The following is a 57,671-nucleotide window of genomic DNA, read 5'->3' as shown; positions in this document are numbered from 1 at the left end:
CGTCGAGTCCATGTTTTGATCCTTCACGACCAACACCGGATTGCTTTACTCCGCCAAATGGAGCAGCAGCATTCGATATTAATCCGGTATTGACGCCCACCATACCCGCCTCAAGTTGTTCCGCTATACGGAAGCAACGATTGATGTTGGTACTGTAGAAATAGGAGGCAAGGCCAAACTCAGTTTGATTGGCCATGGCGATACCATCTTCCTCTGTTTTGAAGCTGAATAATGCACAGACTGGACCGAAAGTTTCTTCATGAAATATCAGAGCCTCTTTAGGGATATTGGTCAGTACAGTTGGCTGGAAGAATAGGTCTTTGATCACAGTGCCCCCCGTTGCCAATTCTGCTCCATGCTTTAAAGCATCTTGGACATGATGCTTTACCTTTTCTAAACCCTTGGCATTGATCAATGGCCCTACTTGAACGCCCTTATCTAAGCCATTACCTACCTTTAATTGACGTACAGCCTGGACAAGTTTAGTAGCAAATTCATCGTAGACGTCTTCCTGTACTAAGAAGCGGTTAATAGAGACGCAGGTTTGTCCCGAGTTTCTGAATTTGCCGGCAATGGCTCCTCGTACTGCAGCATCAATATCGGCATCGTTAAAAACAAGAAAAGGTGCATTTCCCCCAAGTTCCATGGAGACTTTCTTAATGTTTGAGGCTGATTGTTCGATCAATGTCTTGCCAACCTCGGTAGATCCCGTAAAAGAAAGTTTTCGGACCAGATCGTTTGTGGCGAGTTCCTTTCCTATACCGGCACTGTCCTTTCCGGTAATGACGTTAAAAACGCCTTTTGGCAGTCCGGCTTCCTCCGCTAGTTTGACTAAGGCTATCGCGGATAAAGGTGTTTGGGAAGCGGGTTTGAGCACGACTGTACAGCCTGCAACAAGTGCTGGAGCGACTTTTCGGGTAATCATGGCCAAAGGGAAATTCCAGGGGGTAATTGCTGCAACGACACCGACTCCTTGTCGGATTGTCATCATTCTTGTTCCTTTTTTCTGAACAGGAATCGTTTCTCCATACGCTCTCTTACCTTCTTCAGCGAACCATTCGACAAATGAATTGCCATAGTCTACTTCCACCTTTGATTCACTAAGGGGTTTTCCGCTTTCAAGTGTCATAATTTCAGCAAGTAAGTCTCTATTTTGTAGAATGCGGTTATACCATTCGCGGACAAGAACACATCGCTCAGCAACTGTTGTGTTTTTCCAGTCTTTCCAAGCTTTGTCAGCAGCCTTTATAGCTTTCGTACAATCTGCGACCTTTAAATCAGGTAAGGCTGCAATTACTTTTCCAGTTGCCGGGTTGACCACATCAAAAGTGTTTTTTGATGTGATGAATTTTCCGTTTATATAGGCTTTGTCAATTAAAAGTGGATTTTTCATTGGACTCTTTATTTAATTGTTTTTTGCGGGGCAATGTTATTGCTGCAAGCTGTACTTATTTATTATCGCGGGTGTATTACCATGGATTGTTTGATGGATCAGCTGCTTTTGTAACAATATCCTTCTACCAATTGTTTGGCATACAAACAAATTTATGGGAAGATTAGCTCACACAAATTTTTTTCGTTGTTGCTCCGTAGGAACGGCGCAATAGGCATTGGCCCCAAACCATTTATAGCGATTTTTTGCAAAATAATCATAACCTGCATCTCGCCATTTTTTCGGCAGTATTTTTAGAAAGTAAACGATTGAATAGGGAAGCCTTAATGTTTTGCAGATATTCAATATGGCATCGCTTTTGATATAGGCACCTATGGGAGACACATAGACAATAGAATCAATATTTTTTGGAATAGTATGTAAACTATTTTTAGCGAAATCAGACTGTAAGGAGCTAAATAAAAACCTGTTATTGGTATCTATTTTTAATAGGATTTGAACGAAACGATTACAAACTAAGCAATCACCGTCAAAAAAGATGATATGTTTCCCTTGCGTATCCATTAGTATAAAGCTAGTACTATTTCATCAAAGAACTGCCATGCTAACATCACATCTTTTATAAAAAAAGCGTTGTTTTTTCGCTAGAAAAAACAACGCTTCTGAAATATACTTTTTGGATCTTTATTACAAATTCTTCATGATGGTATGTCCCATACGATCCCTTTTTGTTTTTAAATATTCTTCGTTGTAGGGGTTAGCTGTTATTTCAATGGGAACATTTTCTACGATTTCCAAACCATAACCGACCAAACCGGCGCGTTTTGTTGGGTTATTTGACATTAGGCGCATTTTTGTTACACCGAGATTTCTCAGTATTTGGGCTCCTACACCGTAATCTCTCAAATCGGCTTTGAACCCAAGCTGCACATTGGCATCAACGGTATCCAATCCATTTTCTTGCAGTTTGTAGGCATGCAATTTATTGATCAGTCCAATACCACGACCTTCTTGATTCATATAGACAATCACCCCTTTTCCTTCATTTTGGATCATTTCCATTGCTTTATGAAGTTGTGGACCACAGTCACAACGGCAAGAACCGAAAATATCGCCGGTCACACAAGAACTATGTACACGGACAAGAATAGGCTCATCCTCGTTCCATTCACCTTTATAAAGGGCGAGATGTTGTTCGCCAGTATCTTTTTGGGTGAAAGCTTTCATCTGAAAATCACCGTATTGAGTAGGCATATTGACCGTCACCTCTTCGTTAATCAATGAATCGTGCTTTAAGCGGTATTCAATAAGGTCTTCAATACTAACGATCTTTAAACCAAATTTTTTGGCAACTTCCATCAATTCTGGTAGTCTTGCCATTTCGCCATCTTCTTTTAGGATTTCAACCAATACACCTGCTGGTTCAAAACCTGCCAGACGGGCAAGGTCAACAGTTGCTTCGGTATGTCCTGTACGGCGGAGTACCCCACCATCTTTGGCAATCAATGGAAAGATATGCCCAGGCCGACCTAATTCTTCGTAGTGAATATTGGGATCAATCATCGCCTTGATAGTTTTTGAACGATCAGATGCGGAGATTCCCGTTGTACAGCCGTATCCTTGTAAGTCAATAGAAACCGTGAAATTGGTCTCATAAATAGCTGTATTTTGCCCCACCATAAGGTCGAGATGTAGTGCATCCGCTCTTTCCTTGGTTATAGGGGCACATACTAAACCCCTGCCGTGGGTTGCCATAAAGTTGATAATCTCGGGAGTTGCATTGCGGGCAGCGGTGACGAAATCACCTTCATTTTCACGATCTTCGTCATCTACGACGATAACTACTTTTCCTGCTTGTATATCAGCGATCGCTTCTTCGATCGTGTTTAATTTGAATTCCATTTATTGTTATATTGTATTGATACAAAGTTAGTGTAGAATCTAATTTTATTTATAATAAGGCTGTCACAAATCTAATGTGACTCCTTTAATTTATTCTTTTTACCAAATTTCTCTCTGACCCACTTCCAGGCTGCTTCGGCTTTTAATTTATACTGATCAATATCAAATAACGCTGAATCTGTCGTTGATTTATAGGTTAAAAAAGCGGCCAGGGGCGTCAACACGATAATGGCCATCCACATACCTACTGCCGAAGATATCGCACCGTCTTTGGCTGTTTTTTCGGCGACCGTAGAGATGATATGATAGATTAAGAAGAAAATGATGGCCATAACGACCGGAAGACCGAGCCCCCCCTTTCTAATAATAGCGCCTAAAGGAGCGCCAATAGCAAATAAAAGGAGACAAGACACAGCTAATGTAAACTTTCTATGCCATTCAATACGATAACGAATATCTTTGGTTTTGTAATCCTTAAATTCGAGTGTACGGCTATTGAGATCCTCTTTTAAATAGTTTAGCTGGCTCAATGCATTCATGGTGATCTGTGTTCGTTGCTCAGGAGGAACAAGATCGGCCATCAGATTTTTATAAGGTTTGATTTTTGCTTCCTTTACTTTGGGTTGCCCAGGTTGATTGACACTAAAATACTTTGAATAAATATTATAACGCGTATCTAAGGTTCTTGTAATTGCCTTCCCCATACTGTCGATTTTAATATGGTTAGAGTCAATGTACATATCCAGCTGTTTCAGATTGAGCATCGCATGGTGGCTCTTGAAAAGGCTTTGATCGGTTTTGCCTTGTTGAAAGCTTCCCATGTCAAACTTCTGTTCCGTTTCCTTAAACTTAAAGCGTGTAAATTGCTGGCGCGGGTCGTAAGTTTTCGAGTTCTTTGTTCGTGACTCTTCATAACGTATTCCGTCCTTCAATTTGAGGATCATATAGCTATTATCTGGCGAATTATAAATGTATCCTTCTTTCGCCATCAAAACATTGTTGGCTGTATTGCCCCCACGGTGATCATAGATCATCAAGTCATAAAGAATTGTTCCTTCTTTATTTTTTCCTCTTGCGCGAATGGAATATCCTGGAATTGTATTGTTAAAAATACCTGGTTTGATTAAAAAATCAGCCTTTTTATTACGTACATCGGTTAATAAAGTTCCCATTTTCAGATTGACGACAGGTAGGATATAGTCTGAGAACAGGAATGAACTCGAAGCGAAAATTGCAACAAGTATGAATAAGGGGGTCATGGCCTTACGCAAAGATACGCCAGCGGCTTTGATTGCCACAAGCTCATAGCTTTCCCCCAAGTTCCCAAACGTCATAATGGAGGATAATAGCATGGATAACGGCATCGCCATTTGAATTTGAACAACACATTGATATCCAATGAGCTCCATGATGGTGTACCATTCAAATCCTTTTCCGATCAAATCATCAATGTATTTGAATAGGAAAAGCATCAATAACACAAACATCACAATAAAAAATGTGACGATGAATGGTTTAATGAAAGCTTGAAGAATAAGTAAATGAACCTTTTTCATCGTGACGCTAAGCAAATTGATGCCTTTACATTAAAGCATCTTCCAGCCAAGGAGCTCATTGAGAGCCCTTGGTGAAAATATATTGCAAAGATAGGTTTTTTTATGCACCTATAACACTCTGAAGATAGACGATTGAATTTTTCCAGATTAATTTTCTGTTTTCCAAGTCCTCTTCTTTAGCAAAATCTGTTATTTTAAGTGCAACATCATTTGTTAGCTCATCTTGATCGATTTCTAGATCGAAGTAATAGGGATCATCATCGAGCCACTTAAAACGCACTGATTTATTTTCTTTCGAAGCTACGATTTTTGCACGATGCGGTTCATCGTCCCAAATAAAAGTATAAACAGTGTCTTTGTAGTTTACATCGTCTGCAAACCATTGTGCCAGTTCGTTTGGTTCTTGCAAATACGGAAATAAAATTCTAGGTGAAGAGTTGATGATATATTCTAGTTGGAATTTTATTTTATCTGCCATATAAATGTTTTTTTAAATTTTAGTTTGTTTAAATCAAAAATAAGCTATATTTGCGTTCCCAAAATGGCGGGGTAGCTCAGATGGTTAGAGCGTTGGATTCATAACCCAAAGGTCGGCAGTTCGATTCTGCTCCCCGCTACAAATCTCTTTCCATTTTGCTTTTTATTGCATAAACTTATTATTTGTAATAATACATATTTATTTTGTTATTGCAAGTTTTTTTGTGAAAAGTTGAAGGCTTTTTCTTAATTATCTGAATTTAAATTCTCCTAAATCTTATCCCGACTTTTTTTATGAAGGATACAATATTTTACTTCGTTAAGAATGAGTTTGTTGTACTATATAAAGCTTTTTGAACATGATAAATCGTTAAAAAAAATAAAAAAATCTTTTGAATTGACAGGTGAAGTGGTATATTTGCATACCGAAACGGCGGGGTAGCTCAGATGGTTAGAGCGCAGGATTCATAACCCTGAGGTCGGCAGTTCGATCCTGCTCCCCGCTACTAAAAATAAAGAGGCATAATTCAGTTAGATTTCTGATATGCCTCTTTTTTTGATTATAGCTTTCTGTAAATAGGTCTACTGTGGGAATTATTTTTTTCCATTCAATGGTTTAAAGCCATAGTAGGCAATGGCTTGTTGTTTGAGCGGATTCAATGACCAGTCTGACCATTCATTGCTGTAAGGATCATAGCCGCATTTTAAGGGTTTTGAAATGTCATACCCTAATTTATTCGTATGCGAACGTTCGGTAAAAGCCCTACAGTCTGTGCAGACATTTCTAAACTCGCAATCCTTGCAGACCATAATCTCCTCTTTGGTCATGTCCCAATATTGCTGAATAGCACCCTGTCGTAAAACCTGTTCCAAGGTCATTTCGTGTATATTGCCGAAAGATTGAGGTAAAGCCGGACAGTTTTTGATATTGCCCGCTACATCAATTCCGAGTTTTTTATGTAGACAAGAATTATGATTTATGGCTTCTAAGACTTTGGGCATATTAGTATTGAAGTCAGCGACGTTTACTTTTCCGCAAGAATTAATTGCGAGTGTATCTTTTGTGAAATCTAGCGTAAACCTGCCCTCGGTATTTGAGACTAGAGGAATCTCCTGACATTGATAAAATTGCAAATGATAGATGCGTTGACTTTGCCTTTGAAGAAGCGCAAAGGAGTCCTCTGTGAGCTCTGTAGTATAAGCTGAAGTTATCTCCATACCTTCTAATGGTGTGTTTTCAAAAGCATTGTCAAAACTAATCAGCTCTTGTAATGAAGCCGCACTTCTACAGAAAACAGCCAGATGCTTAATACCTAAGTTGGCTATAGATTGGATTAATGTTTCGGATATCGTTAATTTTTCAACTTCAATAAATAAATTTGAGATTGGTTGATAATCTTGGTATTCATAAGATAGGGGTGAAAAATTTCTATCCCAATCTTCCTTGGTGATAAAACCATATTCCCTTTCCAGTAAATAATCTAAATACTCCTGGATAATAATTTTTGACTCGGGGTCGTAATTTTCGAGTACCCTGTCAATAGAAGTGGATTTTAATTCCGCTATTAGCTCATATAATTCCAAAGGATATAATTTGGAACTATTTCTTCCTAAATCAGAAATCAGTATGCGATTATATCCTTTAGTTATAAAAATGTCGCTGTATAAATTAAAAAATCTCATAATAATCTCGTCAGTCGTTTGAATGGTCTTGTGCGCCACAAGTAATCTGTTTGATAGGTCGAACATTTGAGATAACGTGATGAATTTGTGTCTGAATTATTTGAGTTTTGGGAGCCAAATAATTCCATAAACTCAAAGGTCAATGGGAGTTTGTTTTTCTCCTTCGTGATCAAGTCTTTTATTTTCTCTTCCATATTATAAGTATGCTGCTACTTCTCTTTCTAGACCATAATTACAGGCATTTGACATGCCCAAGAACTGGCCGATAGCATTAATTTCTAAAAAATAAAATTTATCCGCTGATTTTATAAAATCCAAAGAGCCGCAGTTTAGGTCTAAGGAATGCATCAATAAGTCAATTTTATGTTCTACTTCAGCGGGAAGTTTATACGGTACATTTCTATTGGGGATCTCACTATTATACCTTCTATGATCAATTCGGGTTTTTTCATCGTTTTGTGAAATAATGGCTGTAGAATAGATTTTTTCGTTTAAATAAAAACTTCGTATTTCAAAATCTTTTTCGATTTTATCCTGAAAAAAAGAAATGAAGAAGTCCGACTCACTCTTTTGCTCAATAACGGATGTATACATAATTCCGTTATGTTGTTCTTTGATATCATCTATTATTGGTGTCCCTGAGATGGGCTTTACGATGGTTTGATTGACGATAACGTCTTCCATATCCTCAGCCAAAAAATAGCCGGGTACATCCAATCCCACTTCTTTAGCTTTTTCTAAAACCAATAGTTTGTTGACATGGCTATTACTTTGCTTGTTGATGTGTTTCTTCCCTTCCAAGGATTTGATGACATATTCCACGAGCCAATGTTGTACTTCAAACATATAGCGATCGATGGATTGGTTTTGGTACCTCACCCTATTAAATTCGATTGCCCCTCGTCTATACCACACAGCGCTGACTTCGTCCAGAAAAAACTGATTGCGATGACTTGTCAAAACAATTCTCTTTTTTATCGTATTGATATCAAACACCTCATCTTCATGAATGCGAATAAATTGCTTGTTCATCGCGATAAGTTCCTTTATAACAGCTGTTGTCGTGACTTCATTATTTTTTGATATGATTAAAATCATAGCTTTGGGTATATTAAAACGCTTGAAATTAATAGTTTTTTGTAGAGTATAAGCTGCTTTTACAGGTAAAAGCAGCTTATTAAGTAAAGGTTTAAATTGAACCTGATGTGTGGATTAACTGAAGTGCGGAAAAGCTCCTTCTCTAATCCATACTCTCGATAAATAGGCTCCGCCGTTGCCATCATAAACATCTACATCACGACAACCATGTGCGTCGACAAAGTTTGATTGTATTTCATAGAAACCTGTACTTGACGACATCGCTAATCCACCAATGACATCCTTTTCGATTTTCTTCTTTTCCAAAGCGGAAAAGTCCTTCATTCCTGCTAATTTTTTCATTTTTTAGAATTTATAAGTAAACAAATTAGTGCATATGATATGTGCACTTTAAATGTGAATCCGTAAGTCAAAACCGTTTGAAGGAATTGACATCTTTTTTACCAGGAACTGCTGAGGCAATCCGAATTATCCCACTGTCTACCGATGTACTGACCTCTGCTGTAGATGTCGTAGTCGCGCGCACCACTTTCATTTAAAAAATTTGATGCTACTTCGGAGTATTCCGAACCTCCTGAAATACGTTGCAGATTTTCAACATTTAGCTTTTTGTTTTCTAACGAAGAGAAGCTCTTCATTCCGCTTAATTTTTTCATTTTTTTAAAATTTATAGATTAAAAATTATGTGCACATCATTTGCACACTTAAAATTAATCAATAAGCGAAAGGTCTTCTGACGGAATAAATATCCGGTAAGTGTTTCTATATTTTCGTACACTTTTAAGTGATATTCGTTGGACAGAATATGTAGGATTGTATAAATACTGTACGGTTTATAACTATACAGCTTCCCTGAAAAAATGTATTTGTCCGCCAACAGTCTATTGGATAACTGTTGGCTAAGACTTGACTATTTGTCCTATCGTTTGGATTGAAGGGATAATAATCCCAGGAATCGGGCTAGCATGTCAAATTCGTGTATGGATACTGTACGGTTTTAATTGTCATCAAAGGCTAAGCTTTTCCAATCTTCTTTTTGTATGTACTTGAGCATCATAAAAAATAATATCCAGCCAAGTGCTGCTAGTCCCCAGATTAATGATTCATGCTGAAAAATAATTTTATGGAGATAGCCCAGAAATCCCAGCAAACCTAAAATCAATAAGTTGACCAGTGCTTTGGAACTGGATTGGCTCGCTTTGGAAAAAGGATAATTTTTAACGAGAAAGAGCATGATTAGGATACTTTCGATCCCACCTACCGCCGATGAAAGCAATAAATCATTTATTGAACCGATACCAAATAGGGGAATACAAACGCATAGAAATAGGATATTAAATGGTAGTACGTATTTAATGAGACAAGCTTTAAGGACACCGGTCATAAATTGCCCCGGATGATCTATTGGAGTGACATAATAGATCCAGGCGGCTTTATACTTATTACTCTGTGTAATCAACTGAAATACGGTTAATATAGTTAACAGTGAAAGATAAAACATAATAATATATAACCCAGATGCTTTTAACTTAAACAGCTTCTCTGCGAATGGTAGCCCCTCTCCGGTTCGTAAAAATAGAAAGATAAAATAGATGGGTAAATAAGCCAAAGAAGGATAGAGTTGCTGCTTAAATTCCCTTGTTTTTGAGCTTATCAGCCATATAATACTAAATCCTGCTTCTTCCAGCGGAGAAGCGCATACACTAGCCGCCAATTTTTTATAGAAAGGTCTTCTTGTGCCAGACTGCGAGATTACTTTTGTATTTTCAGTTAAAGGTGTATCAGGACTTGCAAGAGCTGCTATTTTGGCATTAAAGCCGCCGGAAAATAATTGTGTACAAGCATAGACTCCAAAGAAAGGAACAACTAGGCCAAGTATTGAAAACAGGATAATCTGTGAGCTAGGGTTGCCCTGAAATAAGGATTGAAACGAAGCGATCCAGGTGCTGGGAAATATCCAAAGGAATTTAAGCTGTTCAATCGTCAATTGAGATTCAACGATCGTTTGAATTAGATTGGGACCAAGATAATAGGATAAAAAGATGATCAGTGAAAGGCCAATCTGTATATAGGTAATAATATCTTTAAATTTTTGGATGGGTAAATATTTGATGGCAATCAGGTAAAAACCATTGACGAAAACCAACGCCACTAATGTGCTTAAGAGAAGTTGTAACACCAACAGAAAAATAGCAATACTATCCCAGTTGAATAAAACGTACACCAATACGGGTAGACATAATGCAATAACCTGGTTGAAAAGTTTAATGGCGATAAATGTTATTCGCGATAAGGCTATTGTTCGATCGTTGACCGGTTTTGGTATAATGATATATTGATCCCGAGTGTCTAAAAGTATAGGTGAAAAATCCGATACCAAGGTAATGCTGAGCATGCTGGTAAAACAAAGTAACATAATAGCAAGTGCTAGATACCGATTGGGAATTAGTATGAGAATAGCCATAAACATCAGGCCAATAAATATATACATGATGAATTGTATAATAGAACTGGACGAAGAGGACTTCCCCGTATTCCGTTTCTTAAATGTTATCGGCTTTCTGTTCTCTAGGGTAATTTTAGTTTCTAAAATAATTTTAAATTGTCTATAGTTGACTCCTAAGCTTTCCCAAATTCCCTTGAACAGAAGAATAAATCGTAAGATAAATTTTTCCATATTATTGAATAGCAGTAATAATATTGGATGCATCAAGTGCATCGTTATCGGTATTGGTTAATTTTGCGAATATATGTTCGAGTGATTCATCAGGATTCGACTTCAACTCATTAATGGTGCCATCGGCAATGATACTTCCTTGATTAATCAATAAGATTCTATCGGAAACTTTTTCAACGACATCCATCATATGGGAGCAGTAAAAGATAGTTTTACCTTCTTTGGCAAGCAGTGATATGAGTTCCTTTACAAAAATCACGGCATTGGCATCCAGTCCGGAGAGGGGCTCATCCAGAATGATGATCTGCGGGTTATGGATAATACCAGCGATCAGGAGCACTTTTTGGCGCATACCTTTTGAAAAAGTATCCATTCTATTATTGACGTTTGCGGCAAGACCGAATGCCTTTAATAATTTTAAGGAACGTTCTTGAAGCGTATGATCATCCATTCCATATAATTTTCCAACAAAATCAAGGTATTCCATAGGAGTCAATACATCATAGAGCTCCGCATTTTCAGGAACGTATCCGAGCTGGGATTTTATCGAAAGGGGATCTTTTTGAATATCAATGCCATTGATTTCAACATGACCAGTGAAGTCCTCAATCAATCCCGTTAATATTTTGACTGTAGTAGATTTTCCTGCTCCATTGGGGCCTATGTAGCCGATGACCTGGCCCGGAAATATATCCAGATTGATCCCTTTTAAAATTTCTTTTGTTCCGTATGATTTTTTTAGGTCAATGATGCGAATAAGAGGTGACTGATTTTCCATATATCTAAAGCTTACATATAAACTTACAGAAAAATATAGAGTTGTACACGCTTTTCTCATTGAAAATCCGTTATAGCGAAGTTAAGTATTTCCTTACGCTAAAATAAGCTTCTTTACGTTTCAAGGCCGGCTGACGCTATCCTACAGAAGGAAGTTTCGGATTCCTTCGCTTCTGATTGACGCTCGTATAGGTCGATCAGAATAAGCTATGGTTCGACTAAATTCTTTCCGTGATTAACATTATGTCAATGGTATTAATGATATAAATAACGCTGATACGAAAGATGCACAACTCTTTATTAAAGTTAAAATCTAGTTGTATTCGGTTAAGATATATGTATTTATGACACTTATACTTTGTTAATTTAGTTTTCATTATAAACTATTAATATAAATAAATTATGAAGAGAGTCATTATGCTACTTCTATTGTGGTGGAACGTAAGCCTTTCGCTCCTTGCCCAGGAGAGTCTGGTTTTAAAAGGCCGGGTGACTGGTCCCACAGGCGAGGCTATTGTCGGCGCTACTTTATCGTTGGAAGGGAGAAAAGAAAAGTCTTCATCAGGATCGGACGGTATGTTCTCCCTTTCGTACAAAAAGGGGGATGCTCTCCGTGTTTCATCTTTAGGTTATGTAACTTATCGAGTTGTTTTAAATGGACAGGTCTCACTAGATATCCATTTACAGCAATCATCGGAAGCCCTGGATGAAGTAGTGGTTGTGGGGTATGGTACACAGAAGAAAGGAGAGGTTACGAGCTCAATTGCGAGTGTGAAGTCTGAGGATTTTACAAAAGGGGCAGTCAAGGACGCCGGTCAGTTAATACAAGGTAAGGTCGCGGGGCTGCGGATCAGTACACCGAGCGGTGATCCCGGTGAATCAACGCAGGTGAGCCTTCGGGGATTAAACTCCATCAACGGATCGCAAGATCCATTAGTGATAATTGACGGTATTCCCGGTGATTTGAGTACAGTGACCCCTGAAGATATCGAATCTGTCGATGTATTAAAAGACGGTTCTGCAGCGGCAATCTATGGAACACGAGCGACAGCAGGTGTTATTTTGGTCACTACCAGACGGAATACAGCTACTGAAAGCCGTACTACGATAGAATACAACGGGTATGCAAGCCTACAGACCTTGTTTAGGAAACCAGAAATGATGGGGGCGGGTGATTATCGCCGATTGATTGCTGATGGGGTTCCCTATCAAGATTTGGGAAGCGAAACCGATTGGGTGGATGAGGTGACTCGTAACCCGCTAAGTCACAATCACAATATCTCTTTATTTGGTGGAAATTCGCGCACGAATTTTACAGGATCAATTAACTATCGGAACTGGGAGGGGGTATTCTTAAAAAGCGGACAAGATCGGCTGAATATCCGGACCAACCTTAACCATGATATGTTTGATGGTAAGCTAAAGACGAATGTACAACTCATAAGTCGTAATACGAAAAGTAATAATGGCGGATCTTCGCCATATATGTGGAGGCAGGCAATTATCCGTAACCCGACGGACCAAATTTATAACGAAAACGGAAAATGGCAGGAGCGCGACGCATACTTTTATGACAATCCTTTAGGCATGATTTACGAGACCATTGACGATAATATATTTAGGGAAACTCGTTTGAGCGGATCGTTGGATTACCGACCTATTAAGGGGCTAAGTTTGAAAATGTTGTTATCGCGGGTGCAGAATAACGATCTATCTGGCAATGCAACGACCTTTGATCACATAAACACGACTAAGAATAATCTAAATGGTACGGCTTCACGGAATACACGGTCATCAGTACAAAACCTCACGGAGCTTACCGCTAATTATACGGCTACTTTGGATAATCACAAAATTGATGTATTAGGTGGATATAGCTGGCAGGATGATACTTTTGACCAATTTTACGCGTACAATTTTGATTTTCCAACAGATGACTACACGTATAATAAGCTTGAAGCGGGCATGGCTCTTCAGCGGGGTTTGGCCGAAATGACAAGTTATAAGGAAAATCGGAAGCTCATCGGATTCTTTGCTCGGTTATCATATAATTATAAAGAAAAGTATATGGTTTTGGCTAGTATACGTAGAGAAGGTTCATCAACTTTCGGCGCGAATAATAAATGGGGAAGTTTTCCCGCTATTTCGCTGGGTTGGGATATCGCAAAAGAAGATTTTGTGAAGGACATCACAGCCTTCAATCAATTGAAGTTAAGAGCAGGGTTTGGTGTTACAGGTACCATTGCATCGGCTTCCTATATGTCGCAGACAAGCTATAACTTTGAGCGGGTACAAGGAGCGTACATCAATGGAAGATGGGTGCCAGGTTTTGTTCCCACGCGTAACTTCAATCCGGATTTACGCTGGGAGAGGAAGAATGAATATAATGTAGGATTGGATTTCAGCCTTTTTGATAATCGGGTTTATGGATCGTTTGATTATTATACTCGTCGGGTAAAAGATTTGCTGTATCAGTTTAATGTACCATCGCCGCCTTATCTATATTCAAGCATGATGCTAAACGCTGGTGAGATGAGCAATAAGGGATTCGAAGCGTTGGTGAATGTAAATGCGCTTCGGAAGGGTGACTTTAAATGGAAGACAGGGCTGACGGTAGCTACAAATAAAAATAAGCTGATTAACCTTTCTAACAAGCAATTTGATGTTACCGTTCCGTTCTTTGAAGCCGGATATACTGGTGAACCTATACAAATGTCCACGCACAGGGTGGAGGTGGGAAGACCTGTTGGTGATTTTTATGTGTGGAAAACAGTTGGCGTGGATGACAATGGTAAGTGGCTTGTAGAAAACCAAGAAGGGAAAACTATCCCTATTAGCGAAGCGACATTAGATGATCGGCAGTATTATGGAAATGGTATACCAGATGTAAACGTAGGTTGGAATAATAATTTTAATTATAAACAGGTCGATTTTAGTTTCAGCTTCCGAGGATCATTTGGACATCAGGTTCTTAATATGTCAAGGATGTATTATGAGAACCCGATAAATAAAGCCTATAATGTACTCAAAACAGCTTATGATCCCGTATATGGCAAGACGTTGACAAATGACCTCGTTTATGTATCGCATTATATAGAAGATGCAGACTTTATGAAGTTGGACAATGTGACCTTGGGCTATACTTTTAAACCAAATACCATAAAAGGAATTCAAAAATTTCGTGTCTATGCATCGGGACTCAATTTGTTGACTATCACTGGTTATAAAGGTTTGGATCCAGAGGCGGCTAGTTACCGTGGCGATTTTACTTTCGCACCGGGGATCGAGCATAGGGATCGTTATCCCACGACGCGTACATTCACATTGGGCCTAAATGTTACATTTTAAAAACGTTTATTATGATAAGAGGATATAAATTTATATATAACGCATTGTTATGTGGTGCGGGAGTGCTCGGACTTCTATCGTTCCAATCGTGCACCAAGTTGGATGAAGAGGTGTTTTCCGAGGTTTTGGAGAAAGATTTTAAGCCTTCTGAACGCGATCTTCCATTTATTGTATCTCCCGTTTATGCATCTTTCCGCTCGTTGATGTTTGGATGGCAAGGATATTTTGACTTGCAGGAAGAGTCTGCAGACCATATTATTACCCCGGTGCGCCCCAATGGCTGGGATGATGGTGGAACTTATAGACGTATGCATCAACACACTTGGAACGCTGTCCAGTGGCAGCCTTATAATACTTGGCAACAGGCATATTCGAGTATCACCAAAGCTAATATGGTAATTATGCAGATCGAAGAAAAATCGCTTCCTCTACCTGATGAGGTCGCTCAAGCTGCAATAGCCGAGTTGCGGGCCGCAAGAGCCTTAGCTTATTATCTATTACTGGATAATCATGGCAATGTACCCATTGTAACGGACTATAGAGATGTGGCATTGCCGAATCAAAAAACAAGAAAAGAAGTATATGATTTTGTAGTGAAAGAACTTGATGAAATTATTCCATTGCTATCACATGATGTCGCACCAATGTATGGGCGGATGAATGTGTGGGCTGCAAAAACATTGCTCGCCAAGGTCTATCTAAATGCGGAGGTATATACTGGAATAGCACAATGGGATAAGGTTATTGCCGTAACGGATGAAATTATACAGTCAAATGCTTTCCGACTCGATAACGAATATAAAAACATATTTTCTGCAGTAAACGAGAGCTCGCCGGAAATTATTTTCTCCGTTCCATATGACGAAGTGTATGGCCATGGAAATCAATTGCATATGAAAACGCTGTCGCCCCTGAGCCGGCTGGTATACAGTATGTCGGCTGGTCCATGGGGAGGAAACTGTGCTGTGCCACAGTTTATCGATACCTATGATCCTGACGATCAACGCTTTTATGATAGCTGGGTGCAAGGGGCGCAATACAATGCTACGACGGGTGTAGAAGTCATTAACTATGTAAAAAAGGTTCCTGGAATAGGTGGTGACGGTACTATTGCGCCTGATAATGCCGGATTCAGAATTGGAAAATATGCCATAAAAAAAGGCGCAACAAGCAATTTGGATAATGATTATCCGATGTTTAGATATGCGGATGTGCTGATGATGAAAGCTGAGGCTTTGCTGCGGTTGGGTCGGGAGAATGAAGCCGCCTTGCTAGTTTCTGAAGTAAGAACACGCTCTTTTAAATCAAACCCAGAGAAAGCTATAGTGACTGGAACTGACCTGTTGAAAGGTAGTGTTTATAATTATGGATGGCAGGAAAAGGACGGAACCATCAAAGGGGAAAATGGCGGTGCAGATATTAAATTTGGGCGGTTTTTAGATGAGCTAGGTTGGGAGTTTGCTGCCGAAGCACGTAGGCGTCAAGATATTATCCGTTTTAATGTGTTTCAAAAAAAATCATGGTTTAACCACCGACCGCATGAAAATGCGCAAACACGAATATTATTTCCTATTCCAAACGATGAAAGGAATAAAAACCCGAACCTCAAACAAAATCCTGGTTATTGATCGATCGGCTGATTCAATAATTTAGTAATAGTATATAAGTGTTAAATATGCGTCTCCTATGTTTTGCAACAAGATATAGGAGACTGCTTCCAATAAAAAAGGAGTCCGAAGACTCCTTTCAAAACTACTTTATAATCGGAAAAACTACCTATCATTCTTTGGATATCCTTCTTCATCAAGATCATCTCGCAAATCTTCCTCATTCTCAGCCAGCTTCTTATCCAATGGCGATAAACGATCATGTTTGAAAGTTTCGATGCGCATACTTGCATCTTCCAGATCTTCTTCTTCTAACTCATCCCGGTCGGCATATTCATCACCGACGAAAGGGTTTGAGTCATCATAAGTGGAATCATCGTCGACTGCTCCTTCAGATAGCGTATCATAATTTGCCGGATGATCATAGCCTGGGTCATTGTCCTCAACGTCTAACTCATAGCTGTCCAACTCTTCGTTATAAGCTAGATTCTGTTCTGAATCAGGGACGTCGGATTCAACTTTACCCTTCGTCTTTTTATGTTCTGTGCTAGCCATAATATTATGATTTATCTATAGTAATAGAACAGGTAGAATGGGAAAAGGTTTTAAAATTTAGTGCTACAATAGCGGAGGAATTTATTTTTTTAATAATAGGAGCTCCCTTTTAAATAGCTTGTCTTTTAAGCATAAATCAACACTGATACTGCAAACAAATTGAAAATAATTTTGTTTAATTAACAATAGTAAATCTTGACCACTATGATTTTCAAGCGTTTAAATTATCAGACATTACAGAGCCTGCGTCTACAGGGGTATAATATCCTATTGACGATAGCGGGAGCAGGGGATGAGAACCCTATTTATTTCCCTATGAAATTGGAGTCGCTCAATTCTGAGCAAGCTAAGGAGGATCGTACAAAAGAGAACATAGTTCAGGGACAAAAGATATTGATTCTGGACGAAGCAATCCAACGTTCATTAAATAATGACCTCAACGGAGTCATTCAGCTTGATCATTGACCAAATATTTTTTGGATTTTTTGTAAGCGCTTGGTGTAGTATGTCTTTTCTTCTTATAAAAGTTGGTCAGGTGGCTTTCGTCATTAAAACCTAACTCATCCACGATCTGTTTCATCGTGTATTGGCTAGAGGCGAGCCTTTCTTCAATACGTTGAATACGGATATCATCTATATAGAATTTATAACTTTTCTGATATTTCTTCTTAAAAAATGCGCCGAAATAATTTGCTGAAATCTGAAATTGATCTGCAATATTTTTAATCTGTAGTTTTTCGGGGAAATAGATGTTTTGCTGGATATAGGCCTCTATTTCCTTGTCCATTTCGCGAGACTCACTGATTGGGAGATTCAGTTCCTTTAATATATTTTCGATGATCGCGAACAACGACATCACTTGGTGGAAGACAAACGTGGAGCTTGCTACATCTTCAGATTCTCCCTGCTGATAAATCAACGAGAACACTTTTTCTATTAATTTCCGGTTGTCTTTTTTTAGGGATAGACTTTTATTTTGCAGTGTTTCCGAATTAAAAATCTCCTGTGGATTGTAGCAAAGACAGAAATTTTGCTGTATATGATGCAGATCTTTAAAGTAATGGCTTGAAAAATATAACATATAGACACTGGAATCTTTCTTAGTTTCAAGTATTTCTGAGGCGGTATTCAGGAACAGTAAATTTTCTTTCAGAAATTTAGCGCCGCTATTTTTCGATACTAGCACGCCTTCTGCGATATAAGCCAGGGCAAAATCAAAACCTAGTCCACGAAGATTAATTTTTTGTTTATGTTTGATTTTTTCAGGGAGGAAGGATAAATTCATATGCGTGCGTAAATTTTATTTATGGACTATTGATCAATTAGTACCGTGGTTCTTTTTATTTAAAAGATAACAATGATGTCGTGAACATCTTGATTGATATACGCGTAAATAATATTTGCTGTCTAATATTTGCGAGCCGTAACCTTGATATTCAGCTGATCGAAAGGCCAAACATCGTTATTTTGGTTTGTATCTTTCGATTCTTAAGAAAAACAATGGATATTTGTGAATTGGGAACGTCATTAAGTGCTTTTTGCGTTTCGTGTCATTTTCTCAATGTTGTCCCATTGTTCTTCGGGAATAATGTCCAGGCCATTAAATTCGCCAGCACCCTTTAACCATTCTCCACCATCTATTGTTATCACATCGCCATTGATGTAGCTCGAATAGTCGGATACTAGATAAGCGGCGAGATTTGCAAGTTCGTCTAATTTACCTAGGCGTCCCAAAGGGATCCGCTTGGTGGGCGACAGAAGTTCGCCCAATTCACCTGGGAGTAGGCGTTCCATTGCACCTGAAGTCTGGAAAGGCCCCGGGGCAATAGCGTTTAAACGTATTCCTTTCTTGCCCCACTCTACAGCAAGAGATCTTGTCATAGCCAATACACCGGCCTTAGCGGTAGCCGAAGGAACTACGTATCCTGAACCTGTCCAGGCGTAGGTAGTTACGATACTCAATACCGTTTTGTTTTGGTCTTTATTTTCAATCCAGCGCTTACCCAACGCTAATGTGTAATTAATACTACCTTGAAGAACGATTCCAATAACGGACTCAAAAGCACGATGACTCAGGCGTTCGGTGGGAGATATAAAATTTCCCGCAGCGTTGTTAATTAATATGTCTATTCCTCCCAATTGCTCATACCCATAAGCAACTACACGCTCTACATCTTCATAATTACGTACATCCCCTGCGATGGCAAAACATTTCCCTTGATGCTTGTCGGATAATTCCTGTGCTGTATGTTGAATCACATCGTCCTTTCGGCTGCTGATCAGGCAAGAGGCACCTAATTCCAAAAAATAGTCCGTCATCGCTTTTCCTAACCCGGTGCCACCACCTGTAATTAAAATACGTTTGCCTTTTAATGAATCTTCTTTTAGCATGCCCATATCTTGTTTCCTTTTTTGTATGATTTAAGTTACATAAATTTAATGAAAATAAAAGCAGTAGTAAAAAGTGAGGAATTGGTCGAAGCACTTATGGTAAACATCAGGAATAGGTACTAAGGCTGACCGCATATAAATAAAAAAACAGGGACTATTTTTACAAAAGTCCCTGTTTTATTTTTCCGATCTATGGCTAGAAGGGAAATATGCTTATGCGCCTAATTGTACGCGTTTGAAAGCAGTTACTGTTAATCCTTTAGAAACTGAATCTAAGAATTGAGCGATATTTTTTGAGGAATCTTTTACAAATTCTTGGTTCAATAACGTAGTATCTTTGAAGAATTTGTTCAATTTACCTTGAGCGATTTTCTCAGCCATATCCGCTGGTTTGCCTTCAGCAATGATTTGCTCTTTTGCGATGGCAATTTCACGCTCGATCGTGTTTTGATCAACACCATCTTTATCGATTGCGATAGGGTTCATCGCTGCGATTTGCATTGCAACGTCTTTACCAGCTTCTTCAGCACCAGCTGCATCAGCAGAAAGACCTACCAATACACCTAAACGGTAGTTACCGTGGATATAAGCGATTACTTTCTCAGCAGAGATTGTTTCGTATTTAGAAACGTCAATTTTCTCTCCGATTACACCAGTTTGCTCGATCAAAGCATCAGCGATTTTCTTGCCATCAAGGTCCAAACCTTTTAATTCTTCTAAAGAAGCTGGTTTGTTGTTCAATGCTAGGTCTGCGATTTTTTCTGCGAAAGCTACGAAATCTGAGTTTTTAGCTACGAAGTCAGTTTCACAGTTTACTTCAACTACGATACCTGATTTACCATCAGCAGTTGCTTTAGCGATGATAACGCCTTCGTTAGAGTCGCGATCTTGACGGCTAGCAGCTACTTTAGCACCTTTTTTGCGCAAGTAATCTACAGCAGCTTCAAAGTCACCATTAGACTCAACCAAAGCTTTTTTACAATCCATCATACCAGCGCCAGTTTGTTGACGCAATTTGTTTACATCTGATGCAGAAATTTGTACTGACATGTTTTATTTCTTTTTATTATTGTTTACTACTGAAATATTATACAATATTAACTTAAAGCATGTTAAGCTAATATGAAGTTTAACATTCCTTGATCATCAAGTGTTGTTAAACCAAAAAACCGGACAGATAGGCTAGTTCAAGAAAAGTAATCTTTTCCAGAAACTAACGCTACGCTATCCGGTTTGGAATAAAAATATTATTCTCCGTCTTTCGCTTTGCGAGGACGTTTAGCTTCTGAAGCTTCACTATTGTCAACCTTTGCTTTAGCAGCAGCAGCATCTTTTTCAGCTTCTTCTTCTTTGTCGCGTTTGCGCTCGTCCAAACCTTCTTGGATTGCTTGACCAATGATGCTTGCGATTAAGCTAATAGATTTACTAGCGTCATCATTCGCAGGGATTGGGAAATCAATGTTTGAAGGATCAGAGTTTGTATCTACCATCGCGAAAGTAGGGATGTTCAATTTCATTGCTTCAGAAACAGCGATGTGTTCTTTTTTCACATCGATGATAAATAAAGCAGCTGGTAAACGATTCAAATCAGCAATACCTCCTAAAAGGTTTTCTAATTTGATACGCTCACGTTGAATCATCAACTTTTCTTTCTTAGACAATACATCGTAAGTACCGTCTTTTTGCATTTTGTCGATGTTAGACATTTTTTTGATAGACTTACGAACTGTAGCGAAGTTAGTAAGCATACCACCTAACCAACGCTCAGTAACGAAAGGCATATTAACCTCTTTAGCTTGCTGTGCGATGATTTCTTTAGCTTGTTTTTTCGTTGCTACGAATAAAACTTTACGACCTGATTTTACGATTTGTTTGATAGCTGAAGCAGCCTCTTCTAATTTCGTAAGAGTTTTGTTCAAGTCAATGATGTGGATACCGTTGCGCTCCATGAAAATGTACTTAGCCATTTTCGGATCCCATTTACGTGTAAGGTGACCAAAGTGCACACCTGCATCCAATAAATCTTGATAAGTAGTTCTTGCCATTTTTTGATCCTCCTTTGATTAACGTTTACTGAATTGGAATCTTCTACGAGCTTTACGACGTCCTGGTTTCTTACGCTCAACCATACGGTCATCACGTGTTACTAAACCTTTAGCGCGTAATGCAGGTTTAACTTCTGGGTTAAGCTCAATCAAAGCTTTTGAGATCGCTAAGCGAACAGCTTCTGCTTGACCTTTAATACCACCTCCGTTAACGTTTACTTTTACATCAAAGTTTGCTAATTCACCAGCTACGCTTAATGATTGTGTAGCGATGTATTGCAAAGGTAATGTTGGGAAATACTCTTTGTAGTCTTTACCGTTTATAACAATGTTTCCGCTACCAGCAGTTAAGTAAATGCGGGCAACAGCAGTTTTTCTTCTTCCTGAAGTGTTAGTTGTTGACATGTCGATTCTCCTTAAAATTTAACTGGTTTTGGATTTTGTGCTTCATGCTTGTGCTCAGTACCAGCATAAACGTAAAGGTTCTTAAACAATTGACGACCTAAACGGTTTTTAGGAAGCATACCACGAACAGCTTTCTCAATGATGCGTTCAGGGAATTTAGCCATTAACTCTTTAGGGGAAACGAAACGTTGACCACCTGGATATCCAGTGTAGCGTACGTAAACTTTGTCGCCTAATTTGTTTCCTGTCAATCTAATTTTGTCTGCATTGATAACAATAACGTTATCTCCACAGTCTACGTGTGGGGTGAATGTAGGCTTGTGCTTACCACGAATTACTTTCGCGATATTGCTCGCCAAACGCCCCAAAATCTCTCCTTCAGCGTCAACAACGATCCACTCTTTGTTAACGGTGTTCTTGTTGGCAGAGACAGTTTTGTAACTTAACGTATTCACTTGCTTTTGTTTAAATAATTTGTTAAAATTTTATTTCTTCCCCTTATCACAAGGGTCTGCAAAGGTACATCTATTATTCTATATTTTAAAATCTATTTTGCTTATTTTATTGAAAACGAGCTAAGTTTCCGATAGACTGGACCAATCTCAATATTTTTACAACTTACTCGAATGAATATTGTTACATTAGTTAGTATATTGCAAGGAGAATTTTTAATTATTTAGCGGAAGTAGATGAGATTGAATTTTTTAGATAAACGAGTTGTTTTAATTTTTGTTGGTTTATTCCTTACTACTCTTAGCCTCTTGCAGGCCCAATCATTGGAAAAGAAGAGTAGACCTTATGATGCGCGACTCAAAAATGTACAAGAAATACTGAAACAGGGCAAGATTGGTCCCGGTGTAGATTCTTTAGATGCCATACTTGCAGATTACCCTCAAGCGGATGATATCTATTTTACAAAGGCTATCCTTTTTGCCCAAATGAGAAATCAAAATGCTGCGATAGAAGCTATAAAAGCGGCTTTGGAAATTGATCCGAAACCTGAGTACCTAAGCTTTGCCGTCGATGCGTTCAAAAGCAAAAACGATGCAGATAGTGCTTTGATTTATTTAGATAAATTGATTGATTTAGATGATAATAATACAGCTTCATTAAAGCGTGAACGAATTATGTTACTTTTTAACGGAGGTCATAAGGACGGTGCGTTGGAGTATTTTTATAAAACAAAGGAGATTGAATCTGCTTCCGATACATTGGATATGGTGGGTAGCGTGCTGTTGAACGATGCCGGTAATCATAAGGCAGTAATCGACCTCTTGAAACCTTGGGCAGACAATGGGACCAAATTGGCTCAAGTGTATGGGCAATTGGCACAGGCTTATAACCTTTCCAAAAACTCAAAACTTGCCTTGGAGTATATCAATAAAGGAATTCAAACTTCACAAGAAGATTTTCTTTATTTTGATTTAGCAGATCTGTACCGCTTTGATAAAAAGATCAAATTATCGTTTGATGCCTTAAAAAAAGGATTTCAATCCAAAAAGATAGATTTTGGTGATAAAAATAGAATCATCATGACTTTGTTGGGGCCTAAAAGCCCCTACACAAATGCGCAGCTTTTGGAGTTGGCTAATATCTTAGTTGAGGTCCATCCACGAATTGCCGAAAGCCACATGGCCAAAGGACAGGTGTTGTGGCTCAACGAAGATAAGACGGCGGCGCAAAGTTCGTTGGCTGTTGCTGTGAGCATGAATCCCTATCAGATCGACGCTTGGCGGATGTTGATGAGCTTGGATATGGATAAAGGGGAATTTGATCAAGCCATAGCCCATGGCGCCGAGGCCTTACATTATGTGGCCAATAATTCGACCATACTTTATTTCACCAGTATGGCTTATCTGATGAAAAAAGATACAGAGAATAGTCGTAAGTTTATGGAAGCTGCATTAAATAATGCGCAGGATGAAACACCTTTTTTGCAAGCCAATATTTATGGTGGACTGGGCGATATCTACAATACATTGAAAATGTATAAAGAGTCGGACGCAGCTTATATGGAGGCGATTCGATTGGATAGTACAAATGTGACTGCCATGAACAATTTAGCGTACTATTTATCGTTAAGAAAGGAACGACTTGATGAGGCGACAAAGTATGCTGCTATGGCTACAACATTGCAACCCAGCAACGGTACGTTTGAAGATACGTATGCCTGGGTCTTATTTGCTGATGGTAAATACAAGGATGCGTTAATCTGGATCGAAAAGGCCCTGAAAAACACAAATCCACAGACAGCAGTATTACTTGAGCATTATGGCGATATTCTGATGAAGTTGGGCAAGACTACTGAAGCTGTCAGACAATGGAATCTGGCATTGGAAAAAGGGATGGATTCTGACGAAAGTAAACAGAAACTAAAAAAGAAGATTGAGACTAAAAGTTATGTGGAATAAAATTGTTTGGATAGGTGTTCTGGCGTTTTTGCTTTCTTCCTGTAGCTCAAAAAAGAAACTGCTGAAAGGAGCAGATCTCAAATCAGAAAATGAATTGGTCGTCAAAGACAATACGCGTGAAGCGAAGAAGACGACACTACGTAACCTCTTTTTGACCAATCTAAATTACTCGACATTTTCGGGGAAGGCAAAGATGCGTCTTGATCTTGGGAAAGACAACTTTGATGTTACCTCTAATATCCGCATTGAAAAAGATAAAAAAATCTGGATTTCTATCTCAGCAACGCTCGGGATTGAAGTCGCTCGGGTTTTAATTACACCAGATAGCGTACAAATCCTGAATAAGCTGCAGAGCGAGTATATGGTCAAATCATTTGATTATCTCTATCGATTTGCAAGCCCAGATCTTACTTTCTCTAATCTGCAGGATTTACTATTGGCTAATCTATCCGTTAATCTTTTGTCGGATATAGATGCGGTGAATTTCCAGCAGGATCCAAATTCTGTACAATTGGATGGAAAATTGAATGAGCTTAGTTTTTTATATAAATTGAACAATAACAATAGACCTTATCAGTTTCGGCTTTCACAGTTGTCGAAGAAACAGTTGCTCGAAGCAAATTATGGAGAATATGCAATAGCTTCTGGGCAGGAATTTCCGATGCTGCTAAAAATGATTATTTCCGACGGACGGCAAGAGATAAAAACAGAGATTAATTTTAATAAGGTTACGTTTAATGAACCTGTTGAAATGCCGTTTTCAGTATCATCGCGATATAAAGTAATCCGATAAGAAGTGATCTATTTCCGTTAGATTTATTACTTTCGCATTTAGTTTGCTATTGTGGATGAATGTAATGGGGTTGGGGAAGGAGCAAACACGAAATAAATAGTACTGTAAATGAACTTTAAGAAAACGATATTTGGTATAATAGCATTCATCTTGATGATTGGTATTTCTGCGGCACAGACAAGAGCTGAGCTGGAAAAGCAACGGGAGAAACTCAATCGTGAAATTGCTGAATTGCAGAAAACTGTTAAGGAAATTGCCAAGGAAAAATCGTTGACACAACAACAGGTGACAGCGTTGAGTAAGCAAATCAACTTACGTGAACAAAAGATAAATACAATTACTTCTGAAGTAGCCGTAATCAACAGGCACATTAATGCGAATACTGCTGCTGTCAATAAATTGAAAGCAGAATTGGAAAAAATGAAACGTGATTATGAAAAAATGGTCATGTTTGCTTTTCGTAACCGAAATGCTTACAATAAACTGATGTTTATTTTTGCTTCCAAGGATTTTAACCAAGGATTTAGACGGGTAAAATATTTGCAACAATTTAATGATTCTAGAAAATTAAAGGCTGCTGATATTGAGAATACAAAGAAACAGATCGAACAAAAAATCGCGCAATTGAAGGCCGATCGAAATAAACAGGTGGCACTAATGAAAGAGCAAGAAAATGAGAAGCGAACAATCGCTCAACAACGCTCTGTTTATTCCGGACAATTGAGCGAACTTATTGTTACAGAACGTGGTGTAAAGAAAGACATCACGCAGAAGCAAAAAGAAGAGCGTCGTATCAATGCAGCGATCAAAGAAATTATCAGAAGAGAGATTGAAGCTGAAAGAAGACGTGCAGAAGCTGCCCGTCGTGCTGCTGAGGCCGCTGCTGAGCGTAATCGGAAAGCTAATGAGTCGGCAAATGCTCCCAAAGGTAAAGGCAATACGAGTACTAAGGGTAGCACCGTTCGTAAATCAGATTCTGAGGTTTTGCGCAGTACACCGGAAGCAATCAAACTTTCCAATGATTTTAGATCCAATCGTGGTAGCTTACCATGGCCGGTTTCCAATGCGAAAGTTATGCAAGGATTTGGTGGGGAAAGTGTCGGTAGAAATGTGAACTGGGATCACGAATCTGTGAAAATACAAACCTCCAGCGGCGCCGCTGTTAAAGCAGTTTTCGCAGGTGAGGTAAGTAGTGTTCTGACAATGTATGGACAACGTATCGTGATGATTAAACACGGTGAGTATTTTACGGTATATAATAACTTAGGTAGTGTTAGTGTTTCTAAGGGACAGAAGGTCAGTACCGGTCAAACGATTGGTACCGCGGATGTGGATTCAGATACAGGTGTACCTATGGTCGACTTCTCGGTTTATCAGGGATCAACTCCGTTGAATCCGATGTCCTGGTTGGCGAGATAAGAAATAATTACTATATTTAATAATTATCATTACATTTGTAAGGAGAGAGAAAAGATTTAGTTTAAAAGAATTGAAAAACAAGAAATTATAGTTATGTCAACATCATTATTAATCATGGGAATCGGGGGGCAGGAGTTAATCATCATTGTAGTAATATTGTTACTATTGTTTGGTGGCAAGAAGATTCCTGAATTGATGCGCGGATTGGGTAAGGGAGTGAAGGAATTCAAAGAAGGCCAAAAAGATGAATCTTCACCCGAAAAAAAATCTGAAGTAGAAGATAATACGAAATAAGGGAAAATATTCCCATATAACATACATACGATTTTGTGATGAACGAAATCGTATTTTGTTTTATTTTGGGCCTATAGCTGAATGGACCCAAAACCATTTTTATACTAAAATCCATTTCTAAGCGTTTAGATTATTGTTGATTTTTCAAGAAGAGAATCAGACCTGGATTTAACAGTAAATTTATGATCGGAAAACAGACGTTAATTTCAATACTAGGAGGGCTGTGTTCTACGCTGCCACTCATGGCTCAAGAAAGCGCTGTAGATGGCATGAAAGAAGCCACTCATCACATAATCCAAGAACGGATTGAAAAAGAAAAACAGGAGATTTACCAATACTTAGATAGCGTCAAATCTTTAGGAAATAATCGACAAGATGATTTAACGATTACTGACGAAGAGATACAACTTGTTCGAAAACTCAAAGCAATTGAACGCGAAGTACCATTAAATTATTCTCCTCGGATAAAAGAGCTGATATCCAAATACACCTCTGATAATTATAATTCTTATATGTGTAGAATGATGGGACTTGGACAATATTACTTTCCAATGTTTGATCGAATTCTAGATGAAGTTGGTGTACCTCGCGAATTGAAATATTTAAGTGTAGTTGAATCTTCTCTAAATCCGCGGGATATTTCAAGTGCAGGCGCTACAGGACTATGGCAGTTGATGTATTATGAGGCGAAGACCTACAATTTGACTGTAGATAGCTATACAGACCAGCGGATGGATCCGATTGCTTCCAGCTATGCCATAGCTAAAATCCTGAAGGAAGCTTATGAGGAGTATGGTGATTGGCTTTTAGCAATTGCTTCCTATAATGGTGGAAGAGGAGCTGTAGGACGGGCGATTCAACGATCAGGGAAAGAGAAGCCTACGTTTTGGGATATTGCCCCTTATTTGACCCAACAAACACAAAACTACATCCCAAAATTCATTGCCATGACCTATGCGATGAAATATGCTGAGGAAAATAATATTACGGCTGCTGAGACAGAGTTTCCCCCACGAATTCAAGTCTTAGACATCAGCAAACGAATTTCGTTAAGCCAGATCGCAGATGCGTTAGATATATCCAAAGAAACCCTCAGAGCGCTAAACCCTAGCTTTAAAAAAAATATTTTAAATGGTAGAGAAGAAAGTCCGTTAAGGTTAGTGCTGCCTGTCTTCGACAAGAAAATAGCGACAGAAGAGCTTTATGCTGCACTTAATACGCCAGTACCTACTTCAGGTATGAGTGTCACTGCTATTAACGAACCTGCAGCGCTTTTGAAAGGCGGAAAATACAAAGTGAAAGTGGGGGAGACATTCGCCTCAATAGCCGAAAAATTTGAGGTTACTGTTCAGGATATAAAATCATGGAATAGTCTTCGCGGAAATCAAATTGTACCGGGACAAACTTTATTGATCAAGAAAGAAGATAATTTTGTGAATGCAAAATTAGCGCATAACGCTGAAAAATCGGTTAAGAAAAGTCAACAACGTACTTCTTCCCGTACGGCGTATTATGTCGTTAAAAGGGGGGATACCCTATCTCAGATTGCCAATAAAAATGGCGTATCTGTTAGCCGTTTAAAAAGAGATAATGATTTAAATGGGAGTCGAATCAAACCCGGAATGAAACTGAAGATGTCAAAGAAGTAGCAGCATGGTTATACTAACCAGGCCGCATCTTCTTCATTATCAAATTCTTCTAGCGTAACGGTGACATGTTCTTTTAGGATAGTGGACAATTTAGTACCATAATAGTCACTAAAGATTGGGAACTTGTGATGGCTCCTATCGATCAGAACGGCTGTTCTCATCTTTTTCAATGGAACATTCAGGAATACACCCAAACCGTAGGCCAGTGCCCTACCACTATTTAATACATCATCAACTAGGATGATTGTTCTGTCTTTTGCAATGTCAACGGGTAAGTCTGTGCCCGCACTCAATGAGCGGCTTGTTTTCTTCATGGTAACTTTAATCAAAAGAATTTCTTTGTCTGAAATCTCCTTTAATATTGTTTGAAGGCGTTGCGCAAATACATAACCCCGATCGGCAATCCCAACTAAAACAAGTGTTTCATCTTCAAAATTGTCTTCTAAAATTTGATAGGCAATACGGATAGACTTCTGTTTTATTTGTTCTTTATTTAAGATGAGTGTTTTCTTTGAAGACATAATAGCATTTCAATGATTATAGGGTAAAAATAGGATAATAAATTGTATAAAAAAAGTCCAAAGCAAGTTAAAGCTTTGGACTTTTTTATGTCAATAAATGAACCTTAGTTCAGTTTGTTATCTTTTTCTGCTTTTAATATTTCGGCAGTAAGCGTTTTATTGTCTTCTGGTAAGCGACCACCATTATAATAATAACGTCTCCAATAGGGTTCGTCCAAGTTGCTGATCATAACGCCCTTGCTAGATGACGCATGAGCAAATTTATTATCACCAATATAAACACCTACATGGGTAATGCTTCTACTTCTAATTTTGAAGAAAACCAAATCTCCTGCTTTCAATTCGTTCTTTTGCACTGTCTTTACTTGTGAATATTGATTACGGCTGTTGTAACCTAATGACGTATTAAAAACTTTGTCATATAATTCGTAAGAAAATTTAGAACAATCAATGCCTCGTTTTGAATCCCCGCCCAAACGGTATGGAGTACCTAGCCATTCATAGACAAATTGATAAAGCTTTGTATTCGTTGTTGCTGAGACGGCAACACCCATGATTTGTGAAAAGTATTCTTTGGCGAGGTTATCAGGATCTGATTCTGGTTTGGAGTTTCTGTTGGTTTGTGCCTGCGACACTAGACATAAGCCGATAAATAGCATTGACGCTATAAATTTCTTTGTTTTCATTAAATCGCTTTTTTGTACAACATTTAACTTTTAAATTCAGTACTGTCATCTATTTTGGACAGCACTGTTGCGAATATAATACAATATCAGTTTAAGGTCAAATTTTTTTTAGGCGATTTAACACAATTTTAACAATTTTAACATCTTTCTTAACACTTTTTGGATCTATTGAAATTTAATAAGTATGTCGAGCTTTTACTACAACAGGTTGAGTATTCCCAAGCGAATAAAATAATGGGCTTATGTTATAATACCACTGTTTTAGGTTAGTTTTTGTGAAACTGAAAAAAAATATTAATTTTCTTTAGGAATGTGATAATATTAGTTCTATATTTACAACACATAAGTAAAAACAATGAAGACAAACACAATTATTACAACGATTATTATTACCACCGGGATAAAACTTAGGAGGAAGTAGTTTCATTGTATATAATTGTAGACATAATATTCGAAGCGCTTTCCTCAAAAAGGAAAGCGCTTCTTTTTTATCACATAAATCAAACTAAACAAACAGTATAAATCAGTATGAAAGTTTTAAAATTTGGAGGAACTTCAGTCGGAACAGTAGAAAGTCTCAAAGGAGTCTTAAGTATTGTTAAGAAATCCTACGATGCGAAGGAAAAGCCCCTGGTGGTGTTATCCGCCATGTCAGGTGTCACAAATTTACTAACCCAGTTGGCGGAAGATGCTGCAGAAGGTAAGTCTTTTTCCGAAGGGCTTAAATCATTGGAAGATAAGCATTTTTCAGTTGTGAAAGAACTCTTGGCGGTTAAGTTCCAAAATCCGGTCTTTACCAAGCTTAAATTATTTTTCAATGAGATCGAAGATCTTCTCCAAGGAATTTTTGCACTGAAGGAGCTAAGTAATCAAAGTAAGGACTTGATTCTGAGTTATGGTGAGCGATGCTCTAATTATATGGTTTCTAAAGTAATGGAACAGTACATACCGGAGTCTCTATTTATAGACGCCTCACATTATGTAAAGACCGATTCCAACTTTGGTAATGCGCATCTAAATGAGTCCTTGACGGAGCAGCTTGTGAAATCATTGTATATTAGTCACGGCGACAAACTTCTGTTTGTGACCGGTTTTATCGGCAGCAATGAGCATGGTCGTATTACCACTTTAGGGCGTGGCGGATCGGATTATACCGCAGCAATCTTTGGCTCTATCCTTGATGCCACAGCGATTGAAATCTGGACTGACGTTAATGGAATGCTGACTGCTGATCCCCGGATTGTGAAAAAAGCTTTTTCACTCCCAGTGCTTTCCTATACTGAAGCAATGGAGCTATCTTATTTTGGAGCTAAAGTAATCTATCCGCCTACTATGATCCCCGCATTTTTGAAAAAAATCCCCATCGTTATCCGGAATACTTTTGAACCGGATTTCTCAGGCACAGTAATCCAATTTGACAGTGGAAAGACAGCGTTACCAATCAAAGGGATTTCCTCGATCTCGGACATTTCTGTAATTAATCTGAGCGGATCGGGCATGATCGGCAAATCAGGGTTTAGCGGACGACTTTTTACCTTGTTGGCGAGAGAACAAATTAATGTTATATTGATCACGCAGTCTTCTTCGGAACATAGCATCACCTTTGCGGTTAATCCCTCGGATGCGAAGCGCGCAATACAGTTGATTGAAATTGAATTCGAACTGGAAATCCAGGCAAATAAGTTGGTCATTCCCGCTATTGAGGAAAACCTATCGGTATTAGCTATTGTGGGTGAAAATATGAAACGGACGCCGGGGATGTCCGGAAGATTATTTGCTGCCCTTGGGCGGAATGGTATCAACGTGCGCGCGATTGCGCAAGGCTCATCTGAATACAATATCTCTGTTATTATAGGTAAAGAAGATTTGGCGAAAGCACTCAACGCTGTTCATGATGCTTTTTTTGCAGAGTTGAAAAAAACATTGCATGTGTTTAACATCGGTACAGGTAATATTGGCGCGACGCTATTTAAACAATTGGAAGAGCAACATGACTTTCTGCTTGATAAAAATGATATCGAGATCAAAGTAGTCGGAATTTCCAATAGCCGTAAGATGCTTTTCAATACCGAAGGTGTGGAGCTAAATAATTGGTCTGCCGAGCTCGAGGAAAATGGTTCTGAGGCTGATCTAGCTTTATTTATTGAAAAGATGAAGGCGCTTAACCTACCCAACTGTGTGTTTATTGATAATACTGCGAGCAAATTACCTGCGACATATTATGAGGATATTTTTAAATCCAATATCTCCATTGTAACCTGCAATAAAATCGCGAATTCCGGAAAGTATGCACAGTACAAGACACTTCGTGATACCGCACATAAACATGGAGTGGATTTTTTCTATGAAACGAATGTTGGTGCTGGACTGCCTATTGTCAGAGTTCTTAAAGATTTGATGCTCAGTGGTGATCGAATCTTAAAGATCGAAGCTATTCTTTCGGGGACTATTTCTTACATCTTCAACAATTTTAAAGATGACGTTTCTTTTTTCAATGTGGTAAAGAAGGCGCAGGAACTGGGCTATACCGAGCCTGATCCAAGGGATGATTTGGGTGGAATTGACTTTATGCGTAAGATGTTGATTTTAGCGCGAGACGCTGGTTATGCCGTGGAAGCGGAAGATGTGGATCTAGGGCCAATTCTTCCAGAAGCTTGTCTGAAGGCCGATACTGTAGATTCCTTCTATGCGGAGCTCCAAAAAGAGAATGCCTATTTTGAAGATATGAAAGCAAGAGCTGTCCGTGAAAAAAAGGCAATCCGCTATATTGGAAAGCTAGAAAATGGAAAGGTTTCTATCGCCATTCAATTTGTAGATGAAAACCATCCTTTTTACGCATTATCCGGTAGCGATAATATTATTTCATTTACAACAGAACGATATAAAGACCGTCCTTTGGTGGTAAAAGGGCCTGGAGCAGGAGCAGAAGTAACTGCGGCGGGAGTCTTTGCAGATTTGGTTAACGTAGGTGCATAAACTATTTTGAAGGAAATAACGATTGAAGTAATGGCCAATAATTTAAATGTTGAATATCTAAAGGGTAAGGTCGTCGATTTAGACAAGATGTTGCCAGAAGTTCGCGTGTTTGCTCCTGCGACAGTAGCGAATATGATCTGTGGTTTTGATATACTGGGCTTTGCGCTAGAGCAGCCGGGGGATGAAGTTATCATGCGACGCAAGCAGCAACCCGGGGTGACTATAAAGGAAATCACAGGAGATGATGGTAGGCTCCCGCTCGATCCGAGTAAAAATACCGTATCCGCTTGTGTTCAGTATCTATTGCAAGCACTAAACATTGCGTCTAAGGTCGGCGTTGAAATTGAATTGCATAAGCACATGCCAATTGGGTCAGGTCTAGGATCTAGCGCAGCGAGCACCGTGGCTGGCCTTTTTGCGATTAATGTTATGCTGGGCGATCCATTAACAAAGGAAGAATTATTGCCGTTCTGTGTCGAAGGAGAACGCTTGGCCTGTGGTACTGGACATGCTGACAATGTTGCGCCAGCACTATATGGTGGGATCACCTTGATTAGAGGCAATGAGCCTCTGGATGTTATTTCTATTCCTTCACCGAAGGAATTAGTGGCAGCAGTGGTGTTTCCACAGGTCGATGTCCCCACACGTGATGCACGGCAATTAATCAAAGATAAAGTCTTATTAAAAGATGCTGTGACGCAATGGGGCAATATTGCCGGATTGGTAGCAGCTTTATTTAAAGAAGATTATGATCTGATTTCCCGGAGCATGAAGGACATCCTTATAGAGCCTACGCGAGCAATATTGATTCCGCAGTTTTATGAAATGAAGGAAATTGCCCTACAGCATGGCGCCCTGAGCTTCGGTATTTCAGGTTCAGGTCCCTCGGTCGTTGCAATAACACGGGATGAGCAGGTCGCAAAAAATATTGCAGACAAAATTCAGGCACACCTTAAAGAAAACGAAATAGAGAGCTTCGGTTATGTTTCAAAGGTAAATCTTGAGGGGCCAAAGGTATTAAATTAAAATTTTTACTATACCACGGATATGTAATTGAGCGTGGTATAAAGCACATCTTACTTTGTTGTAGAAAGCGCACATCGTGCACCTTTTAGATGATTCAGAATAGATGTAAATTAAAATATGTATTAAAAGATGAAATTTTACAGTACAAATAATAAAGCATTAGCTGTGTCTTTCAAAGATGCCGTATTTAATTCGCTGCCAGCAGATAAAGGATTATATATGCCTGAACAAATCCCGCAACTGGATCCTTTATTTATCAAAAATATCCAACAATATTCTTTGCAGGAAATTGCGTTGGAGGTAGCCTCGACAATTTTGGATAATGATATTCCTAAGCCGGATTTAAAGAAAATCGTCGATGAAGCGATTAATTTTGAAGCACCCGTCAAATTCCTGACCGATAGTACGGCTGTATTGGAGCTATTTCACGGACCTTCTTATGCTTTTAAGGATTTTGGAGCTCGATTTATGAGCCGTATCATGGGATACTTTTCTAAAGCAGATGATAAATTGCTGGATGTACTCGTCGCAACTTCTGGCGATACTGGAGGAGCTGTAGCATTAGGTTTCTTGGGAGTAGAGGGGACTCGCGTGACCATATTATATCCCAAAGGTAAAGTTTCGGAAGTACAAGAGCTACAGTTAACCACGAACGGCCAAAATATACGTGCTCTTGAAGTCAATGGTACATTTGATGATTGTCAGGCGCTCGTGAAACAGGCTTTTAATGATGAAGCACTCAATCAAACCTTGCGATTGACATCTGCCAATTCAATCAATATTGCCCGATTGATCCCGCAAACTTTTTATTACTTTTATGCCTATGCCCAACTGAAATCACAAGGCATCAATGAAGTCGTGTTTACCGTACCAAGTGGTAATTTTGGGAATATTGGTGCAGGTTTGCTCGCCTATAAAATGGGGCTTCCTGTCAAACATTTTGTGGCAGCGACGAATGTCAACGATACCGTACCGAGATTTCTTGTTTCAGGACAATACGAACCTAAACCTTCTATCCAGACATTGAGCAATGCCATGGATGTGGGTAACCCAAGCAACTGGGTACGTATTCAAGACCTGTTTGCAGGTAATATGGCGGAATTAAAGGCTATGCTTTCCTCTTATACCTTTACAGACGAAGAAACGAAAGAGGGAATGAATAAGCTCGTTCAGGAATCAAATTACATTGCCTGTCCACATACGGCGATTGCGTGGCTTGGTGCGAAAGCTTATGCTAAAGAAAATCCAGGTCATTACGCTTCGGTTTTCTTATCTACGGCACATCCCTGCAAATTCCCGGATGCAATTGATCCTGAAGTGTTCAAGGAAATTGCGCTTCCAGATGGCGCAGAAACATTGCAAGGAAAAGAAAAACTAGCGGAACCTTTGGAGGTAGACTTCGAAGCGTTCAAAAGATATCTAATCAACCATAACTAAACGCGGAGGGCTCCATTAGGAGCCCTTTTTTATACCAATATAGTTATCTATATAATTCTTTAATTCGAGTAATGTCTTTATCTTCCTCATTTTTAATTGCGGGTTCAGGATCTGATTTTTTGCAAGAAAATGTAGTAGTAATAATTACTGTAGTTAATAAAAGATGTTTTAAATTCATTTTGTAAATGTACGAGAATATTTCTTTCAGTATTTTTTTTATTGCAAATAAAGAATCAAAATTTTACAATTAATAAGTTAATTTTGCAGTAATGAAATCAGTTTATTTGAATAAGGGTAAGGATAAAGCTGCCTGGCAATTGCATCCTTGGGTATTTTCTGGAGCAATTAAATCATTGTCCGATAAGATAGAAGATGGCGAAGTTGTTGGCGTATTCAATGCCGAGCGAGAGTTTATCGCATATGGATTATTTCACAATAGTTCCCGGGTAGCCATTCGTTTATTGGAATGGAATCCACAAGCTCACATTGACACGGATTGGTGGCGTATCCGTATTCAAAAATCGGTGGCTGCGAGGCAACATTTGCTCCAAGATGGTATGACGAATACGGTTCGTCTCATTTTTGCAGAAGCAGATTTTCTGCCTGGATTAATCGTTGATAAGTATGCTGATTTTATCTCCATTCAGGTTCATTCGGTAGGGGTAGAAAAGGTTAAAGACATTATTATCGCGGAATTAAATACCCTGCTCGATCCTACAGGTATCTACGAGCGGAGTGATCTAAAGTCCCGGGAACATGAAGGCTTGCCTGATACAAATGGTCTTTTGTCTGGAGAGTTGCCGCCTGAATTTGTAGACGTTATTGAAAATGGCCTTCATTATAAGGTAAATATTATTGACGGACAAAAGTCAGGATTTTACTGTGATCAGCGGGAAAACAGGTTATTGACCGCGCAATATGTTGCGGGTAGACGAGTATTGGATTGTTTCTGCTATTCTGGTGGATTTACGTTGAACAGCTTGAAAGCTGGAGCAAGTGAAGTTGTATCCGTCGATAGTTCGGCATTGGCGATTGAAACTCTTGAAAAAAATGTAGCCGAAAACGGATTTGAGCCAAGTCGGCATAAAGCAATATTGTCTGACGTCAATAAGCAATTGCGTAAGTTTATAGATGAGGGTGAAAAATTCGATTTGATCGTCCTGGATCCACCAAAGTATGCACCTTCCCGTTCAGCTTTGGAAAGAGCATCACGGGCTTATAAAGATTTGAATCGTCGAGGTTTAATGCTGTTGAATAGCGGTGGGTTATTGGCGACATTCTCTTGTTCCGGAGCGATGGATATGGACACCTTTAAACAAGTACTTGCCTGGGCCGCATTGGACGCGGGTAAAGAGATACAGTTTATTCGGCAATTCCATCAACCCGAAGATCATCCTGTTAGGGCCTCCTTTCCAGAAGGGGAATACCTCAAAGGATTGTTGGTACGTGTATTATAAATAAATGCAGATATATAGGTTGATTTGAATAAATCGACCTTTTTAATTTAAAGCGAGATCATGATCAAAGAAAAAGAAACTAGACCTATTTTTTCTATTTTGTTTGCCGTGAGTATGGTGCACCTGCTGAATGATCTTATTCAGGCTGTAATTCCTGCCACTTACCCTTTATTAAAAGAAGAACATCACCTGAGCTTTTCTCAGGTAGGGATGATTACATTGGTATACCAGATTGCGGCTTCTATTTTTCAGCCCGTTGTAGGTTCATTTACAGACAAGCATCCTGTTCCATATTCACAGATTATCGGGATGTCATTTTCGCTTGTGGGTATGTTGTTGTTTTCTCAAGCACATACTTATGCATGGATATTGTTCTCCGTTTTTCTTGTTGGTATTGGTTCCTCAATTTTCCATCCTGAATCTTCGCGTGTAGCTTACATGGCTTCAGGTGGTAGAAGGAGTATGGCCCAGTCTATATTTCAGATCGGTGGAAATGCAGGTACTGCTTTGGCACCTATTATAGTTGCGTTTTTGGTTTTACCTCGAGGGCAGCAAGCAATTGCCTGGATGTGCTTGTTTACAATTGTTGGCCAGTGTATTTCTTATTATATCGGAACTTGGTATAAACGTCGACTTGCAAATGTTTCAAGAGCGACAAAAAAGGTTATTCGTGTGCCGGATCTTCCCAATTCACGTATTGTAGCAACAGTTATCATTCTATTGTTATTGATTGTGTCAAAGTATTTCTATATCGCTAGTATTACTAATTATTTTCAATTTTACACCATGAAAAAATTTGGGATCAACGAAGTGGAAGCACAGGTGTATCTGTTTTATTTTCTGATTGCTGTCGCCGTAGGTACGTTATTGGGAGGCGCTTTTGGAGATCGTTTTGGTCGGAAATACGTAATTTGGTTTTCTGTTTTAGGAGTGGCTCCATTCGCATTGGCCTTGCCTTATGTGGGGCTTACCATGACTGGAATACTGATCGTCATTATTGGATTGATATTATCTTCGGCCTTTCCTGCCATTATTGTATATGCGCAGGAATTACTACCTAAAAAATTAGGGATGGTCTCGGGATTATTTTACGGTTTTGCATTTGGAATGGGCGGAATAGGATCGGCCGTTCTGGGATGGCAGGCGGATCACACGTCCATTGAATTCATTTACCATCTATGTTCTTATTTGCCCTTAATTGGGGTGGTAGCTTATTTTCTTCCAGACTTACAAAAGACCCCTTATAAAGAGATTTAGGTTAAGATTTATTCAACAAAGAAGGGCGGATGTTGTCAAAATATCCGTCCTTCTTTGTTTATATTATTTGATGCAGTCCATCCAGGCTGTTGCCATCATCTGCGCTCCAGCAAGCGTGGGGTGTACACCGTCCGCTGCCCAGTAAGCTCCCGGAGCTGTCTTTTGTGCATTGTCAAAGATTTTCTGATAGGGAAGAAGTATCGCATTAAATTCTTTTGCAATATCCCGAGCAGTCTCCTGGTAAGCTAAAAACTTGGGATACCAAGCATCCGTGATATGGCCGACACCTTTTACGGCGAAAGGTTCTCCAATAATCAGTTTAACATTCGGAAGTTTCTGCAAGGTCTCCTGCAACAATTGTTGGTATTGGGATTTATATTCTTCAACAGTTGTTTTGGCGCCACGATCGATGGTTCGCCAAAAATCATTTACACCGATCAAGATACTCAAAACGGTTGGTTTGATTGCCAAAGTATCCGCTGTCCAACGTTGTTGAAGGTCGGGAACACGGTTGCCGCTGATTCCAGTATTGTAAATTTTCAGATTCTTTGCGGCATACTTATTCAATAGTTGGCTGGCGGCCAGTAAGGCATACCCTCGGCCTAATGCGTTTGTATCATTGGCGTTTCTGTTGTTTCGATCCCGGCCTACATCCGTGATTGAGTCACCCTGAAATAGAATGACATCTCCGTCATTCAAACTTATTTTTGAAGATTTAAAGTTGTCTTCGCCGGCATAAACGTCGTTGCCCAATAAATTGGCTCCAGTCAAAAGACCGGCGCCAATAATACTTTTTTTGATAAATGATCTACGGTTTGTGCTCATTATTAGGTTTTTGTTACGTATTAAAGTTACATACTTTAAGCATACTTTTCCAAACCTTTTATAATGATGTTACAGGATTTTTCTATTTCAGCTTCAGTAATGGTCAGTGGCGGAGCTACGCGAAGTGCTGTTTCACAATGTAGGTACCAGTCAATCATCACTCCATGTTCTGCACAGTATTTACTGACATTATAAACCTGCTCAAAGCTGTCCAATTGTAGACACATCATCAACCCTAAGCCCCGGATTTCTTTAATTGCCGGATGGTTAAGTTTTTTACGAAATAGATCGGCTTTATGTGCCACCTGTTCAACGAGTTTTTCCGATTTGATCACTGCAAGCGATGCACGGGCGGCAGCACAACTCACAGGATGCCCACCGAATGTGGTGATATGACCCAACATCGGATTGTCTTTAATGACGTCCATCACTTCTTTGGCAGCCACGAAGGCACCCAATGGCATACCCCCTCCGATGCCTTTGGCCAACATAAGGACATCAGGCACAATACCAAAATGCTCAAAGGCAAATAGTTTTCCTGTACGACCAAAACCTGTTTGGATTTCATCGAAAATGAGCAGTGTACCTGTTTCATCACAACGCTTTCTTACGGCCCGCATATAGGCGACATCAGGAACCCTGACTCCTGCTTCTCCTTGAATAGCTTCCAGAATCACTGCAGCCGTATTATCTGTGATTTTTGTTAAGTCTTTAGGATCGTTAAAAGAAATAAAGTCTATGTCTGGAAGAAGCGGCGCATAGGCTTTGCGATATTCATCATTTCCAATAAGGCTGAGTGCCCCTTGGGTACTTCCATGATACGCCTTTTTGGCTGCGATAATTTGCTTTCTTCCGGTGTACTTCTTAGCAATTTTCATAGCACCTTCTACAGCTTCTGTTCCACTGTTGGTCAAGTATACCGATTGGAAATTTGAAGGCAATTCTGCCAATAATTCTGTGGCAAATTGAACTTGGGGAGCTTGTACAAATTCACCGTAGACGGTGACATGTAGATACTGATCGAGCTGGGCCTTTATTGCTTCAAGTACTTTTGGGTGACGATGACCGATGTTACTCACATTAAATCCGGAGACAAGATCCATATATTCTTCTCCGTTAGGTCCATATAGGTATACACCTTCGGCCTTAACCACTTCAACCAACCTAGGCGAGCTAGAGGTTTGGGCGGTGTTCATTAAAAATAATTCTCTATTGCTTAACATGATTTTACAAATGTCCGAAAATAAAAAAGAAGTCTTCAAGACTTCTTTTTTATTTTCGAGATTATTTTCGTCTATTTTGTAAAGATTTGTAGAGATGTTCCCTGAACTCTTGCTCTACTTCAAAGAATTGTGAAGCTCGGGCACTACCTATCACCTTGGCAAACTTTGCACGATAGTCCTTCTTAATCTGCACCTCTTTGGCGTCATATTGCAGTACATCCCTCGACCGTCCCCTAAAACTGTTTTTAGGAGCACCATTCAATTTTTCTCTCCGAATATCCCATAATGTCTGACTATATTCATTATAGAGCGGAAAGAACTGCTGAGCTTCTTTAGGAGTCAAATCTAGTTCTTTAGTAATATAGGCTATCTTTTCATTTTCAATAGCTTGGAATCGGTTTCTGTCTTGCGCAAAGCCCAAGGCAATAGAAAATATACTAAAGAACAATGTTATCCATATGTTTTTTTTGTTGAACATCATTATAAGGTATAGTTTAGATAATCTTCTATCTCTTGTTTAGATATATTACTGCCAAATCCTTTCGTTGGGAGATTTGTTTCATCCGTATATTGTGACATATATACTATGTCATCACCAGAAGCAGAGGCAGAAAGATAATTAATAATTTCCTGCTTCGGAATTTCAGATAAATGTTGACTTAACTGGGCTTCAGCTACGTTATCCTGTGGGATAGTATTTTGCTGTTGATATTGATATCCCCAATATCCACCAAGGCCCAGCATTGCTGTAAACGAAGCTGCTACCGCATATCTGGAGTACCATTTTTTTGGTTTACCTAAGCGACGGATAGGGGTCGTTTCCCTTTCTTCTTTGCGCTCCTGAATAGTGCCGATAATTTTGTCTGAAAGTGTTTCAAAATAATGCGGTGGAACGTCAAAGTCTGTCGTAGGAGCTGTAGCTTTTAATTTTTCTTCAGCAAGACTGGCGAAAATAGCTTCTTCAAGATCTGCATGATAATCTATTGGAAGGGCGAAACCATCCGTTTGGACAGCTTGCTTCAATTCTGTTTCAGCAATACGGGAAAAAATAGTTTCTTCAAGATTTGTATGATAGCCAACAGGAACAGCAAAGCCCTCTGTAGGAACGCTGTCTTTTAACTGTTGTGCTGCAATATCTGTTGCGATATTTTGCTCAAGTGTTTGGAAATAACCTGTTGGTACTGTAAAACCGTCCGATTGGATTTTTTCTTTTAAATTTTCTTCCGAAATGCGATGAAAGATGTCTGCTGTTAATATCCCAGCATATTGTTCAGGAATATCAAAACCATCCATAGCAACTAGCGTTTTGAGGGAATCCTCCGCTATTTTGTTTAGCACAAGATCTGGGAGTGAATCAAAGTACCCTTCCGGAACCTCAAATGCAACTCCGTCTTTGCATTCAATCCATTTGACATGCGCTATTATTTTAGATTCTAAATCACTGAAATAATTCTCAGGCACGCCAAAAGGGTTTTCACGCAATGATTCTGGAAGATGATTAGATTCCAGCCCATCATGATATGTGCTATTTTCCTTCATAGTATCTGTTAGAACCTAATTTGGCTAAAAGGTTTAATCGTTGTTATTAAAAAAAGCCTCTATTTTTTTTACTGCCAAATGATAGGACGCTTTTAATGCGCCAACACTTGTGCCGAGTACTTCAGAAATTTCATCATATTTCATGTCTTCAAAATATTTCATATTAAAAACCAATTTCTGTTTCTCCGGTAACGTTAATAAAGCCTGCTGCAATTTCATCTGAGCTTTGTCGCCATTAAAATAATTGCCATCAGCAAGTGTTTCTGCTAAGTAAGCAGTCGTGTCGTCATCCAACGACACGTTCTGCTTCTGCTTTTTTTTATTTAAGAATGTAATACATTCGTTTGTTGCGATGCGATATAGCCAAGTATACAATTGTGAATCTTCACGGAAATTCCCGAGGTTCTTCCATACTTTGACAAAAATATCCTGTACGACATCATCAGCATCATCGTGATCGATTACCATTCTTCGCACATGCCAATAAATCTTTTGTTGATATTTTTTCAACAATAAACGGAAAGCTTCTTCTCGCGTACTTTCTTCGGCGAACTTTGCTATAATTAAAGCGTCATCCATATATTGACCTGTGAAGTTTTTTGTTATTTTCTTTTGATTACCTTTTGAGCAGCAGCTACGATAGCTTCTGCATTCAAACCATATTTTTCCATGAGTTGTGCTGGAGTACCTGATTCCCCAAAACTATCATTTACGGCTACATATTCTTGTGGGCTAGGTAATTCTCTTGCCAATACCTGTGCAACGCTGTCGCCCAATCCACCAAGACGGTTATGTTCTTCGGCGGTAACGACACATTTTGTTTTTGCAACTGATTTCAAAATTGCTTCCTCATCCAACGGTTTGATGGTATGGATATTGATAATTTCAGCATTGATGCCCAATTCCGCTAATTTTTCACCCGCTTGAATAGCTTCCCAGACCAAGTGGCCTGTAGCGATGATGGTTACATCTGTACCTTCGTTCAATAAAACGGCCTTTCCAATTACAAATTCTTGATCAGCAGGCGTAAAGTTTGGAACTACCGGACGGCCGAAACGTAGATAAACCGGCCCTTCAAATTTTGCAGCAGCAATGGTAGCTGCTTTTGTTTGATTGAAGTCGCAAGGGTTGATTACAGTCATTCCAGGTAACATTTTCATCAATCCGATATCTTCCAAAATTTGATGAGTAGCACCATCTTCACCTAAGGTTAACCCCGCATGTGAAGCAGCGATTTTTACATTTTTGTCCGAATAAGCAATAGATTGGCGAATTTGGTCGTAAACACGTCCTGTTGAAAAGTTGGCGAAAGTACCTGTAAAAGGAATTTTTCCACCGATTGTAAGTCCAGCAGCGATGCCCATCATATTAGCTTCAGCAATACCGATTTGGAAGAAGCGTTCTGGAAACTCTTTTATAAAATCGTTCATTTTCAATGAACCGATCAAATCTGCACATAATGCAACTACGTTTTCGTTTTGTTTTCCTGCCTCTAATAAGCCTGCACCAAATCCCGAACGTGTATCTTTTGACTCTGTATAAGTATATTTTTTCATTCTAGTAATCTCCTAAAGTTTCTGAAAGTTGATTCAACGCCGACGCTAATTGTTCGTCATTTGGAGCAACACCATGCCATTTATGAGAACCCATCATGAAATCAACACCACTTCCCATTTCAGTATGCATTAAAATAATGACTGGTTTACCTTTTCCAGTACGCGATTTAGCTTCCGTTAAGCCCGCAACTACTGAAGACATGTCATTTCCTTTTGCAATTTCCATCACATCCCAGCCAAATGCTTCCCATTTTGAGCGAAGATCACCCAAGGATAATACTTGATCTGTAGACCCGTCAATTTGTGCTTTGTTATAATCAATGGTAGCAATCAAGTTGTCAATTTTGTTATGTGGGGCATACATTGCAGCTTCCCACACCTGACCTTCCTGCAATTCACCATCACCCATTAGTACATAAACTAGATTATTGTCTTTATTCAATCTTTTGGCCTGTGCGGCTCCTATAGCAACAGATAATCCTTGGCCCAATGATCCCGACGCAATACGAATGCCCGGAAGACCTTCATGTGTAGTTGGGTGGCCTTGTAGTCTAGAATTGATTTTTCTGAATGTTGCTAATTCGCTTACTTCAAAATAGCCTGCATGGGCCAATGTACTGTAAAATACAGGCGAAATATGTCCGTTTGACAAGAAAAATAAATCTTCTCCTTTTCCATCCATATCAAAGGAAGGATTGCGTTTCATTGCATTGAAATAAAGCGCTACAAAGTAATCTGTACAACCTAATGAACCACCTGGGTGTCCTGATTGACAAGCGTGTACCATACGCACGATATCACGTCTTACTTGTGATGCAATTTGTTCTAGTTTGTTAATATCTGCACTCATTTTTTTTGTTGGTTTCACAATTGGTCGTAAAGTTAACTATTTTTAAGCTAGATGCTTGTTAAAAAGTGAATTTCTTTAATTTTATACAGCGTATTACCAATTGCGTTTTGCTGAATAAGAATTCCGCTTACGAACAGTCCCTATTTCAATTTTCGCCTTTTAATTTTGGCTTTTTTTGTACCTTGCTTTAATTTATAAAACCCACAATTTTCAAGATAATGCCCAAACAATTTAAACGTTTTTTGCTTGTTGCTACCTTTTTCACGCTACAGTTCTATTCTTCTGCCCAAGAAAAATCTATTTATCATAAAGGGTGGATTGACTTCAATAAAAATGGTAAAAAGGATGTCTATGAGGATTCCAAACAATCCATAGCGAGTCGCGTAGATGATTTATTGAGCCAGATGACTACGCAGGAAAAGGCCAATCAGACTGCTACCCTCTATGGCTACGGAAGAGTGTTGAAAGATGAGCAGCCAACAACAGCTTGGGATAATGAAATATGGAAACATGGATTGGCAAACATTGATGAAATGTTAAATAGTCTTGCCTATAATAAGTCGGCGAAAAGTTCCTTTTCTTATCCTTTCAGTCGCCATGCCCAGGCATTGAATAATGTACAGAAATGGTTTGTTGAACATACTCGTTTGGGGATCCCCGTTGATTTTACGAATGAAGGGATACATGGTCTTAACCACGATCGGGCAACACCGTTGCCAGCCCCCATTAATATCGGAAGTACCTGGAATACCGGATTGGTTAGAGCAGCTGGTGAAATAGTAGGGAGGGAAGCAAAATACTTAGGGTATACCAATGTCTATGCACCGATCCTGGACGTTTCCCGAGACCCTCGGTGGGGGCGTGTTGTTGAGACCTATGGTGAAAATCCTTTTCATATTGCTGAGATAGGGAAACAAGCCGTATTGGGTATTCAACAAAGTGGCGTGGCTTCAACGTTGAAACATTATGCCGTTTATTCTGTGCCAAAGGGAGGTCGGGATGGAAATGCTCGGACAGATCCGCATGTTGGTTTCCGTGAAATGCACGAGCTTCATTTATATCCCTTTAAACGGGTAGTTAAAGAGGCTAAACCGTTGGGTATCATGAGTAGTTACAATGACTACGATGGTGTACCTGTTTCTTCAAGTAAATATTTTCTGCAAGATTTATTACGCAAGGATTATGGGTTCGAGGGATATATCGTTTCGGATAGTGAGGCACTGGAATTTATCAGCAGTAAACATCACGTTGCCTCGGATTATAAAGATGCGATACGACAAGCGCTGGAGGGCGGACTTAATGTCCGCACAAATTTCGATCCGCCGAGTACTTATCTTACACCGCTGATGGAGCTCATCAATGCGGGAGGACTTGACATGAAAGTATTGGATCAGCGCGTTCGCGAAGTGTTAACGGTTAAGTTTAAGTTGGGACTATTTGATCATCCGCTTATTACTAATACTACTTTAGCTGATCAGAAAATCCATACACAGGCCGATAAAGATATTTCCCTACAAGTGAATAGAGAATCTATTGTGTTGCTGAAAAACGAACAGAATTTACTCCCTATAGCTATCAATAAATATAAACGAATTTTGGTAACGGGCCCTATGGCCGAAGCGACAAATTACACAACAAGTCGTTATGGACCATCCAATAATCCAATTACGACCATCAAGGATGGCATCATGGAATATGCAAAAAGCAAAGCAATCCAGATAAACTATACGAAAGGTGTGGATGTGGTCGATAAAAACTGGCCTGAAAGTGAAATTATACCAACGGATCTGTCGAACGAGGAAATTGAAAGTATGAACAAGGGTATTCGTCTTGGGAATGAATCGGATCTGATTATCGCTGTGATGGGGGAGTCGGAACGCGAAGTTGGTGAAAGCCGATCTCGTTCGGATCTCAATCTCCCTGGTAAACAGCGTGATTATCTGATGAAGTTAAAAGAAACAGGAAAGCCTATCATCTTGGTGCTCGTTAATGGACGTCCATTGACTATCAATTGGGAAAATAAATACTTGCCAGCTATTGTGGAGAGCTGGTTCCTCAGTGGCCAATCTGGTCATGTCGTGGCAGATATGTTATTTGGTGAATTTAACCCGAGTGGTAAGCTCCCAATTTCTTTTCCGAAATCTGTCGGACAGATAGAAATGAACTTCCCTACCAAACCAGCAGCCCAGGCGGGACAGCCTGGTGTCGGTCCCAATGGTTGGGGAAATAGTCGGGTTGTTGGTTTTCTTTACCCTTTTGGCTATGGATTAAGTTATACCGACTTTCAATTCTCAAATTTACGTCTGAACAAAAAGCAGATTCGGCCAACGGACTCCTTGGTTGTTACGGTAGATGTGGAAAATATTGGAAAAAGAAAAGGTGCAGAGGTCGTTCAGTTGTATATAAAGGATCTTGTATCTTCCGTAACAACTTATGAAATGGACCTGCGCGGTTTCGAAAAGATCGAATTAAATCCTGGTGAGAAAAAATCTGTCCAATTTTCAATTTTACCGATACACCTCGAGCTGTTGGATCAATACAATAAATGGACTGTAGAACCGGGCAAATTTGAAGTTTTTATTGGAAACTCATCTGCTCACTTACCATTGAAAGATTCATTTGATGTTGTCAATTAGTGACACCTAATAGATACTCTTTACAAAAAAGATATTAATATCTCAGTATATACAGGGGCTGAAAAAGAAAAAGGATTCAACAAATATGATATTGTTGAATCCTTTTTCTTTATTTCTATATATGAGTAATCATTACATCGCTTCTGCAACAACCTCAGTTACCTCTGGGACCATACGTTTTAATAAACCTTCGATACCAGCTTTAAGTGTGATCGTTGATGAAGGGCAGCCACTACATGAACCTTTTAATTCAACAGTTACAATGCCTTCGTTGAAGGATTTGTAATGAATTGCACCACCATCCTGTTCAACGGCAGGTCGTACATAATCATGTAATACCTGTTGTATTTTTACTTCAGTTTCTGTTCCTTCAAAGTTTACCTCAGGATCATGATGTGCCGCTTTTACTGCAAGCTCGGATTCAACAGCACCTTTTACAAAGTCTTTCAATAGCGCTTCAATATCTTCCCATTCTGCATCTTCTGTTTTGGTAATGGTAACAAAATTGCTCGCAAAAAATACTCCGTTTACAAAATTGAATTTAAACAGTTCCTGAGCGAAAGGTGATTCTTGTGCAGCTTCTTTATTTGGAAAATCCACACTACCGTTGATCAATAATTTATTGACCAAAAACTTCATGGTTGAAGGATTGGGAGTAGATTCTGTATATACGTTGATAGTAGCCATTTAATTATATTTTTATTCCAAACAAAGATATGTCAAAAGATGCGTTGTTAAGGTCATTTATAAGTCAAAGCTTATAATGTGACCCCTGTGTAATTTGAGGGGCTGATTGCTTTCAGTTCTGCTTTGACCTCTTCAGACACGTTGAGATTATCGACAAACGTTGCAATGGTCTCTTTGGTCACGTGTGTATTGGTACGTGTAAGATCTTTTAATGCTTCATAAGGTTTTGGATAGCCTTCCCTGCGCAAGATCGTTTGTAACGCTTCGGCAACAACGGCCCAATTATTTTCAAGATCATTCGCTAGGGCCTGTTCATTCAATATCAATTTACGTAAACCTCTCAATGTCGATTTTACCGCAATTAAGGTATGTGCAAATGGAACACCGATATTACGTAACACGGTTGAATCTGTTAAGTCCCTTTGAAGACGTGAAATCGGTAATTTAGCTGCTAAATGTTCAAATATAGCATTGGCAATGCCTAAATTTCCTTCTGCATTTTCAAAGTCAATTGGATTGACTTTGTGTGGCATTGCAGAAGAGCCAATTTGACCAGCAGTGATTTTTTGCTTAAAATATTCCATGGAGATATAAGTCCATATATCACGGCACAGGTCGATAATAATGTTATTGATTCGTTTTAATGCATCACAGCTAGCGGCAAAATTGTCATAGTGCTCAATTTGGGTCGTAGTTTGTGAACGATCCAATCCCAAGATAGTATTGACAAAGTTATTACCGAAGTCAATCCAGTTGGTTTCTGGATACGCTACATGATGAGCGTTGAAATTACCTGTTGCTCCACCAAATTTTGCTGAGTACGGTACTGTATGTAAAAGCTGTAGCTGACGTTCAATTCGTTCGATGAAAACATAAAGTTCTTTACCTAAACGAGTTGGAGATGCGGGCTGCCCATGTGTACGGGCGAGCATTGGAATGTCTGACCAGGAGGTCGCCAAAGACTTTAATTCATGGAGCAATTCATCAATGACCGGTGTATAACTTTCTTTGATCGCCTCTTTCCAGGAAAGTGGAATGGCCGTGTTGTTGATATCCTGAGATGTTAAGCCAAAGTGAATAAATTCAAGATAATCCTGTAATCCCAGTTTTTCAAACTGATCTTTTAAAAAATATTCAACAGCTTTAACATCATGATTGGTAACTTTTTCAGTGTTCTTGATCCAGATCGCATCTTCTTCAGAAAAATTTCGATAGATATCTCTTAATTTTTCGTTCAACGTTTTATCGAAATGTTGCAACTGGGCGATTCCTGATTCGCTTAACGCTATAAAATATTCGACTTCGATGCGTACTCGATATTTTATTAAGGCAAATTCAGAGAAAAAAGCCGCAAGCTCATTGGTGTTATTGTAGTAGCGTCCGTCAATAGGCGTAACTGCTGTTAAAGATGATAAAGCCATAGATTGAATGATTTTTGGCAAAGGTAAAAAAATGCTTGGAGCTTAGCAATTTAATTGGAATAGATATAAAAAAAGCCTCCATTAACAGGAGGCTTTTTATGCTGTTGAAATTCTGTTTCAGAGAATTAGTGAGCAGCTTTAGTTGAGTCAACGGCAGTTTTAGCTGAGTCAACAGCAGTTTTAGCTGAATCAACAGCAGTATTAGCTGAATCTAAAGCAGTGTTAGCTGAGTCTAAAGCAGTGTTAGCTGAATCAGTAGCTGCGTCAGTTTTTTTACCAGTTTCACCACATGAAGCGAAGGCTACAGTTAAAGCCAATCCTAAGAAACCTAATTTGAATGCGTTTTTCATTTTATTAAAATTAAAAGTAATTTCTAAATCTTGTTATTTAAGACTTGATACCCGTAAATGAAAAAGGTAACCCTGCTTCTTAATATTTTTTAAAAAAAGAGAGGCTTCTCTTGCGAAAAGCCTCTCCAAATACGTTATTCAGTTTCTAAAAATTATTTTTTAGTAGCAGCTGAATCAACTTTAGCAGCAGCAGAGTCAACAGCAGTTTTAGCTGAATCAACTTGAGTAGCAGCTGAATCTAATGTGTTAGCAGCAGAATCAACTAAAGCAGATGCTGAATCAGCAGCACCTTCAGCTTTTTTCTCTGTATTGTTACAAGATGCGAAAGCTACAGTTAAAGCTAAACCTAAGAAACCGAATTTTAATGCGTTTTTCATTTTCTAATTTTCTAATTTAAATTGAAATATTTTCTTTTTCATTTCTTAATACACCGAACCCCAAAAGGTAACCCTCCAAAAAAAATATTTTTTTAAAAAGATGTAACTATTTGAAATGTAGTTGTTTATTTATCTGTAGTGATACGCAGATCAACCCATTCAATTGGATTTATTGGCTTAAAATTAAAAAATAATGGATCAATATCCTTGTTTGGACAGTTATTAGGATAAGGTAAGAGCAAGAAAGTAGTATGTTACGCTGGCTGTTTGCACAAACAATTTTCAATTATTTTTATTATTTTAAGCAGAAACCCTGTAAAAAAGAATGACGATTATGTTTGATAAGGTTAAGAATATAATGGATTTGGCAAAATCAATAGACTTTGGCAAATTGGAGGAAATCTCGAAAAAGGTAGATCTAGGCGCCGTCATGGATGCGGTCTCAAAAATGGACGATAAGCAACTCCGTGGTTTAATGAAGATGCTGAATGCCGGTAATCAGAAAAAAGAATTACCCCCTATCAATGGAGATTTCTACGATATGGATAGCAAATTAAATGGATCAGACCGCGAACTTCAACTAAAGGTACGTGAGTTTATGGAGGTGGAGGTAAAGCCTATTGTCAATAAATATTGGTTAAGGGACGAATTTCCTTTTGAAATTGTACCAAAACTAGCTGCCTTAAATATCTGCGGGTATACCTATGAGGGATATGGATGTATGGGCGGAAGTTCGCTGATGGAAGGCATTATTGCGGCTGAGATTGCACGGGTAGATGCTTCAGTCGCTACTTTTTTTGGTGTACAGAGTGGTTTGGCCATGGGGTCGATTTATATCTGTGGATCGGAGGAACAAAAACAAGAGTGGCTGCCAAGAATGCAAAAGATGAATGTAATTGGTGCTTTTGGTCTGACCGAGCCAGAAGTTGGTTCGGGAGTCGCGGGCGGTTTGACAACAACTTGTAAGAAAACCGAGGGGGGATGGGTGTTGAATGGTCAGAAGAAATGGATTGGCAATTCGACCTTTTCTGATATCACGATCGTCTGGGCAAGAGATCTCGATGATGGCGAGGTGAAAGGTTTTATTATCCGTAAAGATAATCCCGGTTTCTCTGTTGAAAAGATCAAGGACAAAATGGCACTGCGGATTGTTCAGAATGGATTGATTACCTTAGATAATTGTATTGTTTCCGAGACAGACCGATTGCAAAATGCCAATTCTTTTAAAGATACGGGCAAAGTCCTTCAGATGACACGCGCAGGGGTGGCATGGATGGCAGTAGGCTGCGCGCGCGGAGCCTATGAAAATGCGCTGGATTATACACGCAAAAGAAAACAATTTGGTAAACCTATCGCATCTTTTCAGTTGATCCAAAATCATTTGGTCGAAATGCTTTCTAACCTTACGGCTATGCAAACGCTTGTCTTTCGGCTTTCTGAACTCCAGGATGCAGGGCAGCTGCGAGATGAACATGCTTCGCTTGCAAAAGTCTTCTGTTCATTGCGTACGAGAGATATTGTATCTAAGGCGAGGGAGGTTATGGGGGGAAATGGCATTTTATTGGAATATAACGTCGCCAGATTCCTTGCCGATGCCGAGGCTATTTATTCTTATGAAGGGACCAAAGAAATTAATTCGCTTATTGTTGGAAGAAGTATCACTGGATTTAGTGCCTTTGTTTAAAACGTTTGCCAAATTTTGATGGGAGCGAGAGAAGGCTGTAATGAATAAAAAGAGATAAGGCGCNNGCGCCTTATCTCTTTTTATTCTATTTGCGCTTAAATCTCATAATCGCAATGTCACCCATGATAAAAGTCAGTGTGTTTTCACTGACATCGTAGCTGTTTACTTTTTCTAATGTAGAAAAGAAAGTCGCTTCACCGCTGCCTTCGCAAGCCATTTTCGTAGCCATGATCGGTCCAAAACTTATTTGGTGACCATCTGTCTTAAATGTAGCGTTGTAATTGTTGCAACTGCTATTACCATTCACTTTTCCGTCTGCTGTATTGAAAGTCATCGTTGGTTTACGGTTGGGGTATAGCCCTTCAAAAGCGATGCGTGGTCCGGAAATGTAATCGAGTTCCCATGTTCCGCTTAAATTTTGCTTTTCCTCCAATAACTTAAATTTTGCCAAAGGAGCCATTTTTGCCTTATTTAAACTGAGGATACCATTTTTAACGGTGTAGTTGTCCGCTGTGATCAACGCTTTGGATAAAGCTTGCTCGATGGACATATCCGGACAGGCCATCATCGTTGACATCCCCTGTGCGAATTTAATTTTTCCATTGGCAGAAAAAGTAAGTTCACCGCCTATGCCGTTGCAACCACCGCTGGCGCTGTATCTTTTTTCTTCCAGTTTGAGAAAAGGAACTTTGCCATTGACCTGCGGGGCGACCGCTTTTCCACCGATTTCTATTAGTTGCCATTTTTTTCCAATAATAGCAGATGTATTGCTGGAATCCTGTTTATCTGAATTCTTTTTCAGCGTTGAGCAACTTGCCAGCGCAAGAACAGTCATCATCAATACCACAATGTTTCTAAATCTCATCTTTTAATTTTTTTATATAAACATCATTTTTAACGTTTGGTTTGACAAAGTGCTACAAAAAACGACTAACAAAGAAGGCTTCCTTATTGGAAGCCTTCTTTATCAGTTATATAAATCGTATTATTTATTCTTTTTTTGTTGTGCTTGTTGTTGCGAACGCATCATTTCTTCCATTTTAGCCTGGAAGCTGGATTTTTTCTCAACTTTTGGATTCTTTTTATTTTCTTCCAATTTAGCTAAGATTTTATCGTCATTGACCATTGAACGGATAACCAACTGTGTTAAGAATGTAAACAACGCACTTAAGAAGTAGTAATAGTTCAAACCAGCAGGGAAGCTATTCAAGACAAAGAAGAAGATCAAAGGCATAATATATCCTATGTATTTCATTTGACCAGTAGCGCCTGAAGTCGCATTATTATACCAAGTGGTCAACAATGTTGTCAGGGTCATCAAGATACACATCAGTGAAATGTGATTGAATGATCCAAAAATAGGTGCAAATGTGAATAAAGTGTCATAGGTTGACATATCCTTCATAAACAGGAAACTTTCACCTCTCAATTCAAATAAGTTTGGAAAGAAATAGAAGAAAGCAATGGTAAAAGGCATTTGTAACACAAGTGGTAGACAGCCTCCGAGCGGATTCACACCAACTTGTTTATACAATTTCATCTGTTCCTGTTGCATCAACATTTGATTGTCTTCACCGACTTTTGCTTTGATTTCATCCAATTGTGGTTTTAATACACGCATTTTGGCCATAGAGACGTATGATTTGTACGTCATTGGTGAAAGAACCAATTTCAACATCAAGGTCAACAATAAAATCACGATACCGTAGCTCATGTGGAAACCATCTAGGAAGTTGAATACGGGTACAGTGATCCATTGATTGATCCAACGCATAGGTCCCCATCCCATATTGATGATCGATTGGTAATCATTTCCCTCTGCTTTCAGTACATTGTATTGATTTGGACCAAAAAAGAAATTCAACGAATAATTGTTGTCTTTATGATTGTCAAAAGCCAACTCGGCATTGGTGTTATAAAATTTTACCACATCATTTTCTGTCGCATGTTTTACATCGATTTTCGCGTTAACGAATCCATCTTTGGCATTTAGGATACTTGAAAAATAATGCTGTTTAAATGCAATCCATTGCACTTTCTTTTCCAATGCTTCATCATCGTCTTTGGATTCCGATAAATGGTCTACTTTATTGTCTTCTTGATAATAGAGTGTAGATTTTTGTCTTTCAGATTCAATGTTTTGTTCTTTTTGTCTCAAAACAGTATTCCAGTTCAGTGTCAATGTTTTCTGACTTTGCGGAATTAGGTTTTGAATCCCCTTAGTATTGATATCTAGACCTACGTGATAGCCTTTTCCAGCGATGGAATAGACATATTCAATATATTGATCGGCGCTATAATTCAATTTGAATTTTACCGATTGTTTTCCTTCACCCGAAACCTGGATATCCGAAGATTCAGTATCGAAGAATAAATCATTTGTCGAGATGTTTTGTCCTGCGGCATTGAACAGGAAACCAAATTTATTGTCATCACCTTCAAAAAGCATCAAAGGTTTCCCATTGAAATTCTTTTCGTCTTTCAATTCAACCGATTTCACTTTACCACCTTTTGTACTAATTTTGGCGATGATTGCTTCATTTTCAAGTGTAATGATTTTTTCAGTACCAAATTTTGATGCACCAAAAGGTTTTTTCAGTTCAGCTGAATCTGCAATCGCTGCTGTTTGCGCTGTTTTAGCTTTCGCGGTAGAGTCGCTTTCTGCCGGCAGCCCTTTTGCTGCATGCGCTTTTGCTTCTTGTCGCGCTTGTTCTTGTTTGATTTCTGATTCTGAAGGCTTCATCAGGTAAAATGAACCAGTGATGATAGCAAACATCAGGACCAAACCAATTAGGGTATTTCTATCCATCTTTAATAATTAAACTTAATTCGTTTTATCCTTCTATACTACTTTGATTTCTTGTTGGCCAAAGCAGCGGCTACAAAGCTAACAAAAAGTGGGTGAGGATTTGCAACAGTTGACTTTAATTCTGGGTGAAATTGTCCCGCAACGAAAAATGGATGGTTTTTCAATTCGACAATTTCAACTAAACCAGTCTCCGGATTGAAGCCCGAAGCAATCATTCCTGCAGCTTCATATTGTTTTAAATAGTCATTGTTAAATTCATAACGGTGACGGTGTCTTTCCGAAATTTTTGTTTTTCCATAAATCGCAAAGGCTTTGGTTCCTTTTTTAATCTCGCAATCGTATGCACCTAATCGCATCGTACCACCCATATTGGTGATATTTTTTTGTTCCTCCATCAGATTGATAACCGGATTACTGGTATTCGCATCCATTTCAAAACTATTGGCATCTTTTAACCCTAATACGTTTCTTCCGAATTCAATGACCGAACACTGCATACCCAAACAGATACCAAAGAATGGAATGTTATTTTCACGTACATATTTAATCGCGTTCAATTTGCCGTCCAGACCACGTTCGCCAAAACCTGGAGCCACCAATACACCATCCATGCCTTTTAATTTTTCAGCAACATTTTCTTTTGTAACACTTTCAGCAGCAATATAGCTTACTTTTACTTTACATTCATTTGTTGCGCCGGCGTGGATAAATCCTTCAGTAATGGATTTATAAGCGTCTGGAAGTTCAATATATTTTCCAACCAGAGCAATGCAGACCTCGTTTGTTGGGTTTTTGAGCTTGCCTAAAAAGTTTTTCCAGTTTTCCAGATCCGGTTCGTTTTTGTTAGATAGTTTCAGCTTTGTTAATGCCGTTTTGTCGAGATTTTCTTTCAACATCAATAAAGGGACATCATAGATGGTAGAAGCATCGATAGATTCAACAACGGCATTGATGTTGACATTGCAGAACTGCGCTAATTTTTTGCGGATCTCTTGAGATAATTTGTGCTCTGTACGGCAGACTAGGATATCTGGTTGCACACCATATTCCAATAGTGTTTTGACGGAGTGCTGTGTTGGCTTGGTTTTAAGTTCACCAGCTGCTGCTAGATAAGGAACCAAAGTCAGGTGGATAACCAAGGAATTATTCGCGCCCAGTTCCCAACGCAGCTGTCTTACCGCCTCAACAAACGGGAGGGATTCGATATCGCCTACAGTTCCACCGAGCTCTGTGATAATAATATCATACTCGCCCGATTGACCCAAAAGCTGCATGCGGCGTTTGATTTCATCAGTGATATGTGGAATGACTTGAACTGTTTTTCCTAAATATGCACCTTCGCGCTCTTGTTGAATGACATGTTGGTAGATACGACCTGTTGTTACATTATTCGCCTGTGAGGTAGGGACGTTCAAAAAACGTTCGTAGTGGCCCAAATCAAGGTCAGTTTCGGCTCCATCTTCAGTAACATAACATTCGCCATGCTCATAAGGATTCAAGGTTCCTGGGTCAATGTTAATGTAAGGATCGAATTTTTGAATGGTCACTTTGTAGCCACGTGCCTGGAGAAGTTTAGCAAGGGAGGCTGCAATAATACCTTTCCCTAACGACGAAGTAACGCCGCCCGTAACAAAAATATATTTAGTCATAACAATTAAAGGATTTTCAATTTTATGTGGTCAAAATGACCAATAATAGTTGCTTTATGTACGGGATACAAAGATAGCAATTTTTTATTCAATATTATAATTGAACTTCGACTGAATAAGAAATTAAAAATCGATGTTGCCCCGGTTATCAATTGTTGCCTTTAAATTCGGTTGCGATTTTGACTTTATTTCAATGCGATAAAAGTTACTTGCATTGAAAAATCCGAGATGATAATGGTTGCCAACTGTATCAATTTCTGGATACAATTTGCTTAATTCAGTGAGTGATGTGGCGTAGCGCTTATTCGTATTTTTATAAATCTGTTGCAGGTAAAAAATATTCCAGGCTGTTTTCTCCAACGCCAAAAACCGGTCGTCTACAAATTGTTGATTATCTTGATCTATAAATTTGATATGTCCCCATCTTTCTGGGTAATGCATGTTGATCAGACCAATAGGTGACCATACCCAGTTTTCTTCCGCAAGCGGCTTACCGGACTGATTTTTTCTTTTGATATAGCCTTTATCATTACTGTCATAATGCCATTGTACCCGGGAAAAGTTTATCTTCCAAATTTCATTTGTCTTGATCTGGTCTCCTTCACCAAAGTATTTTAGACTTCTGACAGGAATTTTCATTTCGACTGTCCAAAAGCTGTCTCGATCGGCTGGGTTATTTATTGTGCCGGCATGGTAGACCGCGCTTTGAATATTTTTGGTATCCCAGTTTAAATTAGCTTTGCCGCCGAAGCGATAAGGTTTGGTCATCAAAAGATCCATGATGGTATTCAATGCATTGACTTCGATTTCAATATATTCAGAAGATTGGAGGTTGGGCTTCAGGAAGACTTCAAAATCGTTGTCATGATAGATGATGGTGTCTTTCTGTCTGAGATAACCATTGATATGAGGCTCTTCCAATTTCGCAAAGAGATAGAGATGCTCGTTGTCCCATAGCATTTTGACACGAGTTTCGAGTGCTGGGTTCGGTTTGCCTATACCTTCAATGTCTTTGAACGTATTTGTCCACCGTGCTTTTGCCCAAGAGACTTCGTTGTCTTTACCGTCAATTTCGATCGGACTTTGAGCTTTTTGGACATAATAAGTCTCGGGTATAGACTGCAGTTGGAGAAAATCCTTGATGTTTCGCTGTGCGAAAATGGCTAGGGTCTGGAGTGTAAGAGCGAGAATAAAAAAAATAGTTTTCATCAAATATTGTCTGTCTATTAGCCGCTAGGAAATTTTTGTAGGGACACTTATCAAATTGTTATATTAAGTATCAAACTTCCAATGATCTTTGTGTTTAGGATATTGGCGATGTTAAAAGTAAGTAAAATGTTTTAGCTCAACAAAAAGGAGGAATTGTTTTTAACAAAGTAGTGTATTTGTCTTAATTTTATTACAGTGGTATCTGACACTTTATGCCATTAGGGGGTAGGCTGGCCAGGTAATGGAAAGGGAAATAAAAAAAGGCTTTGAAATTCATCAAAGCCTTTTTTTATGCTGTGGTAGTCGTAATTAGATTCTTTTCGATTTAATACGAGCAGCTTTACCAGTAAGGCCACGTAAATAGAATAATTTCGCGCGACGAACTTTACCGTAGCTGTTTACTACAATTTTTTCAATGTTTGGTGAGTTTACAGGGAAAATACGTTCAACACCTACACCGTTAGAGATTTTACGAACGGTAAAAGTAGCGTTAGCACCTTCGCTGTTTAATTGGATTACTACACCTTGGTACACCTGAACACGCTCTTTATTTCCTTCGCGAATTTTATAATGAACGCTGATGGTATCTCCGGCTTTGAAAGCGGGAATTTCATTTCTTACTACCGCTTGTTCTTCTACAAATTTTACTAAATCCATGATTTCGAGTAATTATTAACGATTTATATCCTGTAAAAATCGGAATGCAATATTACGACTTATTTTTTGAATATGAAAATACTTTTTGAAAAAACTATCGACTGTTATTCAAATCGGATGCAAAGATATGAAAATGAAATGGATAATCTAAAGTTATTTTGAATATTCCTTTATCAGGCTAATCAACCTTGTTTTTGAGCTTAATAATGGCACTTAAAAATGATTGAGGTAAAAGTATTGATCAATTAATCAGTGATTTAGTGGGAAAATTAAGTTTGCCTCTTGACAAATTGAAAAATTGATTCGATATTTGTGCCACACAAAACAAAGGTGATACCTTTTCGGGGTGTAGCGTAGCC

The 57,671-nt window shown here is 38.9% G+C and carries 52 protein-coding genes and 2 tRNA genes (1 of these 54 only partly in view); 17 read left to right on the top strand and 37 right to left on the bottom strand.

Going from position 1 to position 57,671, the window contains the following annotated elements; all coding sequences use genetic code 11:
• The 5 genes from B4A24_RS14190 to B4A24_RS14170 all read right to left on the bottom strand — a co-directional run.
• Positions 1-1,393 carry the 5' portion of an NAD-dependent succinate-semialdehyde dehydrogenase gene (locus tag B4A24_RS14190; RefSeq protein WP_293945799.1) on the bottom strand. 38 nt of this gene lie to the left of the window's left edge, so 1,393 of the gene's 1,431 nt are visible here — the first part of the coding sequence; its start codon is at positions 1,391-1,393; its stop codon lies off the left edge, out of view.
• A gap of 168 nt (positions 1,394-1,561) precedes the next feature.
• Positions 1,562-1,957 carry a thiol-disulfide oxidoreductase DCC family protein gene (locus B4A24_RS14185; protein ID WP_293945798.1) on the bottom strand — a complete coding sequence of 132 codons (396 nt, stop codon included), beginning with the start codon at positions 1,955-1,957 and terminating at the stop codon, positions 1,562-1,564.
• Between the two features lie 123 nt (positions 1,958-2,080).
• Positions 2,081-3,295, bottom strand: coding sequence for a bifunctional 3,4-dihydroxy-2-butanone-4-phosphate synthase/GTP cyclohydrolase II (locus tag B4A24_RS14180; RefSeq protein WP_172396531.1), 1,215 nt, complete (start codon positions 3,293-3,295; stop codon positions 2,081-2,083).
• A gap of 71 nt (positions 3,296-3,366) precedes the next feature.
• On the bottom strand, positions 3,367-4,851 hold the full coding sequence (locus tag B4A24_RS14175) for an LptF/LptG family permease (protein ID WP_293945797.1): 1,485 nt from the start codon (positions 4,849-4,851) through the stop codon (positions 3,367-3,369).
• A 100-nt stretch (positions 4,852-4,951) separates the two neighbouring features.
• Positions 4,952-5,329, bottom strand: a complete 378-nt coding sequence (locus B4A24_RS14170; RefSeq protein ID WP_028070596.1) for an START-like domain-containing protein — start codon at positions 5,327-5,329, stop codon at positions 4,952-4,954.
• Between the two features lie 65 nt (positions 5,330-5,394).
• Between B4A24_RS14170 and B4A24_RS14165 the strand changes: the two genes are divergently transcribed.
• Positions 5,395-5,468 (top strand) — tRNA-Met (locus tag B4A24_RS14165).
• A 292-nt stretch (positions 5,469-5,760) separates the two neighbouring features.
• Positions 5,761-5,834 (top strand) — tRNA-Met (locus B4A24_RS14160).
• An 88-nt stretch (positions 5,835-5,922) separates the two neighbouring features.
• Here the strand turns inward: B4A24_RS14160 and gwsS are convergent.
• The 7 genes from gwsS to B4A24_RS14125 all read right to left on the bottom strand — a co-directional run bounded on the left by gwsS (position 5,923) and on the right by B4A24_RS14125 (position 11,564).
• On the bottom strand, positions 5,923-7,011 hold the full coding sequence (gwsS, locus tag B4A24_RS14155; RefSeq protein WP_293945796.1) for a grasp-with-spasm system SPASM domain peptide maturase: 1,089 nt from the start codon (positions 7,009-7,011) through the stop codon (positions 5,923-5,925).
• Positions 7,008-7,205: a hypothetical protein gene (locus tag B4A24_RS14150; protein ID WP_293945795.1), complete on the bottom strand. Its 198-nt coding sequence runs from the start codon at positions 7,203-7,205 to the stop codon at positions 7,008-7,010. The genes gwsS and B4A24_RS14150 overlap by 4 nt, the downstream gene beginning before the upstream one ends.
• Before the next feature lies 1 nt (position 7,206).
• Entirely contained in the window at positions 7,207-8,109 is a 903-nt protein-coding gene (gwsG, locus tag B4A24_RS14145; RefSeq protein ID WP_293945794.1) for a grasp-with-spasm system ATP-grasp peptide maturase, read from the bottom strand.
• Positions 8,110-8,223: 114 nt separating this feature from the next.
• The gene (locus tag B4A24_RS14140) at positions 8,224-8,451 is read right to left on the bottom strand and encodes a TIGR04139 family peptide modification target (RefSeq protein ID WP_293945792.1); all 228 of its coding nucleotides are present in this window, start codon (positions 8,449-8,451) and stop codon (positions 8,224-8,226) included.
• Positions 8,452-8,549: 98 nt separating this feature from the next.
• A complete protein-coding gene (locus B4A24_RS14135) occupies positions 8,550-8,765 on the bottom strand; it encodes a TIGR04139 family peptide modification target (RefSeq protein ID WP_172396536.1) in 216 nt (71 codons plus the stop codon).
• A 341-nt stretch (positions 8,766-9,106) separates the two neighbouring features.
• A complete protein-coding gene (locus B4A24_RS14130) occupies positions 9,107-10,786 on the bottom strand; it encodes a hypothetical protein (RefSeq protein WP_293945789.1) in 1,680 nt (559 codons plus the stop codon).
• Position 10,787: 1 nt separating this feature from the next.
• On the bottom strand, positions 10,788-11,564 hold the full coding sequence (locus tag B4A24_RS14125; RefSeq protein ID WP_293945787.1) for an ABC transporter ATP-binding protein: 777 nt from the start codon (positions 11,562-11,564) through the stop codon (positions 10,788-10,790).
• Between the two features lie 401 nt (positions 11,565-11,965).
• On the opposite strand from B4A24_RS14125, the gene B4A24_RS14120 reads away from it, so the two are divergent.
• On the top strand, positions 11,966-14,911 hold the full coding sequence (locus tag B4A24_RS14120) for a SusC/RagA family TonB-linked outer membrane protein (protein WP_293945785.1): 2,946 nt from the start codon (positions 11,966-11,968) through the stop codon (positions 14,909-14,911).
• 11 nt (positions 14,912-14,922) lie between these two features.
• On the top strand, positions 14,923-16,539 hold the full coding sequence (locus B4A24_RS14115; protein WP_293945783.1) for a RagB/SusD family nutrient uptake outer membrane protein: 1,617 nt from the start codon (positions 14,923-14,925) through the stop codon (positions 16,537-16,539).
• Positions 16,540-16,683: 144 nt separating this feature from the next.
• Here the strand turns inward: B4A24_RS14115 and B4A24_RS14110 are convergent, their stop codons facing one another.
• Positions 16,684-17,073 (bottom strand): hypothetical protein, encoded by a 390-nt coding sequence (locus B4A24_RS14110; RefSeq protein WP_293945781.1) that lies wholly within the window; start codon positions 17,071-17,073, stop codon positions 16,684-16,686.
• A 204-nt stretch (positions 17,074-17,277) separates the two neighbouring features.
• Here B4A24_RS14110 and B4A24_RS14105 point away from each other — a divergent pair, with 204 nt between their 5' ends.
• The gene (locus B4A24_RS14105) at positions 17,278-17,538 is read left to right on the top strand and encodes a hypothetical protein (protein WP_293945780.1); all 261 of its coding nucleotides are present in this window, start codon (positions 17,278-17,280) and stop codon (positions 17,536-17,538) included.
• Here B4A24_RS14105 and B4A24_RS14100 read toward each other — a convergent pair.
• From B4A24_RS14100 to rplM, 6 genes are all read right to left on the bottom strand, one after another.
• A complete protein-coding gene (locus B4A24_RS14100) occupies positions 17,519-18,358 on the bottom strand; it encodes a helix-turn-helix domain-containing protein (protein WP_293945779.1) in 840 nt (279 codons plus the stop codon). The genes B4A24_RS14105 and B4A24_RS14100 overlap by 20 nt on opposite strands.
• 242 nt (positions 18,359-18,600) lie before the next feature.
• Positions 18,601-19,464 (bottom strand): SDR family oxidoreductase, encoded by an 864-nt coding sequence (locus B4A24_RS14095; RefSeq protein ID WP_293945835.1) that lies wholly within the window; start codon positions 19,462-19,464, stop codon positions 18,601-18,603.
• A 213-nt stretch (positions 19,465-19,677) separates the two neighbouring features.
• Positions 19,678-20,514, bottom strand: a complete 837-nt coding sequence (gene tsf, locus B4A24_RS14090) for a translation elongation factor Ts (RefSeq protein WP_293945777.1) — start codon at positions 20,512-20,514, stop codon at positions 19,678-19,680.
• Positions 20,515-20,711: 197 nt separating this feature from the next.
• The gene (gene rpsB / locus B4A24_RS14085; RefSeq protein WP_104385702.1) at positions 20,712-21,509 is read right to left on the bottom strand and encodes a 30S ribosomal protein S2; all 798 of its coding nucleotides are present in this window, start codon (positions 21,507-21,509) and stop codon (positions 20,712-20,714) included.
• A gap of 18 nt (positions 21,510-21,527) precedes the next feature.
• Positions 21,528-21,914 (bottom strand): 30S ribosomal protein S9, encoded by a 387-nt coding sequence (rpsI, locus tag B4A24_RS14080; RefSeq protein ID WP_172396549.1) that lies wholly within the window; start codon positions 21,912-21,914, stop codon positions 21,528-21,530.
• Between the two features lie 11 nt (positions 21,915-21,925).
• Positions 21,926-22,369: a 50S ribosomal protein L13 gene (rplM, locus tag B4A24_RS14075; protein ID WP_077437655.1), complete on the bottom strand. Its 444-nt coding sequence runs from the start codon at positions 22,367-22,369 to the stop codon at positions 21,926-21,928.
• Between the two features lie 234 nt (positions 22,370-22,603).
• Between rplM and B4A24_RS14070 the strand changes: the two genes are divergently transcribed.
• The 5 genes from B4A24_RS14070 to B4A24_RS14050 all read left to right on the top strand — a co-directional run bounded on the left by B4A24_RS14070 (position 22,604) and on the right by B4A24_RS14050 (position 28,480).
• On the top strand, positions 22,604-24,325 hold the full coding sequence (locus B4A24_RS14070) for a hypothetical protein (protein WP_293945773.1): 1,722 nt from the start codon (positions 22,604-22,606) through the stop codon (positions 24,323-24,325).
• Positions 24,315-25,118, top strand: coding sequence for a DUF4292 domain-containing protein (locus B4A24_RS14065; RefSeq protein ID WP_293945772.1), 804 nt, complete (start codon positions 24,315-24,317; stop codon positions 25,116-25,118). The genes B4A24_RS14070 and B4A24_RS14065 overlap by 11 nt, the downstream gene beginning before the upstream one ends.
• A gap of 108 nt (positions 25,119-25,226) precedes the next feature.
• A complete protein-coding gene (locus tag B4A24_RS14060; protein ID WP_172396552.1) occupies positions 25,227-26,537 on the top strand; it encodes a murein hydrolase activator EnvC family protein in 1,311 nt (436 codons plus the stop codon).
• 93 nt (positions 26,538-26,630) lie between these two features.
• Complete coding sequence (gene tatA, locus B4A24_RS14055) at positions 26,631-26,831, top strand: twin-arginine translocase TatA/TatE family subunit (RefSeq protein ID WP_108636737.1); 201 nt, start codon at positions 26,631-26,633, stop codon at positions 26,829-26,831.
• A gap of 182 nt (positions 26,832-27,013) precedes the next feature.
• On the top strand, positions 27,014-28,480 hold the full coding sequence (locus B4A24_RS14050; RefSeq protein WP_293945769.1) for a LysM peptidoglycan-binding domain-containing protein: 1,467 nt from the start codon (positions 27,014-27,016) through the stop codon (positions 28,478-28,480).
• Positions 28,481-28,488: 8 nt separating this feature from the next.
• Here B4A24_RS14050 and B4A24_RS14045 read toward each other — a convergent pair whose 3' ends face one another.
• Both B4A24_RS14045 and B4A24_RS14040 read right to left on the bottom strand, forming a co-directional pair.
• The gene (locus B4A24_RS14045; RefSeq protein WP_172396554.1) at positions 28,489-29,001 is read right to left on the bottom strand and encodes a phosphoribosyltransferase family protein; all 513 of its coding nucleotides are present in this window, start codon (positions 28,999-29,001) and stop codon (positions 28,489-28,491) included.
• A 104-nt stretch (positions 29,002-29,105) separates the two neighbouring features.
• Positions 29,106-29,687 carry a C40 family peptidase gene (locus tag B4A24_RS14040; RefSeq protein ID WP_172396555.1) on the bottom strand — a complete coding sequence of 194 codons (582 nt, stop codon included), beginning with the start codon at positions 29,685-29,687 and terminating at the stop codon, positions 29,106-29,108.
• A 528-nt stretch (positions 29,688-30,215) separates the two neighbouring features.
• Between B4A24_RS14040 and thrA the strand changes: the two genes are divergently transcribed.
• The 5 genes from thrA (at position 30,216) to B4A24_RS14015 (ending at position 37,840) form a co-directional block, all read left to right on the top strand.
• Positions 30,216-32,663, top strand: a complete 2,448-nt coding sequence (gene thrA / locus B4A24_RS14035; RefSeq protein ID WP_293945764.1) for a bifunctional aspartate kinase/homoserine dehydrogenase I — start codon at positions 30,216-30,218, stop codon at positions 32,661-32,663.
• An 87-nt stretch (positions 32,664-32,750) separates the two neighbouring features.
• Positions 32,751-33,689: a homoserine kinase gene (locus B4A24_RS14030; RefSeq protein ID WP_293945834.1), complete on the top strand. Its 939-nt coding sequence runs from the start codon at positions 32,751-32,753 to the stop codon at positions 33,687-33,689.
• 129 nt (positions 33,690-33,818) lie between these two features.
• Positions 33,819-35,126, top strand: a complete 1,308-nt coding sequence (thrC, locus tag B4A24_RS14025; protein ID WP_293945762.1) for a threonine synthase — start codon at positions 33,819-33,821, stop codon at positions 35,124-35,126.
• Positions 35,127-35,395: 269 nt separating this feature from the next.
• Entirely contained in the window at positions 35,396-36,583 is a 1,188-nt protein-coding gene (locus tag B4A24_RS14020; RefSeq protein WP_293945760.1) for a class I SAM-dependent rRNA methyltransferase, read from the top strand.
• Positions 36,584-36,643: 60 nt separating this feature from the next.
• Entirely contained in the window at positions 36,644-37,840 is a 1,197-nt protein-coding gene (locus tag B4A24_RS14015; RefSeq protein ID WP_312400231.1) for an MFS transporter, read from the top strand.
• Between the two features lie 63 nt (positions 37,841-37,903).
• Here the strand turns inward: B4A24_RS14015 and B4A24_RS14010 are convergent, their stop codons facing one another.
• The 7 genes from B4A24_RS14010 to B4A24_RS13980 form a co-directional block, all read right to left on the bottom strand.
• On the bottom strand, positions 37,904-38,665 hold the full coding sequence (locus B4A24_RS14010; RefSeq protein ID WP_293945758.1) for an SGNH/GDSL hydrolase family protein: 762 nt from the start codon (positions 38,663-38,665) through the stop codon (positions 37,904-37,906).
• 35 nt (positions 38,666-38,700) lie between these two features.
• Positions 38,701-39,888: an aspartate aminotransferase family protein gene (locus B4A24_RS14005; protein ID WP_293945757.1), complete on the bottom strand. Its 1,188-nt coding sequence runs from the start codon at positions 39,886-39,888 to the stop codon at positions 38,701-38,703.
• Between the two features lie 61 nt (positions 39,889-39,949).
• Positions 39,950-40,369 (bottom strand): hypothetical protein, encoded by a 420-nt coding sequence (locus B4A24_RS14000; RefSeq protein ID WP_293945755.1) that lies wholly within the window; start codon positions 40,367-40,369, stop codon positions 39,950-39,952.
• Entirely contained in the window at positions 40,369-41,427 is a 1,059-nt protein-coding gene (locus B4A24_RS13995) for a hypothetical protein (RefSeq protein ID WP_293945753.1), read from the bottom strand. The genes B4A24_RS14000 and B4A24_RS13995 overlap by 1 nt, the downstream gene beginning before the upstream one ends.
• A gap of 33 nt (positions 41,428-41,460) precedes the next feature.
• The gene (locus B4A24_RS13990) at positions 41,461-42,006 is read right to left on the bottom strand and encodes an RNA polymerase sigma factor (protein WP_172396563.1); all 546 of its coding nucleotides are present in this window, start codon (positions 42,004-42,006) and stop codon (positions 41,461-41,463) included.
• A 23-nt stretch (positions 42,007-42,029) separates the two neighbouring features.
• A complete protein-coding gene (locus tag B4A24_RS13985; RefSeq protein WP_293945751.1) occupies positions 42,030-42,983 on the bottom strand; it encodes a transketolase family protein in 954 nt (317 codons plus the stop codon).
• A 1-nt stretch (position 42,984) separates the two neighbouring features.
• The gene (locus B4A24_RS13980; RefSeq protein WP_172396565.1) at positions 42,985-43,833 is read right to left on the bottom strand and encodes a transketolase; all 849 of its coding nucleotides are present in this window, start codon (positions 43,831-43,833) and stop codon (positions 42,985-42,987) included.
• 218 nt (positions 43,834-44,051) lie between these two features.
• On the opposite strand from B4A24_RS13980, the gene B4A24_RS13975 reads away from it, so the two are divergent.
• Positions 44,052-46,469, top strand: a complete 2,418-nt coding sequence (locus B4A24_RS13975) for a glycoside hydrolase family 3 N-terminal domain-containing protein (RefSeq protein WP_293945748.1) — start codon at positions 44,052-44,054, stop codon at positions 46,467-46,469.
• Between the two features lie 132 nt (positions 46,470-46,601).
• On the opposite strand, the gene B4A24_RS13970 is transcribed toward B4A24_RS13975, so the two are convergent.
• The 4 genes from B4A24_RS13970 to B4A24_RS13955 all read right to left on the bottom strand — a co-directional run bounded on the left by B4A24_RS13970 (position 46,602) and on the right by B4A24_RS13955 (position 49,304).
• The gene (locus B4A24_RS13970; protein WP_293945746.1) at positions 46,602-47,156 is read right to left on the bottom strand and encodes a NifU family protein; all 555 of its coding nucleotides are present in this window, start codon (positions 47,154-47,156) and stop codon (positions 46,602-46,604) included.
• A 71-nt stretch (positions 47,157-47,227) separates the two neighbouring features.
• Positions 47,228-48,577: an adenylosuccinate lyase gene (purB, locus tag B4A24_RS13965; protein ID WP_293945744.1), complete on the bottom strand. Its 1,350-nt coding sequence runs from the start codon at positions 48,575-48,577 to the stop codon at positions 47,228-47,230.
• 125 nt (positions 48,578-48,702) lie between these two features.
• Positions 48,703-48,927 (bottom strand): hypothetical protein, encoded by a 225-nt coding sequence (locus tag B4A24_RS13960; RefSeq protein ID WP_108636751.1) that lies wholly within the window; start codon positions 48,925-48,927, stop codon positions 48,703-48,705.
• 152 nt (positions 48,928-49,079) lie between these two features.
• Complete coding sequence (locus B4A24_RS13955; protein ID WP_172396568.1) at positions 49,080-49,304, bottom strand: hypothetical protein; 225 nt, start codon at positions 49,302-49,304, stop codon at positions 49,080-49,082.
• 334 nt (positions 49,305-49,638) lie between these two features.
• Here B4A24_RS13955 and B4A24_RS13950 point away from each other — a divergent pair, with 334 nt between their 5' ends.
• The gene (locus B4A24_RS13950; protein WP_409456485.1) at positions 49,639-50,988 is read left to right on the top strand and encodes an acyl-CoA dehydrogenase family protein; all 1,350 of its coding nucleotides are present in this window, start codon (positions 49,639-49,641) and stop codon (positions 50,986-50,988) included.
• Between the two features lie 85 nt (positions 50,989-51,073).
• On the opposite strand, the gene B4A24_RS13945 is transcribed toward B4A24_RS13950, so the two are convergent.
• The 5 genes from B4A24_RS13945 to rplS form a co-directional block, all read right to left on the bottom strand.
• The gene (locus B4A24_RS13945; RefSeq protein WP_172396570.1) at positions 51,074-51,853 is read right to left on the bottom strand and encodes an META domain-containing protein; all 780 of its coding nucleotides are present in this window, start codon (positions 51,851-51,853) and stop codon (positions 51,074-51,076) included.
• Positions 51,854-51,973: 120 nt separating this feature from the next.
• Positions 51,974-53,797, bottom strand: a complete 1,824-nt coding sequence (gene yidC / locus B4A24_RS13940) for a membrane protein insertase YidC (RefSeq protein ID WP_172396571.1) — start codon at positions 53,795-53,797, stop codon at positions 51,974-51,976.
• A gap of 38 nt (positions 53,798-53,835) precedes the next feature.
• Complete coding sequence (locus tag B4A24_RS13935; RefSeq protein WP_216660866.1) at positions 53,836-55,446, bottom strand: CTP synthase; 1,611 nt, start codon at positions 55,444-55,446, stop codon at positions 53,836-53,838.
• 123 nt (positions 55,447-55,569) lie between these two features.
• Entirely contained in the window at positions 55,570-56,655 is a 1,086-nt protein-coding gene (locus B4A24_RS13930; protein ID WP_172396572.1) for a carbohydrate-binding family 9-like protein, read from the bottom strand.
• 309 nt (positions 56,656-56,964) lie between these two features.
• Positions 56,965-57,312, bottom strand: a complete 348-nt coding sequence (gene rplS, locus B4A24_RS13925; RefSeq protein WP_077437627.1) for a 50S ribosomal protein L19 — start codon at positions 57,310-57,312, stop codon at positions 56,965-56,967.
• Positions 57,313-57,671: the final 359 nt, after the last annotated feature.

The sequence above is a fragment of the Sphingobacterium sp. UBA7249 genome (assembly GCF_002472835.1).
Lineage (GTDB): Bacteria > Bacteroidota > Bacteroidia > Sphingobacteriales > Sphingobacteriaceae > Sphingobacterium > Sphingobacterium prati.
The sequence above is the reverse complement of the archived record's forward strand: the minus strand, read 5'-3'. Positions and strand labels throughout refer to the sequence as shown.

Excerpts from the sequence above, each read along its gene's own strand:
- B4A24_RS14010 (WP_293945758.1), bottom strand. The coding sequence starts at position 38,665 with ATGAGCACAAACCGTAGATCATTTATCAAAAAAAGTATTATTGGCGCC.
- B4A24_RS14185 (WP_293945798.1), bottom strand. The coding sequence starts at position 1,957 with ATGGATACGCAAGGGAAACATATCATCTTTTTTGACGGTGATTGCTTA.
- B4A24_RS14050 (WP_293945769.1), top strand. The coding sequence starts at position 27,014 with ATGATCGGAAAACAGACGTTAATTTCAATACTAGGAGGGCTGTGTTCT.
- B4A24_RS14135 (WP_172396536.1), bottom strand. The coding sequence starts at position 8,765 with ATGAAAAAATTAAGCGGAATGAAGAGCTTCTCTTCGTTAGAAAACAAA.
- B4A24_RS14060 (WP_172396552.1), top strand. The coding sequence starts at position 25,227 with ATGAACTTTAAGAAAACGATATTTGGTATAATAGCATTCATCTTGATG.
- B4A24_RS14115 (WP_293945783.1), top strand. The coding sequence starts at position 14,923 with ATGATAAGAGGATATAAATTTATATATAACGCATTGTTATGTGGTGCG.
- B4A24_RS14125 (WP_293945787.1), bottom strand. The coding sequence starts at position 11,564 with ATGGAAAATCAGTCACCTCTTATTCGCATCATTGACCTAAAAAAATCA.
- B4A24_RS14030 (WP_293945834.1), top strand. The coding sequence starts at position 32,751 with ATGTTGCCAGAAGTTCGCGTGTTTGCTCCTGCGACAGTAGCGAATATG.
- B4A24_RS14105 (WP_293945780.1), top strand. The coding sequence starts at position 17,278 with ATGATTTTCAAGCGTTTAAATTATCAGACATTACAGAGCCTGCGTCTA.
- tsf (WP_293945777.1), bottom strand. The coding sequence starts at position 20,514 with ATGTCAGTACAAATTTCTGCATCAGATGTAAACAAATTGCGTCAACAA.
- B4A24_RS13935 (WP_216660866.1), bottom strand. The coding sequence starts at position 55,446 with ATGACTAAATATATTTTTGTTACGGGCGGCGTTACTTCGTCGTTAGGG.
- B4A24_RS13980 (WP_172396565.1), bottom strand. The coding sequence starts at position 43,833 with ATGAGTGCAGATATTAACAAACTAGAACAAATTGCATCACAAGTAAGA.
- B4A24_RS13950 (WP_409456485.1), top strand. The coding sequence starts at position 49,639 with ATGTTTGATAAGGTTAAGAATATAATGGATTTGGCAAAATCAATAGAC.
- gwsG (WP_293945794.1), bottom strand. The coding sequence starts at position 8,109 with ATGATTTTAATCATATCAAAAAATAATGAAGTCACGACAACAGCTGTT.
- rplS (WP_077437627.1), bottom strand. The coding sequence starts at position 57,312 with ATGGATTTAGTAAAATTTGTAGAAGAACAAGCGGTAGTAAGAAATGAA.
- B4A24_RS13945 (WP_172396570.1), bottom strand. The coding sequence starts at position 51,853 with ATGAGATTTAGAAACATTGTGGTATTGATGATGACTGTTCTTGCGCTG.
- B4A24_RS14130 (WP_293945789.1), bottom strand. The coding sequence starts at position 10,786 with ATGGAAAAATTTATCTTACGATTTATTCTTCTGTTCAAGGGAATTTGG.
- B4A24_RS14070 (WP_293945773.1), top strand. The coding sequence starts at position 22,604 with ATGAGATTGAATTTTTTAGATAAACGAGTTGTTTTAATTTTTGTTGGT.
- B4A24_RS14100 (WP_293945779.1), bottom strand. The coding sequence starts at position 18,358 with ATGAATTTATCCTTCCTCCCTGAAAAAATCAAACATAAACAAAAAATT.
- B4A24_RS14150 (WP_293945795.1), bottom strand. The coding sequence starts at position 7,205 with ATGGAAGAGAAAATAAAAGACTTGATCACGAAGGAGAAAAACAAACTC.
- yidC (WP_172396571.1), bottom strand. The coding sequence starts at position 53,797 with ATGGATAGAAATACCCTAATTGGTTTGGTCCTGATGTTTGCTATCATC.
- thrA (WP_293945764.1), top strand. The coding sequence starts at position 30,216 with ATGAAAGTTTTAAAATTTGGAGGAACTTCAGTCGGAACAGTAGAAAGT.
- B4A24_RS13995 (WP_293945753.1), bottom strand. The coding sequence starts at position 41,427 with ATGAAGGAAAATAGCACATATCATGATGGGCTGGAATCTAATCATCTT.
- B4A24_RS13930 (WP_172396572.1), bottom strand. The coding sequence starts at position 56,655 with ATGAAAACTATTTTTTTTATTCTCGCTCTTACACTCCAGACCCTAGCC.
- B4A24_RS13970 (WP_293945746.1), bottom strand. The coding sequence starts at position 47,156 with ATGGCTACTATCAACGTATATACAGAATCTACTCCCAATCCTTCAACC.
- B4A24_RS14110 (WP_293945781.1), bottom strand. The coding sequence starts at position 17,073 with ATGGCTAGCACAGAACATAAAAAGACGAAGGGTAAAGTTGAATCCGAC.
- rpsB (WP_104385702.1), bottom strand. The coding sequence starts at position 21,509 with ATGGCAAGAACTACTTATCAAGATTTATTGGATGCAGGTGTGCACTTT.
- rpsI (WP_172396549.1), bottom strand. The coding sequence starts at position 21,914 with ATGTCAACAACTAACACTTCAGGAAGAAGAAAAACTGCTGTTGCCCGC.
- gwsS (WP_293945796.1), bottom strand. The coding sequence starts at position 7,011 with ATGAGATTTTTTAATTTATACAGCGACATTTTTATAACTAAAGGATAT.
- B4A24_RS13955 (WP_172396568.1), bottom strand. The coding sequence starts at position 49,304 with ATGAAAAACGCATTAAAATTCGGTTTCTTAGGTTTAGCTTTAACTGTA.
- B4A24_RS14045 (WP_172396554.1), bottom strand. The coding sequence starts at position 29,001 with ATGTCTTCAAAGAAAACACTCATCTTAAATAAAGAACAAATAAAACAG.
- thrC (WP_293945762.1), top strand. The coding sequence starts at position 33,819 with ATGAAATTTTACAGTACAAATAATAAAGCATTAGCTGTGTCTTTCAAA.
- B4A24_RS14175 (WP_293945797.1), bottom strand. The coding sequence starts at position 4,851 with ATGAAAAAGGTTCATTTACTTATTCTTCAAGCTTTCATTAAACCATTC.
- B4A24_RS14020 (WP_293945760.1), top strand. The coding sequence starts at position 35,396 with ATGAAATCAGTTTATTTGAATAAGGGTAAGGATAAAGCTGCCTGGCAA.
- purB (WP_293945744.1), bottom strand. The coding sequence starts at position 48,577 with ATGGCTTTATCATCTTTAACAGCAGTTACGCCTATTGACGGACGCTAC.
- B4A24_RS14180 (WP_172396531.1), bottom strand. The coding sequence starts at position 3,295 with ATGGAATTCAAATTAAACACGATCGAAGAAGCGATCGCTGATATACAA.
- B4A24_RS14005 (WP_293945757.1), bottom strand. The coding sequence starts at position 39,888 with ATGTTAAGCAATAGAGAATTATTTTTAATGAACACCGCCCAAACCTCT.
- B4A24_RS13985 (WP_293945751.1), bottom strand. The coding sequence starts at position 42,983 with ATGAAAAAATATACTTATACAGAGTCAAAAGATACACGTTCGGGATTT.
- B4A24_RS14120 (WP_293945785.1), top strand. The coding sequence starts at position 11,966 with ATGAAGAGAGTCATTATGCTACTTCTATTGTGGTGGAACGTAAGCCTT.
- B4A24_RS14000 (WP_293945755.1), bottom strand. The coding sequence starts at position 40,369 with ATGATGTTCAACAAAAAAAACATATGGATAACATTGTTCTTTAGTATA.
- B4A24_RS14065 (WP_293945772.1), top strand. The coding sequence starts at position 24,315 with ATGTGGAATAAAATTGTTTGGATAGGTGTTCTGGCGTTTTTGCTTTCT.
- tatA (WP_108636737.1), top strand. The coding sequence starts at position 26,631 with ATGTCAACATCATTATTAATCATGGGAATCGGGGGGCAGGAGTTAATC.
- B4A24_RS13975 (WP_293945748.1), top strand. The coding sequence starts at position 44,052 with ATGCCCAAACAATTTAAACGTTTTTTGCTTGTTGCTACCTTTTTCACG.
- B4A24_RS14015 (WP_312400231.1), top strand. The coding sequence starts at position 36,644 with ATGATCAAAGAAAAAGAAACTAGACCTATTTTTTCTATTTTGTTTGCC.
- B4A24_RS14140 (WP_293945792.1), bottom strand. The coding sequence starts at position 8,451 with ATGAAAAAATTAGCAGGAATGAAGGACTTTTCCGCTTTGGAAAAGAAG.
- B4A24_RS14170 (WP_028070596.1), bottom strand. The coding sequence starts at position 5,329 with ATGGCAGATAAAATAAAATTCCAACTAGAATATATCATCAACTCTTCA.
- B4A24_RS13960 (WP_108636751.1), bottom strand. The coding sequence starts at position 48,927 with ATGAAAAACGCATTCAAATTAGGTTTCTTAGGATTGGCTTTAACTGTA.
- B4A24_RS14040 (WP_172396555.1), bottom strand. The coding sequence starts at position 29,687 with ATGAAAACAAAGAAATTTATAGCGTCAATGCTATTTATCGGCTTATGT.
- B4A24_RS13990 (WP_172396563.1), bottom strand. The coding sequence starts at position 42,006 with ATGGATGACGCTTTAATTATAGCAAAGTTCGCCGAAGAAAGTACGCGA.
- B4A24_RS14095 (WP_293945835.1), bottom strand. The coding sequence starts at position 19,464 with ATGCTAAAAGAAGATTCATTAAAAGGCAAACGTATTTTAATTACAGGT.